This window comes from Streptomyces sp. NPDC001056 (assembly GCF_053598955.1).
Window position 1 is genome coordinate 299947 of sequence record NZ_JBSFLI010000001.1, and the last position, 57671, is coordinate 357617.

The following is a 57671-nucleotide window of genomic DNA, read 5'->3' on the forward strand; positions in this document are numbered from 1 at the left end:
GCGTGGTTCAGCCCTGCTCCAGCAGGGCCGCCAGCTCAGCCTCCCGCCGGGTGATGTCGGCGCGGAGCTTTTCGGCGATCTCCTCCAGCAGCCCGTCGGGATCGTCCGGGGCGAGGCGGAGCATGCCGGCGATGGCACCGTCCTCCAGTTCGCGGGCGACCAGGTTGAGCAGTTCCTTGCGCTGGGAGAGCCATTCGAGGCGGGCGTACAGCTCCTCGGCGGGGCTCGGGCGCCGCTCGGGCGGTACCGGTCCGGCCGCCCACTCCTCGGCCAGTTCCTTCAGCAGGGCCTCGTCGCCGCGGGCGTAGGCGGCGTTGACGCGGGTGATGAACTCCTCGCGCCGGGCTCGCTCGTCCTCCTCCTGCGCGAGGTCCGGGTGGGCCTTGCGGGCCAGCTCGCGGTAGAGCTTGCGGGCCTCCTCGCTGGGCCGCACCCGCTCCGGGGGACGCACCGCCTGGTCGGTGAGCATGGCGGCGGCCTCGGGATAGAGGCCGTGGCCGTCCATCCAGCCGTGCATCAGCTCCTCGACGCCGGGGATCGGCAGGACGTTGGCGCGGGCCTCCTCGGCGCGGCGCACGTCCTCCGGGTCACCGGTGCGGGCCGCCGTCGCCTCGGCGATCTCGGCGTCCAGCTCTTCCAGGCGCAGGTAGAGCGGGCCGAGGCGCTGTTCGTGCAGCCGGGAGAAGTTCTCGACCTCGACGCGGAAGGTCTCCACGGCGATCTCGTACTCGATCAACGCCTGCTCGGCGGCCCGTACGGCCTGTTCGAGCCGCGCCTCAGGGCGGGGGGCGTGGGGCTGTTCGGCTTCCGGGGTGGTCACCTGCCCAGCGTAGTCGCTGCGCCGGGCTGGGTCCGGGCGTGCGGGCGCGCGGGCGCGGGTCCGTCGCGGCCGGCCGCGCGGTTCCCCGCGCCCCTGGGGGAGCCGCGGTCGGGCCCCCTCCGAGTTCCCGGAGTTCTCTTACACGCCCAGCTCCGCCGCTACGCGGCCCGCCCGTATCGCCGTGACCAGTGCCGAGTGGTCGGACTCCGTGATGTCGGCGTAGGTCACGGCGAAGGTGGCGATGGCGTCGTCCAGGTCCTCGTTCTTGCCGCAGTAGGCGGCGATCAGGCGGGGGTCGGCGCTGTGGGAGTGGGCGCGGGCCAGGAGGGCGCCCGTCATGCGCGCGTAGTCGTCGACGTGGTCGGCGGCGAGGGCGGCGGGGTCGACGCTGCCCTTGCGGTTGCGGAACTGGCGTACCTGGTAAGGGCGTCCGTCGACCGTGGTCCAGCCCAGCAGGGTGTCGCTGACCACCTGCATCCGCTGCTGCCCGAGCACGACCCGGCGGCCCTCGTGCGCCACCGGCGGGGTCGCGAAGCCGGCGGTGGCCAGGTGCGGGACCAGCGCGGAGGGGCGGGCCTCCTTCACCTGGAGGACCAGCGGATGCTCGCGGTGGTCGAGGAGCAGGACGACATACGAGCGGGTACCGACGCTGCCGGTGCCGACCACGCGGAAGGCCACGTCGTGCACCGCGTGCCGGGCCAGCAGCGGGCGGCGGTCCTCGGGCAGGGTCGTCAGGTACTGCTCCAGCGACGCGGCGACCGCGGCGGCCTCGCGGTCCGGTATCCGGCGCAGCACCGGCGAGGCGTCGACGAAGCGCCGCCCGCCGTCCGGGTGCGGCTCGGTCGACTTCGCCGCGAACCGGCCGCTGGTGTTGGCCCGCGCCTTCTCCGAGACCCGGTCCAGGGTGCCGAGCAGGTCGTGGGCGTCGGCGTGGGAGACCAGTTCCTCGTCCGCGATGGCGTTCCACGCGTCCAGCACCGGCAGCTTCGCCAGCAGCCGCATGGTGCGGCGGTAGGCACCGGCCGCGTCCCGCGCCGCGGCACGGCAGGTGTCCTCGTCGGCACCCGCCTCGCGGCCCGCCAGTACCAGCGAGGTGGCGAGCCGCTTCAGGTCCCACTCCCAGGGGCCGTGCACGGTCTCGTCGAAGTCGTTCAGGTCGATGACGAGGCCGCCGCGGGCGTCGCCGTACAGACCGAAGTTGGCGGCGTGTGCGTCGCCGCAGATCTGGGTGCCTGTCCCGGTCACGGGGGTGCGCGCCAGGTCGTACGCCATGAGCCCGGCCGAACCCCGCAGGAAGGCGAAGGGGGTGGCCGCCATCCGGCCGACGCGGATCGGAGTCAGCTCGGCTATCCGCCCGGCGTTGGACTCGACGACGGCGCTCACCGCGTCCGGGCGGTCGGCAGCCGGTTCGAAGACGCCATGGGCACGGCGCGGCACGCTCTTCCGCAGCGCCTTGCCCTCCTCCTTGGGCGAACCATGCCGCGGCCACGCGGCGAACCCGCGCACCCGGGGCAGCCGACGCGCGCCAGGCTCCCCCGGCTTCCCCCGGTCTCCCGGCTCCGTGTGCTCCGACTCGCCCACCACGACGCCCGCACCGCTCCCGGCCACGGCGACCGCCTCCCCCGTACGCACCGACACGAACATCAACTCGGCAAGACGGTACAGCCGATGACGGAGACCGCGTCAGCCCCTGTGGACAACCCGCCGGTTGTGGACGGCCCATCAGCCACGGGCGGGTTCACCGCCGCACCGCCGGGTTCACCGCTCCGGTGTGCCCTCCCCCGCCTCCGCGCCCAGGTTCTCCGCCAACCGGAACAGCGCGGGCAGGGCGTTCCCGATGGCCTCGCGCGAGGCGTCGTCCAGCGCGCCGAGCGCGGCGTCGATGCGGCGTTCATGCGCCGTGGTCCAGGCCGCGAGCTTCTCGCGGCCTGCGTCGGTGAGGGTGACGACGGAGGCCCGGCGGTCGGCGGCGTCGACGTCCCGCGCGACCAGCCCCGCACCGATCATCTGGCCGATCAGCCCGCTGACCGTGCTCGGTGCCAGGCGGCGGCGCGCGGCGAGGTCGCTGATCCGCGCGGGCGAGTGCTCGCCGAGCACCTGGAGCAGCTCGACCTGCGCCATGGGGAGGGTCTCCCACGGATAGTCGGTGCGGATCGAGGAGCGCAGCGCGCGGCGCAGCCGGGTGACGGCCTCGGTGAGCAGACGGGCCTCGGGCGCCTGGGCGGTGGGGCCGGCGGAGACGTCGGGACGTGGCTGCGCGGACATGCGAAAAGCGTAGCCGGGCGGCGTCCGGGGACGGCCGGGCCGTCCGGGGCTCGGACGGCCGACGGCAGGCGCACGCGCACCGACGCCCAGCCCATCGCCCACCCGCACCCGCACCCGCACCGAAACCGGCACCGAAACCGGCGCCGACACCGAGCCTCCTCCGAAGACCCCGCGAGGCCCCCCTCCGAAGCCCCGCGCAGACCCCCGCGGAGGTTCCGGGAAAGCCCCCGGAACAGCCAGCCCCCAGAACCACCCACGGGAGACGACCTCGGACACGACCCTCGGACACGACCCTCGGACACGACCCTCGGACACGACCTCGGGACGCCCCTACGCCCCCTCCCGCGGACCGAACCAAGCCGCCACCACCGCGACCGCCGACGCCACCACGAGAACCACAGCGGCCCTCTGGACCCCGCCCCGGAGGTCCCCGTCGCCCCCCACCTGCAACGCCAGCGTCACCAGAGCGACCCCCAGCGCGGTCCCCAACCCCCGTGTCATGTTCACGAGCCCCCCGCCCGTCCCGGACGACCGCGCGGGTATCGCGCCCATGATCAGCGTGTTGTTGGCCGGAGTGAACATCCCGAGCCCCAGGCCGGTGGCCGCGAGCACCGGCACGAGCCCACCGACACCCGGGGGCACGACCAGCAGCGCGGCCGTCGCCACGGTGAAGACCGCCGCCCCCGCCAGGCACCGCCCCCGGTCCGAGAGCCCGCGCGGCAGCACCCGGTCGCCCCCGGTCGCCGCCAGCGCGAACCCGGCCGGCAGAGCGGTGAGCACCAGCCCCGCCGTCAGCTCGGAGGCGCCGCGCACGGTGAGCACGACGGGCACCAGCACCAGTGGCCCGAACAGCACCAGGTAGCCGCTCAGAGCGCCCATCAGGCCGTACGCCACCGCCCGTACCCGCAGCAGGGCGAGGTCGAGCAGGGGCGCGGCCGCCCGTCGCTGGCGCCGGACGAAGCCCCAGCCCGCCGCGGCCGCGACCACGAACAGCGCGACCACGCCCCAGCCGGGCACCGGCAGCCCGGAGGCGGCGGAGACGCCCATCAGGGCACCGGTGGTCGCCACGGCCAGCAACAGCAGGCCCGGCCAGTCGAAGCGGCCGGCCTGGGTACGGGCGCGGGTGCGGGGCAGCAGGTAGTGCCCGCCGACGAGCGCGACGACGCCGACGGGCACGTTCACCCAGAACACCCAGCGCCAGCCGAGCGTCGACACGAGGGCCCCGCCGACCGTCGGCCCCAGGGCCAGGCCCAGGGCCTGGGCGGCGGCCTGCACCCCGAGGGCGCTGCACATCCGCGCGCGCGGCGCGCTGGTGGTCACCAGCGCCACGCTGTTGGCCTGCATCATGGCCGCCCCTGCCGCCTGGACGACACGGAACGCCACGAGGGCCCAGAGCGAGGGCGCGAAGCCGCAGGCGGCGGAGGCGAGGGTGAAGACGGCGAAGCCGTACAGGTAGAGCAGCTTGCGACCATGGGCGTCGGCCAGCCGGCCCGCGGGCACCAGCAGCGCCACCAGGGCCAGCAGATAGGCCAGCGAGACCCATTCGACGGCCGCGAGCGAGGCATGGAAGCCGGCGCGCAGACCGCCGTAGGTGAGCGTGACGATGCTGGCGTCCAGCTGGCCCATGAACGCGCCGAAGCACACCGTGCCCACGGCCAGCCACCAGCTGTTCGGCCGCGCGCGGATCGCCTCGGGGCGGGGCCGCTCCGCGGTGAGCAGGGCGAGCCCGCGCCGCAGGGACGGGTGCGGTCGCGTGCCGATGGCCATGCCTCCAGATTACATCGGTTACCGAAATACTTGGCTAGCGTCCTATCTCGGCCACCACCTCTCCGGCAACCGGCAGGCGCCCAGGGGTTTCCGGGAACAAGCACCTCATGGCGCACGTATCCGCGTACCCACGTACCCACGAGGTCGCGAAGGCCGCGAGGCCGCCAAGACCGCGAGGTCACCAAGACCGCGAGGCCGCGAAGACCACGGCGGGCCGCCTACCGCACCCCTGGTGGCGGAGTTCCGCGAGCACCACCAGGTGATCGCCCGTGATCGCCCGGCGCCCCGGCAGGCCCCGCGCACAACACACCGCCATGTCGCCGACGTCCCGGCCGAGTCACGCCGAGCTGTCCCCAAAGACCCCTCGCCCCACCCCTGTTGACCAGCGAGGGACCTCGACCACCGGCTGCCCGACGCGAGACGGCCAAAGCCCCGGCCCGGCCCGGGAAAACGCCGGCCCTCTCCCCGACTCCGCGCGACAGGGCGTGAGATGGCTCACTGAACAGCCCGGCCACACGCCTGCCGGAAACGCAAAAGAACCGGGTCTCTATGGTGACTTCCGTCACCATAGAGACCCGGTCTCGTTGTGCGCGAGGGGGGAGTTGAACCCCCACGCCCTTGCGGGCACTGGAACCTGAATCCAGCGCGTCTGCCTATTCCGCCACCCGCGCATTGGGTGTGTCTTCCGGGTTTCGCCCTTTCGGGCTGGCCCCTTCCGACATGCAGAACATTAGCACGTCGTACGGGGTGGGTTCACATCCCTTTCCCGGAGGCCCCGGCCACCGCCGAAGGCCCCGGACACCGCCGACCTGGCCCGCAGGCATCCACCCCCCGGGCCGAGCCATGTCCGGCCGGCCGCCGCCGCACCCGCCACCGTCGCCGACGACCGCCCGCCACCATCTCCGACGGCCACCGGCCACCGCGCCCGCCGCGTCACCGCACCCGGCCGCCCCTCCGCGCAAGCCGTCCGCCCGCCCCCCGGAGCCCGCCCCGGCCGTTCCCCCCGCTCCCGGACCGTGACCGTCCCCACACCCGTGACCATCCGCACAGCGTCACGCCGTCCGAGCGCGTATCAAGGAGTCCCGGACCACGTATCAACCTCGTACCGGTCCCGGCCATCTCCGCAGGAGAGGGACAGGACCGGGTCCGGGTGCGGGACACTGGTCTTCGCCCGGCTCTACGATCCATGCCGGGTAGGAGTTCGGAGCGGAGCGGCTGGGGGAACCGGCTGTTTGCCGGGGGCGTGGATACGATCAGTAAGCAGTACCGGCGGTACCCGGCAAGGCAACGCACCGAGCACCACCCGCACCACACCGAGCAGGGCAAGGAACCGACAAGGGACGGAGGAGGTGCCCCATGGGAGTCCTGAAGAAGTTCGAGCAGCGTCTCGAAGGTCTGGTGAACGGCACCTTCGCCAAGGTCTTCAAGTCCGAGGTCCAGCCTGTGGAGATCGCCGGCGCGCTCCAGCGGGAGTGCGACAACAACGCGACCATCTGGAACCGCGACCGCACCGTCGTACCCAACGACTTCATCGTGGAGCTCAGCGCGCCCGACTACGAGCGCCTCAGCCCCTACTCCGGGCAGCTCGGCGACGAACTGGCCGGCATGGTGCGTGACTACGCGAAGCAGCAGCGCTACACCTTCATGGGCCCGATCAAGGTGAACCTGGAGAAGGCCGAGGACCTGGACACCGGGCTCTACCGGGTGCGCTCGCGCACCCTCGCCGCCTCCAGCAACCAGCAGGCGGGACCGGCGGCCCAGGGGCAGGGCCCCTCGGCACCCGCGGGCCGCCCCGGCCAGGGCGGCGGGTACGGCTATCCGCCCGCCATGCCCGCCGGCGCGCCCCCCATGCCCGCCGCCCCGCCGCCCGGCGCCCGGCCCGGCGGCTACGGCTACCCGCAGCCCGCCACCCAGCGCCCCGCGGCCGCCCCGATGAGCGGCGGACGCACCCGCTACTGGATCGAGATCAACGGCACCCGCCACCAGATCTCCCGGGCGACCCTGGTGCTGGGCCGCAGCACCGAGGCCGACGTGCGGATCGACGACCCCGGTGTCTCCCGCCGGCACTGCGAGATCCGGACCGGAACGCCCTCGACGATCCAGGATCTCGGCTCCACCAACGGCATCGTGGTGGACGGGCAGCACACCACCCGCGCTACGCTCCGCGACGGCTCGCGGATCGTCGTGGGCAGCACCACCGTTATCTATAGGCAAGCCGAAGGGTGAAGCGGGGGCAATGTCAGAGCTGACCCTCACGGTCATGCGGCTGGGTTTCCTGGCCGTACTGTGGCTGTTCGTGATCGTGGCCGTGCAGGTCATCCGCAGCGACCTGTTCGGTACGCGCGTCACCCAGCGCGGATCGCGTAGGGAGGCCGGGCGGGCCCAGCCCGCGGGCGGCCGGCAGGCGGCCCGGCAGCAGGCCGCGCCCCCGCAGCAGCGCGGCCAGCAGGGCGGCGGCGGCCGGCGCGGGCGCAACGCCCCCGGCAAGCTGGTCGTGACCGAGGGCACCCTGACCGGCACCACCGTCGCGCTCCAGGGCCAGACCATCACGCTGGGCCGGGCGCACGACTCCACGATCGTGCTGGACGACGACTACGCCTCCAGCCGCCATGCCAGGATCTACCCCGACCGCGACGGACAGTGGATCGTCGAGGACCTGGGGTCGACCAACGGCACCTACCTGGACCGGTCCCGGCTGACGACTCCCACGCCGATCCCGCTGGGCGCGCCGATCCGCATCGGCAAGACCGTCATCGAGCTGCGGAAGTAGTGCTACATCATGAGTGAGCGCGAGCGGAGCGAGCACGCAGTGGCGGACCGTCTTCCGGTCCCCGGCGCGCTCCCGACCGGAGGGTGGGCAGTGTGGCTCGACACGACCGGCTGCATTCGGAGCCGACGGGCGAGGTGCGCATGAGTCTGTCACTGCGCTTTGCCGCCGGTTCGCACAAGGGCATGATCCGCGAGGGCAACGAGGACTCCGGTTACGCCGGCCCGCGCCTGCTGGCGATCGCCGACGGCATGGGCGGCCAGGCGGCCGGCGAGGTCGCCTCCTCCGAGGTGATCTCCACCCTGGTCACACTCGACGACGACGTGCCCGGCTCCGACATCCTCACCTCCCTCGGCGTGGCCGTGCAGCGCGCCAACGACCAGCTGCGCTCCATGGTCGAGGAGGATCCCCAGCTCGAAGGCATGGGCACCACGCTCACCGCGCTGCTGTGGACGGGCCAGCGGCTCGGCCTGGTGCACGTCGGCGACTCGCGCGCCTACCTCCTGCGCGACGGGGTGCTCACGCAGATCACCCAGGACCACACCTGGGTGCAGCGGCTCGTGGACGAGGGCCGGATCACCGAGGAGGAGGCCACCACCCATCCGCAGCGCTCGCTGCTGATGCGTGCCCTCGGCAGCGGTGACCACGTCGAGCCCGACCTGTCCATCCGCGAGGTCCGCGCCGGCGACCGGTACCTGATCTGCTCCGACGGCCTGTCCGGCGTCGTCTCCCACCAGACGATGGAGGAGACCCTCGCCAGCTACCAGGGCCCGCAGGAGACCGTGCAGGAGCTGATCCAGCTCGCGCTGCGCGGCGGCGGCCCGGACAACATCACCGTCATCGTGGCCGACGTCCTCGACCTCGACACCGGCGACACCCTCGCGGGCCAGCTGTCCGACCAGCCGGTCGTGGTCGGCGCCGTCGCCGAGAACCAGAGCCACCTGCACGACAACGGGATCATGCAGACCCCGGCCGGCCGCGCCTCCCACCTGGGCCGGCAGGGCCACGGCGGCGGCGAGTTCGGCCCGCCCGGCTCCGGCGACACCACCGGCTACCTCCCGGCGGGCAGCTTCGACGACTACGCCGACGGCGACTTCACCAAGCCCCGCAAGGGCCGCACATGGCTGAAGGCGTCTCTCTACAGCGCCCTCGCCCTCGCGGTCATCGGCGGCGGTCTCTACGGCGGCTACCGCTGGACGCAGACGCAGTACTACGTCGGCGCCAACGAGGAGCACGTCGCGCTGTACCGCGGGATCAGCCAGGACCTGGCCTGGGTGTCGCTGTCGAAGATGCAGCAGGACCACCCGGAGATCGAACTCAAGTACCTGCCGTCGTACCAGCAGAAGCAGGTCAAGGCGACGATCGCCGAGGGCGGCCTCAAGGAGGCCCAGTCGAAGATCCAGGAGCTCGCCGTGCAGGCCTCCGCCTGCAAGAAGGAGACCGAGCGTCAGGACGCCGAGCGCACCCAGCCGGGCAAGCCGAGCAAGACCGGCGGCAGCAGGACCACCGAGGGCAGCGCCACCGGCACCGTGACCCGTACCGCCTTCACCCAGACGACCGCGACCACGAACCCGAAGGCGTCCCCGTCCACGGACACCCCGGGATCTTCGAAGTCTCCGTCCACGACCCCGTCCGCGACCCCCAGCCCCGGCCCCACCCTCTCGGAGGATGAGCAGAAGGTCGTCTCGCTGTGCGGTAAGCAGTAGGCAAGCCGTGAGAGGCCCTGTCACACGATGAGCAGTACGACTAACTCGCCGACGCACCACACGTCCACCATCGGCGCGATCGGCGCGCCGAGCCGCCGCAACACCGAGCTGGCCCTGCTGATCTTCGCGGTGCTCATCCCGGTGTTCGCCTACGCCAACGTGGGCCTGGCCCTGAACAACCAGGTGCCCGCCGGCCTGCTGAGCTACGGCCTGGGGCTCGGCCTGCTGGCCGGCGTGGCCCATCTCGTCGTACGGAAGTTCGCCCCGTACGCCGACCCGCTGCTGCTGCCGCTGGCCACCCTGCTCAACGGGCTGGGTCTGGTCTGCATCTGGCGACTCGACCAGTCGAAGGCGCTCCAGCAGATCCATGTGGCGGGCGGCAAGGCGACCAACCAGCTCATGTACACGGCCATGGGCATCGCCCTGTTCGTGGCAGTGCTGTACTTCCTCAAGGACCACCGCACGCTTCAGCGCTACACCTACATCTCGATGGTGTGCGCGCTGATCCTTCTGCTGCTCCCGTTGGTGCCGGGCCTCGGCACCAACGTCTTCGGCGCCAAGATCTGGATCCACGTCGGCAGCTTCAGCATCCAGCCCGGTGAGTTCGCCAAGATCGTGCTGACGATCTTCTTCGCCGGCTATCTGATGGTGAAGCGCGACGCGCTGGCTCTCGCCAGCCGCCGCTTCATGGGCCTCTACCTGCCGCGTGGCCGCGACCTCGGACCGATCCTCGTGGTCTGGGCGATGTCCATCCTGATCCTGGTCTTCGAGACCGACCTCGGTACGTCGCTGCTGTTCTTCGGCATGTTCGTGATCATGCTGTACGTCGCCACCGAGCGGACCAGCTGGATCGTCTTCGGTCTGCTGATGTCCGCGGTCGGCGCCGTCGGCGTGGCGAGCTTCGAGCCGCACATCCAGACCCGTGTGCAGGCCTGGCTCAACCCGATGCGCGAGTACAAGCTCAGCCGGATGGTGACCCACGACGGCATCGCCCACTCCGACCAGCTCCAGCAGGCCCTGTGGGCCTTCGGCTCCGGCGGCACCCTCGGCACCGGCTGGGGCCAGGGCCACTCCGAGCTGATCAAGTTCGCCGCCAACTCCGACTTCATCCTCGCCACCTTCGGCGAGGAGCTGGGCCTGGCCGGCCTCATGGCGATCCTGCTGATCTACGGCCTGATCGCGGAACGCGGCGTGCGCACCGCCCTCGCCGCCCGCGACCCGTTCGGCAAGCTGCTCGCCATCGGCCTCTCCGGCGCCTTCGCGCTCCAGGTCTTCGTCGTGGCCGGCGGTGTGATGGGCCTCATCCCGCTGACCGGTATGACCATGCCGTTCCTCGCGTACGGCGGTTCCTCCGTGATCGCCAACTGGGCGCTCATCGGCGTCCTGATCCGCATCAGCGACACCGCCCGCCGCCCGGCCCCGACCCCCGCAGCCAACCCCGACGCCGAGATGACCCAGGTGGTCCGCCCGTCATGAACAAGCCCCTGCGCCGGATCGCGATCTTCTGCGGCCTGCTCATCCTGGCCCTGCTCGTCCGCGACAACTACCTGCAGTACGTCAAGGCCGACAGCCTGCGCACCGACCCGCTCAACCGCCGGGTCGCCATCGAGCGGTACTCCGCGCCGCGCGGCGACATCATCGTGGACGGCAACCCGGTGACCGGCTCGGTCGAGCTCAAGCACGGCGACTTCAAGTACAAGCGCACCTACAAGAACGGGCCCATGTGGGCCCCGGTGACCGGCTACTCCTCCCAGGCCTTCGGCGGCACCCAGCTGGAGAACCTGGACGACGGCATCCTCACCGGCAACGACGACCGGCTCTTCTTCCGCAACACCCTGGACATGATCACGGGCAAGCCGAAGCAGGGCGGCAATGTCGTCACCACGCTCAACGGCGCCGCGCAGAAGGCCGCGTACAACGGCCTGAAGGCCCAGGGCGGCAAGGGCGCGGTCGTCGCGCTCGAACCGTCCACCGGCAAGATCCTGGCCCTGGCCTCCTACCCGTCGTACGACCCCTCGACCTTCGCGGGGAACACCAACGACGACGCCAAGGCCAGGAACAAGCTGCTGAAGGAGAACGACCCGGCCGACCCGACGCTCAACCGGGCGCTGCGCGAGACCTACCCGCCGGGCTCCACCTTCAAGGTCGTCACCGCCGCCGCGGCGCTGGAGAACGGCAAGTACACCTCGGCCGACCAGCCGACCGACTCCCCGCTGCCGTACATCATGCCGGGCACCACGACTCCGCTGAAGAACGAGGGCAACATCCCCTGCAGGAACGCCACCATGCGGGTCGCGCTCCAGTACTCCTGCAACACCGTCTTCGGCAAGATCGGCGCCGACCTCGGCAACGACAAGATGCTGGCGGAGGCGAAGAAGTTCGGCTTCGACGCGCAGCAGTTCACCCCGGTGCGCTCCAACGCCTCCGTGTTCTCCGACAACATGAACACCTCGCAGACCGCGCTGTCCTCCATCGGTCAGTACAACACCGCGGCCACCCCGCTGCAGATGGCCATGGTCGCCTCGGCGGTCGCCAACGACGGCAAGCTGATGAAGCCGTACATGGTGGACGAGCTGGAGTCCTCCAACCTCGACCCGGTGGAGAAGACCAAGCCGCAGGAGATGAGCCGGCCGCTGTCGCCGCAGAACGCGCAGATCCTGCAGTCGATGATGGAGACCGTGGTCAAGCAGGGCACCGGCACCAACGCCCAGATCCCCGGCGTCGTCGTCGGCGGCAAGACCGGTACCGCCCAGCACGGCGTGGCCAACAGCGCCAACCCGTACGCCTGGTTCATCTCCTACGCCAAGCTCCCGGACGGCAGCTCCCCGGTGGCCGTGGCCGTGGTGGTCGAGGACGAGCACGCCAACCGTGACGACATCTCCGGTGGCGGCCTGGCCGCGCCGATCGCGAAGAACGTGATGGAGGCGGTCATCAACTCCAAGAAGTGACGACCATCACATCCCCTTCACAACGATGCACGTTGCGATACCGGTCCGATATCGGGATCCGGGCTTGGCCAGGTCATACAAAGCGAGCCGGGTACCGTAGGCCCGGACGGCAGCCTCGGCGCACATCCGATGTGGCGTCCGAGACCGACGGAGAGGGCTGGTAGGTAGCTATGGAAGAGCCGCGTCGCCTCGGCGGCCGGTACGAGCTGGGCCACGTGCTCGGCCGTGGTGGCATGGCCGAGGTCTACCTCGCGCATGACACCCGGCTCGGCCGCACCGTGGCGGTGAAGACGCTGCGCGCGGACCTCGCGCGCGACCCGTCCTTCCAGGCCCGGTTCCGCCGGGAGGCCCAGTCGGCCGCCTCGCTCAACCATCCCGCGATCGTCGCCGTCTACGACACCGGCGAGGACTACATCGACGGGGTGTCCATCCCGTACATCGTGATGGAGTACGTCGACGGCTCCACACTGCGTGAGCTGCTGCACTCCGGCCGCAAGCTGCTGCCGGAGCGCGCCATGGAGATGACCATCGGCATCCTCCAGGGCCTTGAGTACGCCCATCGCAACGGCATCGTCCACCGCGACATCAAGCCGGCCAACGTGATGCTGACCCGCAACGGTCAGGTCAAGGTGATGGACTTCGGCATCGCCCGCGCGATGGGCGACTCCGGCATGACGATGACGCAGACCGCGGCGGTCATCGGCACCGCCCAGTACCTCTCGCCGGAGCAGGCCAAGGGCGAGCAGGTCGACGCCCGCTCCGACCTGTACTCCACGGGCTGCCTCCTCTACGAGCTGCTGACCGTCCGTCCGCCCTTCGTCGGCGACTCCCCGGTGGCCGTGGCCTACCAGCACGTCCGCGAGGAGCCGCAGGCGCCCTCCGTCTTCGACCCCGAGATCACCCCCGAGATGGACGCGATCGTCCTCAAGGCGCTGGTCAAGGACCCCAACTACCGCTACCAGTCGGCCGACGAGATGCGCGCCGACATCGAGGCGTGCCTGGACGGCCAGCCGGTCGGCGCCACCGCCGCGATGGGCGCGGTCGGTTACGCCGGCTACGGCGACGACCAGGCGACCGCGGCACTGCGCCCGGAGTCGCCCGCGGCCGCCACGACCATGCTCCCGCCGATGAACCCGGACGACGGCGGCTTCGGCTACGACGACCGCCCCGACCGGCGCCGCCAGCAGCCGAAGAAGGCGAACACCTCCACGATCCTGCTGATCGTCGCCGGCGTCCTGGTGCTCATCGGCGCCATCCTGATCGGCAAGTACGCGTTCAGCGGGCACGGCGTGAACGACAAGCCCTCGGTGCCCAACTTCGTCGGCATGTCGGAGAAGGACGCCCGCAACACCGCCGGGAACGTCGACCTGAAGGTCACCGTCTCCGACCGCAAGCCCTGCGAGAACCAGCCCAAGGGCCTCGTGTGCTCGCAGGACCGGGAGAAGGGCACGAAGGTCGCCAAGAACACCACCATCGGCCTGGTGATCTCCACGGGCGCGCCCAAGGTGACCGTGCCGGACGTCCGGGGCATCCAGTACGACCAGGCCGAGGCCCAGCTCAAGGAGAAGGGCTTCAACGTCGAGCGCAAGGACGTGGTGTCGACCCAGACGCCGGGCGTGGTCACCGAGCAGAACCCGCAGGGCGGCACCAGCCAGCAGAAGGGCACCACGATCACCCTCACCGTCGCCAAGGCGGAGGAGAAGGTGACCATCCCGAGCGACGTCATCGGCAAGTCCTGCGACGAGGCCAGGGCGGAGCTGCAGGGCATGGGCCTGGTGCCGACCTGCACCGACCAGCCGACGACCAACCCGGACGACGACGGCAAGGTCCTGGCGACCAACCCGGCGGCCGGTCAGCAGGTCGCCAAGAACACGCCGATCGCGGTCAACGTCGGCAAGGCGCAGGGCGGCCAGGTCCAGGTCCCGGGCATCCTCGGCAAGAAGCTCGGCCAGGTGAAGCAGATGCTCGCCCAGGCCGGCCTGTCGCTCGGCAACGTCCAGGGCACGAACGACGACAACGCGCTCGTGATCAGCTCGAACCCGCAGCAGGGCACCCCGGTCAACCAGGGTCAGGCCATCGACGTGACCACCATGGGCGGCAACCCGGGCAACGGGGGCGGCGACAACGGAGGCACCAACATCTTCGGCGGTGTCAGCGGCTGACGGCCGCACGGACCGCGAGGACGCGAGTGGGCCCCTGCCGGAATCTTCCGGCAGGGGCCCACTCCCATGTTCCGAGGACGGTCAGCGCAGTTCCGCCGGTGGCGTGCGCTTGCTGTCGACCTTCTGCACCCGGACCAGTTCCCCCCACACGACGTAGCGGTAGCGCGAGGTGTAGACGGGGGTGCAGGTGGTCAGCGTGATGTAGTGGCCGGGCTTCTTCCAGCCGGACTCCTTGGGGACCGCGTCGACGACGCCGACGTCGTACTTCGAGGTCTCGGGGAGGATCGAGGCGACCTTGTAGACGTACCAGCTGTCCCGGGTCTCGAAGACGATCGGGTCGCCCTTGCGCAGCTTGTCGATGTTGTGGAACTTGGCGCCGTGGCCGTCGCGGTGGGCGGCGAGGGTGAAGTTCCCCTTCTTGCCGGTCATGGGGAGCACGGCCTTGACCGGGTCGGTGTAGTAGCCGGCGACGCCGTTGTTGAGGACGTCGGTGCTGGTGCCCTTCTCGACCAGGACCGAGCCGTTCTTCATCGCGGGCACGTGCAGGAAGCCGATCCCGTCCTTGGTGTCCAGCGCGCCGGGTCGGGTGTCCGTGCTCTGCGCCCAGTGCTCGCGCACCTTTTCGGCCTGTCTGTCGGCCTTGCGGTCCGCCAGGACGTTCGTCCACCACAACGAGTAGACGACGAAGAGGCCGAGCAACACGCCCACGGTGATGAGCAGTTCCCCGAAGACGCTGACGGCCTGCGCGATCCTGCCCGGACGCCGGCGCCGCTCAGCGGGCTCCGGACCGGGCGCGGCAGTGCTTTCCTCGGTCTCTTCGTTCTCGTCGGCGGTGGCTGCCACAGTGTCCTAGCCCTTACTCGATGAGCGCGTCCGGCTTGCCCTTGCTGCGGGGGCGTACCTCGACCATCTTGCCCCAGACGATCAGCCGGTACTTGCTGGTGAACTCCGGTGTACAGGTGGTCAGCGTGATGTAGCGGCCGGGCCCGGTGAAGCCCGAGCCCCGCGGGACGGGGTCCAGCACGCTGGTGTTGGACGGCGAGGTGACCGGGAGTGTCGAGGTCACCTTGTAGACGTAGTAGGTGTCCTGGGTCTCGACCACCACGGGGTCACCGGGGGTGAGCCGGTTGATGTACCGGAACGGCTCGCCGTGGGTGTTGCGGTGGGCCGCGAGCCCGAAGTTACCGGTCTTGGCGTCGGGCATCGCCGTCTTCAGCGGCGCCTCGCCGTAGTGCCCGACCATGCCCTTGTCGAGGACCCGGGTGGTGCTGACGCCCTCCGCGATCGGCGCCACCACGTCCAGCTTGGGTATGTGCAGGATGGCGAAGCCCTGCCCGGGCGCGAAGACCCCCGGGTTGCGCTTGCCGCTCGCCCAGTCGTCCTGGAGCTGATGGGCCTCGCTGGAGGACTGCGCGTGCGCGCGGACGTTGGTCCACCACAGCTGGTAGGTGACGAACAGCAGCATCAGCACGCCGGTGGTGATGAACGTCTCGCCGATCACCCGGCTCGCGATCACCCCCGGGCCGGGCTTGGCCAGCCGCGCCCGCCGCCGGGCCTCGACCCGGGTCAGCGGGCGGTCGGGGCCGGACTCCGCCGAGGTGGGAGAGCCCTTCGTGGCGGGCGTGCCCGAGGCCGCCGGCTCCCGGTGCCCGGCACGGCGCCCGCCGCGCCGCTTGGCCGCCTTTCTGCGGGCCGCGCGGCCGCCGAGGGCCGGTCCGATCGCGGACGGGGCCGTTGGGGCTCCAGAGGCCCCTGTGGGCCCCGCGGACGCCGGGTCGGCCACCCGCAGCGCCATGGTCTCCGCGTCGAAGGGAGCTTCATGAGGCGCACCGCCGTGGGACTCGTACGGTTCCCCGCCGCCGTACAAGTCCTCGCGCTCGGGGCGCGGGGCGGTCACGCCGTGGCCCTGCCCACCACCGGGGCGAGCCCCGTCGACCTCGCCACGGCACCCTGGTCGCCGCACTCCACCAGCCAGTTGGCCAGCATCCGGTGCCCGTGCTCGGTCAGCACCGACTCCGGGTGGAACTGCACTCCTTCGACGGGCAGTTCACGGTGGCGCAGGCCCATGATGATGCCGTCGTGCGTGCGGGCCGTGACCTCCAGCTCGGCCGGGACCGTCGCGGGCTCGGCGGCCAGGGAGTGGTAGCGGGTCGCGGTGAAGGGTGAGGGCAGTCCGGCGAAGACGCCCTTGCCCTCGTGCTCGACCAGGGAGGTCTTGCCGTGCAGCAGCTCGGGCGCCCGGTCCACCACGCCGCCGTACGCCACCTGGATGGACTGCATGCCCAGGCAGACACCGAAGACGGGCACCCCGGTGGCCGCGCAGTGGCGGACCATCTCCACGCAGACGCCGGCCTGCTCGGGGGTGCCGGGTCCGGGCGACAGCAGGACGCCGTCGAAGCCGTCCTGGGCGTGCGCGGTCGACACCTCGTCGTTGCGCAGCACCTCGCACTCGGCGCCCAGCTGGTACAGGTACTGGACGAGGTTGAAGACGAAGCTGTCGTAGTTGTCCACGACGAGAATGCGCGCACTCACTGGTTGTCCACCGTCACATCGTTGAAGGGCAGCAGCGGCTCGGCCCAGGGGAAGACGTACTGGAACAGGACGTACACCACGGCCAGGGCCAGGACGACGGAGATCAGCAACTTCACCCATACGTTTCCCGGCAGATGCCGCCAGATCCAGCCGTACATGCCGTCCTTGCCGTCCCTTCCGTATCCCTACGGCACCAGACACACGCCGTACGTCACCAGACTAGCGGCGCAGCGCGTCCGGTTCGCCTGACTCCACAGGCCGGGTGGAGTCCAGATGCGCCCGGACGATCAGCCGGTGGCTGTGGCCCCATTCGGGATCGCAGGTGGTCAGCGTCAGATGGCGGCCGGGACGCGCGTATCCGGACTTCCGTGGCACAGGGTCGATGACGCCGATGTCGGTCGGGACGGTTTTGTAGGGCCCTTTGTCGATCCGATACGTGAACCAGGTGGTCCCGTCGGTGAGCACCGGCCCGGTGCGTGGGACAAGCCCGTACCGGACCGCCGACGGCTCCTGGGCGGACGGCTACGGCACGGGCGTCGCGTAGTGCAGGTCCACTGTTCCGGAGTAACCCGGAAGAGTCACCGTGCCGTCGTCGGTGACTTTCCAGCCGAGGCCGTAGACGTTGACGTACACCATGTAGGTCTGGATCGCCTTGCTGTCCGCGAGCGCCTGCTGGAGCCGCCCCGGGTCCCCGATCGCCGTGATCTTGTACGGCGGTGAGTAGACGCGGCCCTGGAGGATCAGCGTGTTGCCGACGCAGCGGACCGCGCTGGTGGAGATCAGCCGCTGGTCCATGACCTTGATGCCCTTGGCGCCGCCCTGCCACAGGGCGTTCACCACGGCCTGGAGGTCCTGCTGGTGGATGACCAGGTAGTCGGGCTGTGGCGGGGGATAGCCGGGGAGCTTGGCGGTGGCGTTGGGCGGGGCGTCGTTCAGGGTGACGGTGACGGCCCTGCCGGTGAGCTTCCGGGTGCCCGCGGTCTTCTCCAGACCGGTGAGCCGCCGGTCCTGCGCCTCGGTGCTGCCACCGTCGCTCTTGGCCAGGGACTCCACGCCGCCGCGCAGGGAGGCGTTGGACTCGTCCAGGTCCTTGTTCTTGCGGCTGCGCTGCTGGATCAGGTCGGACAGCTTCAGCAGGGAGCCGTCCTGGCGGATGTCGGTGCCCTTGGCCGTGTCGAAGCTGGTGAAGAAGATCAGCCCCGCGAGCGCGAAGACGGCCGCGGTGAGCATCCGCGCCGGGCGCACCCGAGGCCCACGGCGGGGGCCGGAACCCATTGCTCCCGTACCGGGGGAGTCGGCAGAATTGCTCAACGGACCCTTACTCTCCTTCGGCGCCACGGAAGCACTACGCTAACGGACGCCCGGGGGAGCACACAGAGTCGTCATGTTGGCCACTTGTACGCTGCCCGAGCCCGACCCAGTTACCTGCGCGGCCACGCAGCGCATCGACAGGAGAGACCCTCGTGCCGAAGTCACGTATCCGCAAGAAGGCCGACTTCACGCCGCCGCCGGCGAAGCAGGCCGCGGCGATCAAGCTGAACAGCCACGGCTGGGTCGCCCCCGTCATGCTGGCCATGTTCGTCATCGGCCTGGCCTGGATCGTCGTCTTCTATGTGACCGACGGCTCGCTGCCCATCGACGCGCTGGACAACTGGAACATCGTGGTCGGCTTCGGCTTCATCGCCGCCGGGTTCGGTGTCTCCACGCAGTGGAAGTAGGGCGGTCCGTCAACCGCCGCGGGGCTCTGCCCATGGCTTCTCCGCTGAGTTATCCACAGGCCTGAGGATTTCCACATGTCCCTGGGGAAAAGACTACGATCTGTGGATAACTCATCGGGCGTTGACGCCGGTACGACTGCCCTACTGGTTGACACACATCCGTTCGCACCCCACCCCACCTGCGAAAAAACATCCGAGCGGTAAGAGGCGCAACTGATCCCGCACAGGATGCACAAGATCCGGCACTCGCTGTGGACAACGGTTCGGTATCAGGTGAGCTGAGTCGTCCGGACCAGGGTGAGAACGGCCACTGCCACGAGCACCAGCGCGCAGGTGCCGTACTGGACGAGTGCCCGGTTGCGGCGCGGGGCGTGCACCATGGCGTACCCGGTGACGACGCCCGCCACCAGGCCGCCGACGTGCGCCTCCCAGGCGATGTTGAAGCCCGGGGTGAAGGTGATGATCAGGTTGATCACCAGCAGGGCGAACAGCGGCCGCATGTTGTAGTTGAGCCGCCGCATCAGCACGCCGGTGGCGCCGAAGAGGCCGAAGATCGCTCCGGAGGCGCCGAGCGAGAGGGTGTGCGGGGCGACCGCGTAGGTGAGCGCGCTGCCCGCCAGGCCCGAGACGAAGTACAGGCTGAGATAGCGGGCGCGGCCGAGCGCCGCCTCCAGGGGTCCGCCGATCCACCACAGGCTGAGCATGTTGAACAGCAGGTGGGTGATACCGCCGTGCAGGAACATCGCGGTCAGCAGGCGGTAGAACTGCCCATCGGCGACACCCTGCACACCCGGGTACTGACCGATCATCGCGAAGCGCACGGTGAAGCTGTCGCCGACGGCCTGCTGCATCAGGAACAGGGCGATGTTGACCCCGATCAGCACCTTGGTGAACAGCCGGGGGTCCGCCGTCATGGTGCCGCCGGCCAGGGTGCGCGGACGGGCCGCGGCCATCGAGCGCCCGGCGCCGGCGCCCGCCGGGGTGTCCGGGTGGGCGGGGCCGCCCCCGTGGACGCACTCGGGGCACTGGAAGCCGACGGAGGCGCTGACCATGCACTCGGGGCAGATGGGACGCTCACAGCGGGTGCAGCGCACCCCGGACTCACGGTCCGGGTGCCGGTAGCACACGGGCACGCTCCGGGCGTCCGGCGTGCTGCTTGCGACGTGGTCCATGATCCCCTCGCTCCTCTGGCACTCCCCCGGCACATACCCCGCCCCGCCCATCCTTACGGACGAGCGGGGCGTTTGGTTCCCAGTGGGGCGTTCCGTCAGCCCTCGCGGGTCTCGACGACGACCGAGTTGATCACGACGTCCTGGGCGGGACGGTCGTTGCGGCCGGTCTTCACGGCCGCGATCTCGTCCACGACCTTCTGGCTGGCGGGGTCGATGACCTCGCCGAAGATGGTGTGCTTGCCGGTCAGCCAGGTGGTCGGCGCGACGGTGATGAAGAACTGCGAGCCGTTGGTGCCCGGGCCGGCGTTGGCCATGGCCAGCAGGTAGGGCTTGTTGAAGGACAGGTCCGGGTGGAACTCGTCCGCGAACTTGTAGCCCGGACCGCCGATGCCGGTGCCCAGCGGGTCGCCGCCCTGGATCATGAAGCCGCTGATGACACGGTGGAAGATCGTGCCGTCGTAGAGCGGGTCGCTGCTCTTCTTGCCGGTCTGCGGGTGGGTCCACTCGCGCTCGCCCTTGGCCAGCTCGACAAAGTTCCTGACCGTGACGGGCGCGTGGTTCGGCAGCAGCCGGACCTCGATGTCGCCGTGGTTGGTCTTCAGGGTGGCGTAAAGCTGCTCAGCCACGATCTGCCTTCCGTTGTCTTCCTGTGACGCTCCGATCCTCGCACGTATGGGCCCCCACGGCGCCAGTCGGCCAACCGAAGGAAGGAGCGGCACCCGTATGCCCGTCCGCGCATGCCGCATGGAGCACGGACAGGCATGATCCGTAAATGGGTGGAAAGTCGAATTCCGTACGCCACCGAGGAGGAGGAAAACCGTGACCCGCATTGACAGCGTGCGCGCCGCGACCGGCTCGGCGAAGGACAGCGTGCTGCACGCCGCGGAAGTGGTGGCGCCTTACGCCGACACGGCCAAGGAGCGTGCCGCGTTCTACGCGCAGGAGGCACGCGTACGGCTGGCGCCCGTGGTGTCGCAGGCCGCCGAACAGGCCCGCGTGCAGTACGACGCCCGGCTCGCCCCGCGTCTGGAACAGGCTCGGCGCACCTGTGTCCCGCCGAAGGTGGACCTCGCCGCGCACGAGGCGGCCTGCCGTACCCGTAAGGCCGCCCGGCAGGCGGCCGAGTACTCGCGCCCCCGGATCGAGCACGCGATGGCCGCCGCCGCGCCGGTCGCGGACGAGGCCGCGGCCCGGGGCGCCGCCGCACTGGCCGCGCTGCGCGGTCAGGTCTCCGCGCAGGACATCCGGAAGCTGGCCCGGCGCAACGCGCGCAGGTGCCGGGCCGGCCGCGCCGCGAAGATGCTGGCGCTGGCGGCCCTGATGGCGGGCGGTGCCTACGCGGCATGGAAGTGGTGGGACCGGCAGGCCAACCCCGAGTGGCTGGTCGAGCCGCCGGCCGCGACGGAGGTACCCGAGTCGGGCGGCGGCCTCGGCTCGGTGGACGGCAGCGGCGGCGACGAGCCTGCCTGAAACACGACCTCGGGAGCGAGCTCCTTCCCGTACCCCGGGAGGAGCCCGTTTCACGTGAAACGTCCGCCGCGGCCGACCGGGAATCCGCCGGGAAAGGGGACGACCGGGTCGAGGAGGCGCTTACCGGGCGGCCTCGATGTGGGTCCTGGTCAGGGCGAACAGGATCAGCAGGTCCAGGGCCATCACGGGTATCGCCCACGCCGGGTAGTACGGGACGAACATGAACTGGGTGATCAGGCTGACGCCCGCTGCCACCATGCCGGCCCCGCGGCCCCAGCTCTTGCCGGCGAGCAGGCCGAAGGCCGCCACGACCAGCACCAGGCCGATCACGAGGTGGATGATGCCCCAGGCCGTCAGACCGAAGCCGTAGGCGTACCCGGTCGACGCGGCGAACAGGCTGTCGTTCGCGATGCCCGCCGCGCCCATGAGGATGCTGAGCGGCCCGCTGAGCATCAGCATGGCCCCGGCGGCCAGGGAAGCGCTGTCGACGGCGGGACCGCCACCAGCCTCCCCGTGCCCGTGCTGTGTCTTGTTGGATATCGCTGCCATGGGCGTCGCCTTCCTGTGCGGCACGGCCGAGTACGCACAGCGGCCGTGCGAATCCGGCCACGCTCTCCCTGACAGGATCACCGCAATCGGCCCGCCCGGCGACCGGGCGCCCGCTTGCCGGGGCGTGTGGATCACAGGGCCGTTCTGGTGCGACTCGCTCCGGTGCGCTCCCGGGCCGGCCTCCACGGAGGCGACCGCGACCGGGGAGGCGAGGCGGAGACGCGGCGGCCGGGCGAGCGGGCCCCGACCCACGGGCGGCCGCCGGTGTCCGCGCCGGTTCCCGACCGCCCCTGGCCGTCGGCGGCCCGGGCCGGCGCGATGGCACGCGCGGACGACGCGGCGAGGCCGGTCAGAGCGAGGGCGGCGAACAGGGGGGCGAACAGGACCGCCAGCAGCGCCGTCAGCGCGGCACCTGCCCCGCCCCGCGGTCGTGGTCTCATCGCATACGAAGAAAATCTCACGACCCCTCTCCTACGGGATTCCCCGCGCCACCTCCCAGCCGACACCCGCACCACCCCCGGAAAACCCACCCGGTCGGCGGTGCCCGGCGCGCGCGGGTCGGTCGGTTCTGGTAACGGGCGCGGCCCACGGCGGCGGCCACGGTCAGCGGGACGCTGAGGACCGCGGCCATCGGGAACATCTCCCGGTCGGCGTGGTGTTCCGCGGGTCCGGCGGCGAAGGCACCGGCCAGGGCGCTGCCGACGTAGGACGAGCCGGGCCACCACCTGTCGGCCTGCCTTCCCGACGACGAGGCGACGAGGGAGGCGCTGGGAGCGCTCGCCGGATGAGTCGGCGTCTCCGCGCCCGAACGGGCGGGCGGCAGCACGGAAAAGGGCCCTCTGACCAACGTTTCCGCAGGTCAGAGGGCCCTTGAGGAAGTGGAGCCTAGGGGAGTCGAACCCCTGACATCCGCCATGCAAAGACGGCGCTCTACCAACTGAGCTAAGGCCCCGGGAAGGGAGTGGCTCCCGGAGGGTGCGTGTCCCGGCCGGTGCCGGGGACCAGAGTACCGGGTCACCCCCCGTATCCCGCAAAAAGATTGGGGGTCCCCGGGGATGACCACGCTCCGTAAGATGCTCAACCGTGGTTCGCTACAGCGAACCGCGGTATTCAGGGGAAGCGATGGGGAGACGCAATGGACGCCGCACAGCAGGAAGCCACCGCGAGAGCGAGAGAGCTTCAGCGGAACTGGTACGGAGAGCCGCTGGGGGCGCTCTTCCGTAAGCTGATCGACGATCTGGGGCTCAACCAGGCCCGTCTCGCGGCGGTCCTGGGGCTGTCCGCTCCGATGCTCTCACAGCTGATGAGCGGCCAGCGGGCCAAGATCGGCAACCCCGCGGTGGTCCAGCGGGTGCAGCTGCTCCAGGAGCTGGCGGCACAGGTGGCGGACGGCAGTGTCAGCGCCGCCGAGGCGACCGAGCGGATGGACGAGATCAAGAAGTCCCAGGGGGGCTCGGTGCTGAGCAACACCACACAGACGACGAACGGTTCGGGCGCGCCCACCGTCAAGCGGGTCGTCCGCGAGATCCAGTCGCTGCTGCGCTCGGTGGCCGCCGCGAGCGACATCATCGAGGCCGCGGACGCGCTCGCCCCGACCCAGCCCGAACTCGCCGAGTTCCTGCGGGTCTACGGCGCCGGCCGCACCTCCGACGCGGTCGCGCACTACCAGTCGCACCAGAACTGAACACCCGTCCGGCACCAGGGGAAGCCGGAAGGGGCGGGGGCCCGAGGGGGAGGAGCTGCGGCAGTCATGGGTGAGATGTTCAACGGCCGGTACGAACTGGCCGACCCGATCGGGCGCGGCGGCGCGGGCGACGTATGGCGGGTCTGGGACCACCGGCGGCGGCGCTACGTGGCCGCCAAGGTGCTCCAGCAGCGCGACGCCCACTCCCTCCTGCGCTTCGTGCGCGAGCAGGCCCTGCGGATCGACCACCCCCATGTGCTCGCCCCGGCCAGCTGGGCCGCCGACGACGACCAGGTGCTCTTCACCATGGACCTGGTCGCCGGTGGCTCCCTCGTCCGCCTCGTCAACGACTACGGCCCCCTGCCGCCGGCGTTCGTGTGCGTCCTGCTCGACCAGCTGCTCTCCGGACTCGCCGCCGTGCACGCGGAAGGCGTCGTGCACCGGGACATCAAGCCCGCCAACATCCTTCTGGAGGCGACCGGTACGGGCCGCCCGCGGCTGCGGCTCGGGGACTTCGGTATCGCCATGCGGTTCGGCGAGCCGCGCCTGACCGAGACCAACCTCGTGGTGGGCACGCCCGGTTACCTCGCTCCGGAGCAACTCGCGGGCGCCGACCCCGACTTCACCGCCGACCTGTTCGCCGTGGGCCTCGTCGCCCTTTATCTCCTCGAAGGCGCCAAACCCGACGCCGGGGAAATCGTCCGGTACTTCACGGAGCACGGCACACCGGGCGCGCCCAAGGGCATCCCCGGGCCGCTGTGGGAGGTCGTCGCCACGCTGCTCCAGCCCGATCCGCAGGCCCGGTACCGCTCCGCCACGGGAGCGCGCAAGTCGCTGGCCGCCGTCATCGAGCTCCTGCCGGAGCCGACCCTGGACGACGAACCGATCGAGATCTTCGACCAACTCCCCCCGCTGCCGCCGGGCTTCGGTCCCGACGGCCCCCTGAGGGGTTCGCCGAAGCCCGGTCCCGGCGCCACCCCACCGCCGGAGACCTCCTCCGGCACCGACAACCTGTCGGACACCGGAAGCTTCCGCCTCCCGCCTCCCCCGGCCACCGACCCCACCCCACCCCCGCCTCTCACGCCGCCTCCCCCCGCCGCACCCCCGACGCCCACGCCCACGCCCACTCCCACTCCCACTCCCACGCCCACTCCCACGCCCACGCCGACCTACGGCTCCTGGCCCCCGCATCCCGTGCGACCCGGCGACAGCGTCACCGCCGCCTACACCGCCCCGGCCCCCCAGGCACCCCCGCTCGCCGCACCCCGCACCCCGGCCGCCCACGGCCGCCGCGCGCGCCGCCGTCCCGGCCCCCCGGCCAAGGCCGTCGTCCCGATCCTCCTGCTGGCGCTGGCCTGCTACGCCGTGGGCTTCTGGGCGCTGACCCGCGTCTGAGCCCGCCGGGCCACCAGCGTCCAGCCGCCGAGCACCAGCAGCAGGGCGGTCCCCAGCCCGATCCCGCCGGCCGCGAGGGCCCTCATCCCCGCCGGGCCGCCGGCCCCGGCACCGCCGTCGCCCTCGACCGCCATCGCCGGCCCGTCCGACGCCGAGGGCGTGAGGATGCCGTCCGGCTCGGGCCGCCCGGCATACCCCGGCCCGGAGTGCGCCCGGCCGTCCACCCGGACCCGCAGCGTCACGTCGTACGGCCCCTGCCCGAACGTCGCGGTCAGTTGGTCGCTGAGGTGCAGCACCAGGTAGTAGTCCCCGGCGAAGCGCAGGGCGGAGACCGCGGCGGGGGCGGCGAAGCGGTTCGCGTACTCGACGGGCGGGAGCGGGGCGAGGGCGACGGGTCTACGGACACCGGTGTAGCCGAGGGAGGCGTCGTCGGCCAGGCCGCGCACGGGGTCGTACAGGGAGAGGTCGAGCGCGCCGCCGACGTAGCCGTGCCCCGGCGCGCCGCCCAGTTCGGCGGAGGCCTGGAGCCGGCGGCCCCAGTCGAGCGGCACCTTGTAGAACTGGGTCCGGCCGGGCACGAGCGTGGTCCGCCAGACCCCCTGGCCCAGCGGCCGGGCCGTGGCGAACCCCGCTCCACCGCCGCGCTCGCGGGCCTCGCCGGTGAGCGGCTCGGGCGAGGCGGAGTCCCAGGACGGGGGCGCGCCGGTCGCCGCCGGGGAGGTGAGCCGGGGTTCCAGGGCGGGGGCGATCTCCAGGTCCCAGGGCGCGGACGTGCCCGTGCCCCCGGTGTCGAGGCGTTCGACCAGCACGGAGTACCTCCCCGCGCCCTGGCACAGAGCCCGGCCCGCCTCCCGTTCGGCGAGGGCGGTGACCGGACGCGGGCTGAGCCCGGCGCCGAAGCGGGCGGTGGCATAGGAACAGGCGGTGCCGTGCGCGTCCCGGACGGAGACCCGGATGCCGTCGGTGGAGGTGACGGTGGCGTGCGCGGGCGGTACGGCGGTGACGGGGACGTACGCCGTGGCCGTGACGTCGGCGAGGTCGAGGCGGTAGGTGAGCCTGCCGTGCGCGGGCAGCGAGCCGCGGTAGACGCGGCCGGGGTCGAGCCGCGGGGCGTCGGCGGGGGAGGCCGTGCCGTCGACGGGGCGGGCGCCCGGGGCAAAGGCGTAGGTCCCGGGGTCGGGGGCGGCCGTCGCGGCGGCGGCCGGCAGCAGGACCGTACCGCACAGCCCCAGTGCCAGGATCACGGCGGCCGTACGCCCGCCCCACGCCGCCGTACGCCTGCGCCCCCGCACGTGTGCACCCCCTATGTCACGGCCTCGTGGGCCCATCCTGCCCCGCGAGCCGCCGCGCCATCAGGGCAATGCGCGGGACCGTCCGAAAGACTCCGCCCCGACCCGCCCGGTGCCGCCCCGCGTACCCCGCCCCGTGAGACCCCGCAACCCCACGCAAAGACCCCGGCCGCTTGGTGCGACCGGGGCCTGCTGAAATCTGGAATCGGACTCACGAACCCGTGGGCACGGAGTCAGTCGCCTCCGTCCACAGGTCCTGCTCGGCGCGATCCGCCTGAATCTGGCGGTACACGAGGAGCCCGCCGATGGCGGCCAGTGCGACCAGGAGCAGCTTCTTCACCGCGCGACCTCGTCTTTCCTTGACGTAGGGGACCTCTGGCGCCCGACTATACACACCGACCGATATCGATCGGTGACCTGCGCCCGGCCCCAACTCCGGCCCCTGCCAGCGCAATAGCCCAGGTCGGAAGCCGTTCCGATCGGAGGGTGAGCACATCCCCACGGACGGTCACTTTGCTCCCCCTTCGCTCACGCTCACCGCGATTTAGGGGTTTTCCGACCTTCTTACGGCCATCCGAGTGGTGTTCATCTGAACATCGCCGCGCCACGGGCGTCGGTCCACCACTTCGCGATCCACATACACATCATGAGGAAAGTACGCAAATCGCCCAACCCGAAAGTGAGGGGCCATGGACCAGAACAAGGTCATGAAGCTGTGGACCGCCATCGTCACCGCCTTTCTCGCGCTGTGCACGGCGCTCGGATTCATGAGCGCCGCCACCGCCCCCGCGACCGCCGCGCCGCACACCGAGAGTCCCCGCACCGAGACCGCGCACGGCACGGTCCCGGCGATCCCGGCACCACGCCACTGGTCCTGGCCCACCGCCAGGGCCTTGCCCCCCACGATGAAGCAGCGGATCAGGGCCGAGGCCCACGGGAAGTCCCCCAGCTGCCGTCACCGATCCCTCGACGAGACCGAGCTGACACTGGACAGCCGCGAGACACAGAAGACCCGTGAGACGCAGGAGACGGATCAGACCGAGCAGGAGACCGGGGCCCGAGCGCCCTCCGCACCGCTCGACTGCTGAACCGGCTCTCTCTCCTCCTCGGCACCGCGACGTCTCGACAACTCGGCGACTTGCGTACGCACCAGTCGACACGGAAGGACCCCCGGCCCCGGCCGGGGGTCACGCGCGCGTTCGGAGGGGGCGGAACCGTCCGGGACGGGGCCCTGAGACGATGGCCGCGACATCCCGGAGAGGTCTTGAGAGGTGGTGAGTGCTGCCGTGACCCGGCGCGCCACCGTTGTCACCGTCGTCACCGCCGTGCACGCCCCCTCGGCCCGGTTCCTGCCGGACGCCTGGGCCTCCCTGCGCGACCAGGAACTGCCCGGCGGCGCGGGCTGGGAGTGGGTGATCCAGGAGGACGGCACGACGGACGAGGTCCGCCCGTACGTCCCCGAGGACCCGCGCGTCACCTTCCGCCAGGGCAGACCCGGTGGCCCGGGGGTCGCCCGCACGATCGCGCTCGCGCACGCGCGGGGCACGTATGTGAAGGTCCTGGACGCCGACGACCGGCTCACTCCGGGCGCGCTCGCCCGCGACCTCGCCGTCCTGGAGGCGGACCCCGGCCTCGGCTGGGCCACGTGCCGGGTCCTGGACCTGCTGCCCGACGGTTCCACGGCCGGTTTCCCCGGCGACCCGGACGAGGGCCCGGTGGAGCGCGGGTCCGTACTCGCCCACTGGACGGCGCACGACTTCCGTCCCCCCGTCCATCCGGCGACCCTCTGCGTGCGCCGGGACCTGCTGACCGCGCTCGGCGGCTGGATGGCGCTGCCCGCCTCCGAGGACACGGGGCTGCTGCTGGCGCTGGACGCGGTGAGCCGCGGCTGGTTCTCGGCCGAGGCGGGGCTGCTCTACCGCAAGTGGGAGGGGCAGGCCACCGGCCAGTCGTCCCACACCGATCCCGCCGAGCGCACGGCCCGCGCGGCGGTCGCGGAGGCCAGGGCCCGTGCGCTGGCCGGCCTCGGCTGGACGTATCCGGCGCGGTGAGCCCGTCGCGCTCAACGGCGCGGACCCCGTGCCGCACCCCGCCCAGACCCCCGTGGACCTCGGTGCGTCCTTCGCGGGCCCCCGCAGGCCCTACTCCCCGAACACGATCGCCTGCGAGGGGCACCGCTCCGCCGCCTCCCGGACCCCCGGCTCGTCGGCGGCCTCCTCCTTGCCGGGCAGCACCACGCCGTAGCCGTCCTCGAAGGCGAACACGGCCGGTGCCCGGAACGCGCACTCGGCGGAGCCGTAACACGCGGCGCGGTCGACGGTGACCTTCATACGTCCTCCAGTCCTGGGCGATCGGGGTTCCAGGACGTCACTGCCCGGCCGACCGGGCGCTCAACCGGCCGGCCCCGCCCGCGGCCGCGAGCCAGTGGGCGACCCGGCGGACCGTGGGCTCGTCCAGCCGGTCGGCCGGCGCCCGCACCGCGGTGTCGTCCTCGGGGGCGGGGTCGTACAGGCCGGCCCCGCTCAGGGCGGCGGTGAGCACCTGGTGCCGACGGTTCGTCATGCATGCGGCCGGTCCGGCCGGTTCAGGGGTTTCATCCGGTTACGGCTTGATGCGCCGCGGCGGCTTTCCCGGCCGGGGCGTCGTACAGCCGCCGGCCGCCGCCCCCCGGCCCCCACGGCGCGACCGTCGGTTCGCCCCCGCGGGCCCGCACGGTCCGGGTCATCTCGCCGACGGCGTACAGCACGGGCGCCCGGTACGGGGACTCCGCGGCCGGCACCCAGGCGTCCCGGGCGGCTCCGCGGACCATGGCGACCCAGCGCGGGGCGCCGGACGGACGCGGGCACGAGGAGGGCTTCTGCATGGCGCGCACCCCTTCGGGAAGAGCCGGTGCCCGCGACCGTGACTGACACTTCGTCAGATAATCAGGTGTGCCGCAGCGAAAAGGTCCCCTGCCCGCCGGCACCGGTCCCTCCCCTCGTGGGGACCGGTGCCGGGCGGTGCGGGACGTCGATCCGCGCCTCGTCGGCGTAGTGGCGCGGATCGAAGCATGGGAGGCGGTCGGGGTCGTGGGGGCGGGGTCAACCGGGTGCGCCCGGCTCAGATGACGGACCGCCGACCGCTCGCGGCTTTCGATGGAAGTCGACCGAAAATGTGCAACGCCATGAGGTGTCTCTCCGAGCGCCGGGCCGTTTGGCCTGTCCGGACGGTGTGTGACGGTTCCGCTACCGGGGTTGCGATCCTGCCATCTGACGCCACCGGGGAGGAGATCCTGGTCTCCGGAGCGGGGCTTATCCGCAGGTCAGCCGTATAAGGTGAGTTTTCCGGTCCGGACGTCCACAGACGGGGGGAAGTGAGGGGTGGGGCCTTGGGTTCCGACTCAGGGGCACGCACAGCTTTCGCCGAGCGTCTCGCGCTGCTCTACAAGGAGGCCGGAAATCCTCCCCTGAAAAGCGTCGCCGAGGCGGTCGGCCGGTTGCAGCGGGTCGACGAGCGCGGCCGTCCGGTGCGGGTGTCCGCGCAGCGGATCAGCGACTGGCGGCGGGCCAAGAACGTGCCGGCCCAGTTCACCGCCCTCGCGGCGGTGCTCCAGATCCTGATCCCGGAGGCGCGGCGCGCCCGCCCGCACCCGGTCTCCACGGGCCTGTACGACCTCGCCCACTGGCAGCGGCAGTGGGAGCGCGCGCTGGCCGACCCGGTGGGCGACCGGGCCGCGCCGCCCGCCACGCCCGCCGAGGACAACGGACGGCCGCCCGCCCAGGCCCCGCCCGTCGCCGGGAGCGTGTGCCCCTACCGGGGTCTCGCGCCGTACCGGCAGGAGGACGCGCGCTGGTTCTTCGGCCGGAAGCGCAGCACCGACGCGATCATCACCCAGTTGCGCACGGTGGGCCGTACCGGCGGCCTGGTGATGCTGGTCGGCGCCTCGGGCGCGGGCAAGTCCTCGCTGTTGAACGCCGGCCTGGTCCCGGCGATCGCGGGCGGCGCCCTGGCCGGCCCGGCTCTCGCCCCGCAGCCGGACGGCGCACCCGAACAGCAGACCCCCGTCGTCCAGTTGGTGCCGGGCGCCGATCCGCTCGCCGAGCTGGTCCGCCGTATCCCCGATCTCGCGCCCGTGGCCGCCGAGGCGCGCGCGGCCGAGCGGGAGGCCGCGGCCCGCAAGGAGGTCTCCGAGGGCTCCGCGCCGACGGGTGGCGAGGCGCCCCGGATCGTGCGCGGCGCACGCGAGGCGGTCACCGAGTGGACGCGCCGGGAGGCGCCGCCGGGCGTCCGGCCGGTGCTGATCGTGGACCAGTTCGAGGAGACGTTCACCCTCTGCCCGGACGAGGCGGACCGCCGTACCTTCGTCCAGCTGCTGCACGCCTGCTGCACCCCGCCCTCCGGCGGGGCCGGACCCGCCCCCGTCCTGGTGGTCCTCGGCATACGCGCCGACTTCTACGAACAGTGCCTCGGCTACCCCGAGCTCGCCGACGCGCTCCAGCACCGGCACATGGTGCTCTCCCCGCTGACCAGCGGCGAACTGCGCGACGCGGTGACCGGACCGGCCAAGGCGGTGGGCCTGGAGCTGGAACCGGGGCTGGCCGAGCTGATCGTGCGCGAGGTGAGCGCCGACGGCCCGCGCGGGGCGCACGACGCGGGCGTGCTCCCCCTGCTGTCGCACGCGCTGCTGGCCACCTGGCAGCGCCGCAAGGGCGGGAAGCTGACGCTGGCCGGCTACCGCGCGGCGGGCGGCATCCAGGGCGCGGTCGCGGCGACCGCCGAACGCGCCTGGTCGGGGCTGGACCCGGCCGCCCGTACGGCGGCCCGGCTGCTCCTGCTGCGCCTGGTCCGGCTCGGCGAGGACACCGTGGCCACCCGGCGGCGCGGCACCCGGCGGCAGCTGGCGCAGGAGTCGGCGGACCCCGGCAAGACCGAGGAATCCCTGGAGGCGCTCGTCCGGGCCCGGCTGGTGACGCTGGACGCGGACACCGTGGAGATCACCCACGAGGCGCTGCTGCACGCCTGGCCCCGGCTGCGGCACTGGATCGACGACAACCGCAACGACCATCTGCTGCGCCAGCGCCTGGAGGAGGACGGCCGCTCCTGGGAGGACTCGGAGCGGGACAGCTCGCTGCTGTACCGGGGCTCCCGGCTCGAACAGGCCCGCCTGTGGGCGGGTTCCGCGGGGGACACGTATCTGACCCGCAGCGCGGTGGAGTTCCTGGCCGCGTCCGTACGGCTGCGCAAGCGCACGGTGTGGCTCAGCCGGGCCGCGGTGGCGGCCCTGGTGGTGCTCGCGCTGGTCGCGGGCGGCTCGGCGGTGATCGCCTGGCAGCAGCGCGACGACGCCGTGTTCGAACAGGTGCTCGCCGAGGCGGACCGGGTCCAGCGCACCGACCCCTCGCTCGCCGCCCAGCTGGACCTGGTCGCCCATCACCTGCGGCCCGGCGACGAGGGCACCTACAGCCGGCTGATCTCCATCGTCAACGCGCCGCTGGCCACCCCGCTGTCCGGCCACACCGGCGCCGTCTACCTGACCTCCTTCAGCCCCGACGGGCACACCCTGGCCACGGCCAGCTACGACCGGACGGTACGGCTGTGGAACGTGGCCGACCCGACCCGGCCCCGCCCCCTCGGCCGACCCCTGACCGGGCACTCCAGCTGGGTGAGCAGCGCCGTGTTCAGGCCCGACGGGCGGGTGCTGGCCAGCGCGGGCGACGACGGCACGATCCGGCTGTGGAACGTCGCCGACCCGGCCCGTCCTACCTCGCTCGGCGCGCCCCTCACCGGGCACGCGGGCACCATCTACCTGGTCGCCTTCAGCCCCGACGGCCGCACCCTCGCCTCGGCCGGGGAGGACGGCACGGTACGGCTGTGGAACGTGGCCGACCCGGCGCACCCCGCCGCGCTCACCGTGCTGCACGGGCACACCGCGGCCGTGCGCAGCGTCGCCTTCAGCCCCGACGGGCACACCCTCGCGGCGGGCGGCGACGACGACACGATCCGGCTGTGGAAGGTGACCGACCCGCGCAGGCCCGCCACCCTCGGCGTGCTGCGCGGCCACACGGACATCGTGCACTCGGTCGCCTTCAGCCCCGACGGGCACACCCTGGCCAGCGGCAGCGCGGACGACACCGTCCGGCTGTGGAACGTCGCCCACCCGACCGCGGCCAAGCCGCTCGGCGCGCCTCTGACCGGGCACACCGGACCCGTCTGGTCGGTGGCGTTCAGTCCCGACGGCGGGCGGCTCGCCGCCGCGAGCGCGGACAGCACGGCCAGCCTGTGGAACGTCACCGACCCGGGCTCCCCCTCGCAGATCGGCGAGCCCCTCGCGGGCAGCAGCGGCGAGATGTACGCGCTCGGCTTCAGCCCCGACGGGCGCACCCTCGCCACCGGCAGCGGGGACGCCAAGGCGCGCCTGTGGTCGATCCCGACCTCGGACATGATCGGCCGCAGCGGGGCCTTCAGCCGGGACGGGCGGATACTGGCCACGACCGCGCGCGACGGGCGGATGCGGCTGTGGAACGTGGCGAGTCCCGGGCGACCGGTGCCGCTGGGCCCGCCGTTCATCAGCGGGACCGGGGCCGACACCCTCGTCTTCTCGCCGGACGGCCGCACCCTCGCCGTCCTGACGGGCGAGCAGAAGGTGTACCTGTGGAACGTCTCCGACCCGGCCCATCCCTTCCAGCCGGGCCCGCCCCTGCCGCTGCGCACCCGCTTCATGGGCCCCAACGCGCTCGCGTTCAGCCCGGACGGGAACACCCTGGCCACCGCCAACGACGACCGCACCATACGGCTGTGGAACGTGGCCGACCCGGCCCGCCCGGCCCCGCTCGGCGCACCGCTCAGCGGCCACCACGGCTACATCAACGCGCTCGTCTTCAGCCCCGACGGGCACACGCTGGCCAGCGGCAGCGCGGACAGCACCGTACGCCTGTGGGACGTCACCGACCCGGCCGCGGTGAAGCCGCTCGGCACCCCGCTCACCCGGCACACCGGCCCGGTCAACGCGCTGGCCTTCAGCCCCGACGGGGCGACCCTGGCCAGCGGGAGCGACGACGACACGGTCCGGCTGTGGAACGTCACCGACCCCGCCGCGGCGCGCCCGCTCGGCGCACCGCTCACCGGCCACACCGAGGCGGTCACCTCGCTGACCTTCGACACGGACGGGCGGACGCTGGCCAGCGGCGGCGACGACAACACGGTCCGCCTGTGGAACGTCACCGACCCCGCCGCGGCGCGCCCGATCGGCCAGTCCATGACGCCCAACGCCAAGACCGGCACCTTCCTGTCGTTCAGCCCCGGCAGCCGGGTCCTCGGCGTCTCCAGCGGCCCCGACACGGTCCGTCTGTGGGACCTGGACGCCGACACGGCCATCGGCCACATCTGCTCGGTGACCCGGGGCGTCCTCACCCCCGCCAAGTGGCACGAGTACCTCCCGCGCCTGTCCTACGACCCTCCGTGCGGCAGCTGATCGGCCAACTTGCTTCTTTCTGCTCCGACTTGGCTCCACACGACCGGCAACCTTGTTACCCTTGGCCATAGCCCGATCGCTGGTGCATCCCCCGTCGCCAGCGATCGGGTCTTTTCATGCCCGTACGCCCTCGGTCCGCGACCCGGGGCGACGACCCACGCGGCCCCGGGCCCGACCACGTACAGGTCCGCGGAGGTGACGCTGGAGTACCTCAGCCGCGCAGCGCGTCCAGGACGTGCGGCCAGGCGGCCGCGCCGAGGAGCGCGTCGGCCTCCGGTGTGCCGCCGTACCGGAACCGCGGGGCCGGCGGCGGCAGGTGCTCGCCGGGCAGGAGGGGCCGGTGGCCGGCGTCGTCGCGGGCCACCAGCCGGACACCGGCCCCGGCGGCGCGCCTGCGTGCGGCCAGGCGCTCGGCGTAGGGCAGCGACGGCCACATCAGGTCGTCGCCGCCCGCGACCAGGATCAGCTCCGCCCGTGCCTCCTCGACGGGGATCTCCGCCGCCGGGAGCAGACGGGCGAAGGTCCGCTCGCTGCGCTCGTACCAGCCGCGGATCGCGACGGGTCCGCCCTCCTCTTCGGCCGGCGTCCAGGAGTCGTCCATCGGTACGAAGGGCAACGGCCGCCCCCGCCACGTCCAGCACGACCGGTACGGCCGGTCGGCCCCGTCCCGCCCCGGCCCGACGTTGCACCAGACCAGCGGGGTGGGCGACAGCGCGACCACCACGTCCACACGCGGCTCGCGCACCGCCGTGAGCAGCGCCGCCTCGGCCCCCTTGGACACCCCGAGAACGCCGATCCGCCGCGCCCCGGCGCTCCGCAGGAGATCGACGGCGGCGGTGAACGTCTCCAACGGGACCTCGCAGATCCCCGGCGGCTGTCCCCTCCCCCCGAACCAGCGGATCGCCAGCGCGGCGAACCCCTGCCGGGCGAGCAGCCGCGCCCGCTCCCGCATGACCCGCCCACTGGACCCGGCCAGCACCAGCACCCCGGCTCCGCCGCCCCCCGTGGGAGCGGCCAGGAACCCCTCCCAGGGCTCGGTCAACTCCCGCTCGACGATTCCCACGATCCCTCCCCGGACATGACCTCGGTCCGCGTCCTGCGGCCGCCGTCATCACCCGCTGCCGTTTCGGACCGGAGCCGTGAACGCCGAAGACCCCCGGTCCGCAGGACCGGGGGTCTTCTCACTGTGGGGCTAACAGGATTTGAACCTGTGGCCTCATCCTTATCAGGGATGCGCTCTAACCAACTGAGCTATAGCCCCGCCGCGCTCTGCGGTGTATGTCCCGCGCGCTGACTCCTGAAGATTAGCGCACGACCACGTCAGTCCCAAAATCGGTTGTCGGAGGACCGGCGGCCGGACGGCGCCCGGCCGTCACTCGTCCTCGGCGAGGGTCAGTTCGACGCCGCCGACGAAGCCCGCGGAGAGGTTGTAGATGAAGGCGCCGAGCGTGGCGAGCGCGGTGGCCAGGACGACGTCGATGGCGGCGATGATCGTCGTGAACATCAGGACGTGGGGGAGTGAGAGGAAGGACTGGAGGTCGAAGCCGTTCGCCTCGTTCGAGCCCGTCGCCTCCGAGATCGTGCCGCCGACCGTGGAGAACACGCCCATCGCGTCCATGACCATCCACAGCACCGCCGACGCGACGATCGTGCAGATGCCGAGCGCGATGGAGAGCAGGAAGCTGACCTTCATCACCGACCACGGGTCGGCCTTGGCCACCCGCAGCCGCGCCTTGCGGGTGCGCGGCGCCGTGCGCACCCCGGTGCGCGGGCGTCGTACCGCACCGGCCGGCTGCTGCGCCGGATAGGCCTGCGGCGGGTGGTACGGCCCGCTCGGCTGCTCCGGGCTCCGCTCCCCGGGGAGCGGAGACGACGAGTGCGCCTCGCCGGCCGCGGCCGGGCCTCGGGTGTCCGTCACAGTTCCCCCCTGGGGTGCAGACGTGCCGGAGGCGTCCGCCGCGGACGCCCGCACCGGCTTCAGGTTGGTCGTATGCGGGTCGGTGGCAGTCCCCGCATGCGCGGCGGAGCCACGGCCGCCGCCGTCCGTCTCCGTACCCGTGGAGGTACCGGCCGATCCGGCGCCCGTGGCTCCGCTCACGATGACTCACTCCTCGTGCTACTCGGCCGAGGGCGCCTCGCCCTCGTCCGTGCCGGCGGCCTGGGCGCCCTCGGCGGTGATGTCGTCGGCGTCCTCGCCGTCGACCTCCTCCGCCTCGCGCCCCGCCTCGGCGTTACGTGCGATACCTACCACGGCATCGCGCTTGCCCAGGTTGATCAGTTGGACGCCCATGGTGTCACGGCCCGTCTCCCTGACCTCGTTGACTCGCGTGCGAATCACACCGCCGGACAGGGTGATCGCGAGGATCTCGTCGGTCTCCTCCACGACCAGCGCCCCGACGAGCGAACCGCGGTCCTCCACGATCTTGGCGGCCTTGATGCCGAGGCCGCCGCGGCCCTGGACGCGGTACTCGTCGACGGCGGTCCGCTTCGCGTACCCGCCGTCGGTGGCAGTGAACACGAACGTACCGGGTCGCACGACATTCATCGAGAGAAGCTCGTCGCCCTCGCGGAAACTCATCCCCTTGACGCCGGAGGTGGCGCGGCCCATCGGGCGAAGGGACTCGTCCGTGGCGGTGAACCGGATCGACTGCGCCTTCTTGCTGATCAGCAGGAGGTCGTCCTCCGCCGAGACCAGCTCGGCGCCGATCAGCTCGTCGTCGCTGCCGTCCTCGCGCTCCCGCAGGTTGATCGCGATCACACCGCCGGAGCGGGGCGAATCGTAATCCTTCAGAGGCGTCTTCTTGACCAGACCGGACTTGGTGGCCAGCACCAGGTACGGCGCCGCCTCGTAGTCCCGGATCGCCAGGATCTCGGCGATCGCCTCGTCCGGCTGGAAGGCCAGCAGGTTCGCCACGTGCTGACCGCGCGCCTCACGGCCCGCCTCGGGCAGCTCGTACGCCTTCGCCCGGTACACCCGGCCCTTGTTGGTGAAGAACAGCAGCCAGTGGTGCGTGGTGGAGACGAAGAAGTGGTCGACGATGTCGTCTTCCTTCAGCTTCGTGCCCCGCACGCCCTTGCCGCCGCGCTTCTGCGCACGGTAGTCGTCCGTCTTGGTCCGCTTGACGTAACCGCCGCGCGAGACCGTGACGACGATGTCCTCCTCGGCGATCAGGTCCTCGATGGACATGTCGCCCTCGTACGGGATCAGCTTGGTCTTGCGGTCGTCGCCGTACTTCTCGACGATCGCGGCCAGCTCCTCGCTGACGATGCCGCGCTGGCGCACCGGGGAGGCCAGGATCGCGTTGTACTCGTTGATCTTCGCCTGGAGCTCGTCGTGCTCCTGGACGATCTTCTGCCGCTCCAGGGCCGCCAGGCGCCGCAGCTGCATCTCGAGGATCGCGTTGGCCTGGATCTCGTCGATCTCCAGGAGGCCCATCAGGCCGGTGCGCGCGACCTCGACGGTCTCGCTGCGCCGGATCAGCGCGATGACCTCGTCGATCGCGTCCAGTGCCTTCAGCAGACCGCGCAGGATGTGCGCGCGCTCCTCGGCCTTGCGCAGCCGGAACCGGGTCCGGCGCACGACGACCTCGATCTGGTGCGTCACCCAGTGCCGGATGAACGCGTCCAGGGACAGCGTGCGCGGCACGCCGTCGACCAGCGCCAGCATGTTGGCGCCGAAGTTCGTCTGGAGGTCGGTGTGCTTGTACAGGTTGTTCAGCACGACCTTGGCGACCGCGTCCCGCTTCAGGACGATCACCAGGCGCTGGCCGGTACGCGACGACGTCTCGTCACGGACGTCCGCGATGCCGCCGATCTTGCCGTCCTTCACCAGGTCGGCGATCTTCTGCGCCAGGTTGTCCGGGTTCACCTGGTACGGCAGCTCGGTGACCACCAGGCACTGGCGGCCCTGGATCTCCTCGACCTCGACCACCGCGCGCATCGTGATCGAGCCGCGCCCGGTGCGGTACGCCTCCTCGATGCCCTTGCGGCCCACCACCAGCGCGCCGGTCGGGAAGTCGGGGCCCTTGATGCGCTCGATCAGCGCGTCCAGCAGCTCCTCGTGGGAGGCCTCGGGGTTCTCCAGGCACCACTGGGCGCCGGCCGCGACCTCGCGCAGGTTGTGCGGCGGGATGTTGGTCGCCATGCCGACCGCGATACCGGCGGAGCCGTTGATCAGCAGGTTCGGGAAGCGGGAGGGCAGGACGGTCGGCTCCTGGGAGCGGCCGTCGTAGTTGTCCGTGAAGTCGACGGTCTCCTCGTCGATGTCGCGGACCATCTCCATCGACAGCGGCGCCATCTTGCACTCGGTGTAGCGCATCGCCGCGGCCGGGTCGTTGCCCGGGGAGCCGAAGTTGCCGTTGGAGTCCACCAGCGGCATCCGCATCGCCCACGGCTGGGCGAGCCGCACCAGGGCGTCGTAGATCGAACTGTCGCCGTGCGGGTGGTAGTTGCCCATGACGTCGCCGACCACGCGGGCGCACTTGTAGAAGCCGCGCTCGGGGCGGTAACCGCCGTCGTACATCGCGTAGAGCACGCGCCGGTGGACCGGCTTGAGGCCGTCCCGGACGTCGGGCAGCGCACGGGACACGATGACGGACATCGCGTAGTCCAGGTACGAGCGCTGCATCTCGGTCTCAAGCCCGACGGGCTCGACACGCATGGCGAGTTCGCCGCCCTCTTCCGGGGTGACTGGAGTGTTCTCGTCGGCCATTGCTGGTGAAGATCCTTCCTTGTGCGGTCAGCTGAGACCGACTCAGATGTCGAGGAAGCGGACGTCCTTGGCATTGCGCTGGATGAACTGGCGGCGCGCCTCGACGTCCTCGCCCATCAGCACCGAGAACAGGTCGTCGGCCTGGGCGGCGTCGTCCAGGGTGACCTGGCCGAGGACGCGGTGCTCCTGGTCCATGGTGGTCACGCGCAGCTCCTCGGCGTTCATCTCACCGAGACCCTTGAAGCGCTGGATCGAGTCCTCGCGGATGCGCTTGCCGCGCTGGCGGCCCATCTCGATCAGCGCGTCGCGCTCGCGGTCCGAGTACGCGTACTCGCTGTCGTCCCGACCCCACTTGATCTTGTACAGCGGCGGGCGGGACAGGTACACGTGGCCGGCCTCGACCAGCGGCCGCATGAAGCGGAACAGGAAGGTCAGCAGCAGCGTGTTGATGTGCTGGCCGTCGACGTCGGCGTCCGCCATCAGGATGATCTTGTGATAGCGGAGCTTCTCGATGTCGAAGTCCTCGTGCACACCCGTGCCGAAGGCGGAGATCAGCGCCTGGATCTCCTGGTTCTGCAGGATCTTGTCGATCCGGGCCTTCTCCACGTTCAGGATCTTGCCGCGGATCGGGAGGATCGCCTGGTACTGCGGGTTGCGGCCGGACTTGGCCGAGCCGCCGGCGGAGTCACCCTCGACGATGAAGATCTCGCACTTGGTCGGGTCGTTCGACTGGCAGTCGGACAGCTTGCCCGGCAGCGACGCCGACTCCAGCAGGCCCTTGCGCCGGGTGAGGTCGCGGGCCTTGCGGGCGGCGACGCGCGCGGTGGCGGCCTGGATGCCCTTGCGGATGATGTCCGCGGCCTCGTTCGGGTTGCGGTCCAGCCAGTCGTTCAGGTGCTCGTAGACCGCCTTCTGGACGAAGGTCTTGGCCTCCGTGTTGCCCAGCTTGGTCTTGGTCTGGCCCTCGAACTGCGGCTCGCTGAGCTTGACCGAGATGATCGCGGTCAGACCCTCGCGGATGTCGTCACCGGTGAGGTTGTCGTCCTTCTCCCGGAGCAGCTTCTTGTCGCGCGCGTACTTGTTGATCAGCGACGTCAGCGCGGCGCGGAAGCCCTCCTCGTGGGTGCCGCCCTCGTGGGTGTGGATGATGTTGGCGAACGAGTAGACACCCTCGCTGTAGCCGCTGTTCCACTGCATCGCGACCTCAAGGGACAGGCTCTTGTCCTTGTCCTCCGCCTCCAGGTCGATGATGGTCGGGTGCACCACCTCCCCCTTGCGGGAGTTGAGGTACTTCACGAAGTCGACGATGCCGCCCTCGTAGTGGTACGTGACCGACTTGACCTCGGCCTTCTCGTCCGCGCCCGCCTCGTCCGCGCCGCTGGTGGCCTTCGCCGACTCCCGCTCGTCGGTGAGCCTGATGTTCAGGCCCTTGTTGAGGAAGGCCATCTCCTGGAAGCGCCGGGACAGCGTCTCGAAGGAGTACTCGGTGGTCTCGAAGATCTCCGGGTCGGCCCAGAAGGTGACCGCCGTGCCCGTCTCGTCGGTGGCCTCGTGCTGGGCCAGCGGGGCGGTCGGGACGCCCATCTTGTATTCCTGCGTCCACCGGTGGCCGTCGGTCTTGACCTCGACGGAGACCTTGCCGGACAGGGCGTTGACGACGGACACGCCGACGCCGTGCAGACCGCCGGAGACGGCGTAGCCGCCACCGCCGAACTTGCCGCCCGCGTGCAGCACGGTCAGCACGACCTCAAGGGCCGGCTTGCCCTCGGAGGGCACGATGCCGACCGGGATGCCTCGGCCGTTGTCGACGACGCGGACGCCGCCGTCGGCGAGGATCGTCACGTCGATGGTGTCGGCGTAGCCCGCCAGCGCCTCGTCGACCGAGTTGTCGACGACCTCGTACACCAGGTGGTGCAGTCCGCGCTCGCCCGTGGAGCCGATGTACATGCCGGGCCGCTTGCGGACCGCGTCCAGCCCTTCGAGCACGGTGATGGCGCTGGCGTCGTACGAGGCCGGCGAGGCCGGGGCCTCGGCGTGCACGCCTGCGTCGGTGGACGGGATGTTCTCGTTGGGGTTGCCGGAATCGGCCACGAAGCGCCCTTTCTGGCACAGCACGAGCCGGGCTCGTCGGCAGGTTGCCGGAGCGGCTGCGGCATGTTGCGTTGGTAAGCCTTGATCAGCGTTGCTCAGCTTTTCCCGGGCGGTCCCCACATTGGGGCGGGATTGGCTTCCAGTCTACCGGTAGCGCTGACATCGATGGGGGTTTGCCGGTACCTGAGTCCCCATGTGCCGCCCTGAACCGGTCTCGGCCGGGTCCCGATATACGGAAGGGGGCTCCAAGAGCTTCACAGCGGCACTCAGAGCTTCGGGGCGTCAACCCTTGGCTACTCCAGGGTCGGTACGCGTCCCGCACCCGCGCGCGAAGGGCCGCGGGAAGGGCGAAACCGCAGTACAGGGGGTGCTTGGCAGGCCGTACGACGTGAGGTACGTCACCCGTAGGTGTCGCCGGGGCCCGTGCTCCCCGGGGCCCGCAGGGGGCCGTAACGGCGGGCCGGGCCGCCGGGGCCGAGCACCTTGATCAGCCGGACCGTGCCATGGCCCAGGTCCTCGTTGAGCCGGGCGACCAGCGCCGGCGCGAGCAGCCGCAGCTGGGTCGCCCAGGCCGTGGAGTCGCAGGCGACGACGAGCACCCGCTCGTCCTCGTCGTACCGCTGCGGCACACAGTGCTTGGCCAGGTCCTCGCCGACGATCTGCGGCCAGCGGCCCATCACCCCGCCCACGGCGGCCGGGGTCTCCCAGCCGCGCTCGGTGATCAGCCGGTTGATCGCCGAGCCGAGCGCCATCGGGTCGCGGCCGTCGGCCCGCGCCCCGGACCGCAGACCGCCGCCCCGCCGGGCCTGCTTCTTCTGCCGGGCCGCGTCGCCGCGCGCGCGGGCCTGCTCCTTCGCCGCGCGCAACGCCACGCGCGCGAGGTCCACGCCGGAGGGCTCGGCGTTCTTCTTCGGCGGACGCGCCTCGTCGCTCATACGCGCTCCACCGTCCCGCCGGAGACGGCGTACCGCGTCCCGCTGAGCACCTGCGGGACGTCGTCGTCCACGGCGGCGGTGACCAGCACCTGCTCGCCGGGCGCGACCAGCTCGGCCAGCCGCTCGCGGCGGCGCGCGTCCAGCTCGGCGAAGACGTCGTCCAGGACGAGGACCGGCTCGTTCCCCTCGGTACGCAGCAGCTCGTACGAGGCCAGGCGCAGGGCGAGGGCGTACGACCAGGACTCGCCGTGCGAGGCGTACCCCTTGGCGGGCAACTGGCCCAGTTTCAGGACCAGATCGTCCCGGTGGGGGCCCACGAGGGTGACGCCCCGCTCGATCTCCTGCTTGCGCGCCTCGGCCAGGGCGGCCAGCAGCTGGGCGTACAGGTCCTCGCGGGTGTGGGCCTCGCCGGGCGCGGACGGCTTGTACTCCAGCGCGAGGGGGCCGCCGCCGGGCGCCAGCTGCTCGTACGCCTTGTCGGCCAGCGGCCGCAGCGCGGCGATCAGATCGAGCCGCCGGGCGAGCAGCTCGGCACCGGCGCGCGCGAGGTGCTGGTCCCACACGTCGAGGGTGGACAGGTCCGCCCCCGGGCTCGAATCCGCTCGCCCGGGAGGTGCCCCCTTCCGCCCCCCGTGCCGGCGCGCGAGGGCCGCGGTCTTCAGGAGCGTGTTGCGCTGCTTGAGCACCCGCTCGTAGTCGGAGCGCACGCCCGCCATCCGCGGCGACCGCGCGGTGATCAGCTCGTCCAGGAACCGCCGCCGCTCCCCGGGGTCCCCCTTCACCAGGGCGAGGTCCTCGGGCGCGAACAGCACGGTCCGTACGATGCCCAGCACGTCCCGCGGTCTGACCTGCGAGGACCGGTTGATGCGGGCGCGGTTGGCGCGGCCGGGGTTCAGCTCCAGCTCGATCAGCTGCTGCCGGTCGCCCTGGCGGACCTGGGCCCGGACGACGGCGCGCTCGGCGCCCATCCGCACCAGCGGCGCGTCGGAGGCGACGCGGTGGCTGCCGAGGGTGGCCAGGTAGCCGACCGCCTCGACCAGGTTGGTCTTGCCCTGCCCGTTCGGCCCGACGAACGCCGTGACGCCCGGGTCCAACGGGACCTCGGCCCGGACGTACGAGCGGAAGTCGGCCAGCGAGAGATGCGTGACGTGCATGGTCTTTGTGCCGACCTCCTTCCGCTCGGGCGGGCTGTGGATCGCGGGGCGACCCTGTGGACTACTTCTTCTCTACGGCGTGGCCGCCGAACTGGTTGCGCAGCGCGGCGATCATCTTCATCTGTGGCGAGTCCTCCTGGCGGGAGGCGAACCGCGCGAACAGCGACGCGGTGATCGCCGGCAGCGGCACCGCGTTGTCGATCGCGGCCTCCACCGTCCAGCGTCCCTCACCGGAGTCCTGTGCGTAACCGCGCAGGTCGTCCAGGTGCTCGTCCTCGTCCAGGGCGTTCACCGCGAGGTCGAGCAGCCAGGAGCGGATGACGGTGCCCTCCTGCCAGGAGCGGAAGACCTCACGGACGTCCGTGACGGAGTCGACCTTCTCCAGCAGCTCCCAGCCCTCGGCGTAGGCCTGCATCATGGCGTACTCGATGCCGTTGTGGACCATCTTCGCGAAATGGCCGGCGCCGACCTTGCCGGCGTGCACCGAGCCGAAGTCGCCCTCCGGCTTGAGCGCGTCGAAGACCGGCTGCACCCGGGCGACGTGCTCGGCGTCGCCGCCGTACATCAGCGCGTACCCGTTCTCCAGGCCCCAGACGCCGCCGGAGACGCCGCAGTCCACGAAGCCTATGCCCTTGGCGGCCAGCTCCCGGGCGTGCTTCTCGTCGTCCGTCCAGCGGGAGTTGCCGCCGTCCACGACCACGTCGCCCGGCTCCAGCAGCTCGGCGAGCTGGTCGACGGTCGACTGGGTGGGCTCGCCAGCCGGGACCATCACCCACACCACGCGCGGGGCGCTGAGCTTGCCCACAAGCTCTTCCAGGCTGTGGACATCCGCGACATCGGGGTTGCGGTCGTATCCGACGACGGTGTGGCCCGCGCGGCGGATCCGCTCGCGCATGTTGCCACCCATTTTGCCGAGGCCGACGAGACCGAGCTCCATCAGTTGTGTTCCTTAAGGGTCGCTGCTGGCGTCTGGGGCACGAGAGTGCCGCCCCGAGCCTAAACGGCCCCTTTCACGCACAGTTGTGGGCTCTGGCGCTCATTCGGCGCCGACCGGTCACGGTGCCGGGCGTCCGGGGAGACGCCCGGCACCGTGCACAGCTGTGGACGACGTCAGCCGCTGAGCCGGACCGGCATGATCAGGTACTTGTAGGCCTCGTCGGCCTCCGCGTCCAGCGCCGGCTTGCCGCTGAGCAGCGCCGGCTTCGTGGACGTCGTGAACGACAGCTGCGCCACCGGGGAGTCGATCGCGCTGAGACCGTCGAGCAGGAACGTGGGGTTGAAGGCGATCGAGATGTCGTCGCCCTCCAGCTGTGCGTCGACCCGCTCCACAGCCTGTGCGTCGTCGCTGGACCCGGCCTCAAGGATCAGCACACCCTGCTCGAAGCTCAGCCGCACCGGGGTGTTGCGCTCGGCCACCAGGGCCACACGCTTCACGGCCTCCACGAACGGCGCCGTCTCGATCACCGCGATCGAGTTGAACTCCGTCGGGAACAGCGTCCGGTACTTCGGCAGGTCGCCTTCCAGCAGACGCGTGGTCGTACGCCGGCCCGCGCCCTCGAAACCGATGAGCCCCTCGCCCGCGCCGGAGCCCGACAGGGCCAGCGTCACGCTGTCCCCGGCCCCCAGCGACTTCGCGGTGTCCAGCAGCGTCTTCGCGGGCACCAGGGCGACCGCGGAGGCCTCCGGGTTCTCCGGCTTCCACAGGAACTCGCGCACCGCGAACCGGTAGCGGTCGGTGGACGCCAGCGTCACCGTGTCGCCCTCGATCTCGATGCGCACACCGGTGAGCACGGGCAGCGTGTCGTCGCGGCCCGCGGCGATGGCCACCTGGGACACGGCGGCGGCGAAGACCTCGCCGGGCACGGTGCCGGTCGCGTTCGGCATCTGCGGCAGGGCCGGGTACTCCTCCACCGGGAGGGTGTGCAGCGTGAACCGGGACGATCCACAGACCACGGTCGCCCGTACACCGTCTGTGGAAATCTCCACCGGCCGGTTGGGCAGCGCCCGCGAGATGTCGGCGAGCAGCCGGCCGGAAACGAGGACGGTGCCCTCCTCCTCGACCTCGGCCTCGACGCTCACCCGTGCCGAGACCTCGTAGTCGAAGCTCGACAGGCTCAGCTGGCCGTCCTCGGCCTTCAGCAGCAGGCCGGCGAGCACAGGCGCCGGCGGACGGGCAGGGAGGCTGCGTGCCGCCCAGGCCACTGCCTCCGCCAGTACGTCGCGTTCCACCCGGATCTTCACCGTAAGCCGCCTCCTGCTGTTGCTTCTGAGTCCTCCGACTCGGTGTCACCGCCCACTGCGAAGGGAAGGACACCGGGGACCAGTCTGACGCACCGCACTGGCAGTAGGTGCCCGTCGGGGTCAAGTCGGTCCGAGCGGCAGTCGGGCTCAAGACGGCGAGTTGTGCACAGCCCCCGCTTCAAAGCGATTGCCGAGCTCTCTCTAGTCGGGAGTAGTAGTAGGGCCTGTGGATACCGTGGATAACCACGTTTGCCCAGCTCAGCTCGTGTTTTTTGTCCACCGGGCCTGTGGGTGGAGGCGGTGGACAACCCGGGCTCTCTGTGGAGAACAGAAAGTTCTGCACACCTCGCCCACAGGCTGAGGGCAGTTCTCCCCAGCTGCGTCCCCAGGAATACCCAGGTTTCCCACACCCCAACCCGGCACCTTGGTGTGACGCCTTTCACTCGACGCGGTGAGAGGGTGCGCCGCGTTGCCGAACAGTGGACAGCCATGTGGAGAAGCCGCGCCACACTGGGGACAACGGCCCCCAACCTGTGGGTTGCCGGTGGACAACTTCATGCACAGCCTGTGGACCGCTCCGTCGTCCACAGCCTGTGGATCTTCTTCATCCACGATTCCACAGCCCCTTGAGCTGCACGGACGTCATCAGCCGAGTCACCCTGTGGACATACCTCGGGACAACTTCACCATCCCCACCGTGTGGAAGAAAGAAAGTCCCCGAATCTGTGGAGCGCGGCCGTAACCCGACGGGAAATCGAACACCGGTGGTCGTCCTCACCGCGGGCAGTCGTGCCGCCGGGGCGGCACGGGTGGGCGCCGGCGGCCACCCGGCCGGCTCCGGTGAGCGTTCCCGCCCCCGGCCGACCACGGCACCGAGCACTCCCCAGGACGCCGCGCACACGAAAGGGCGCCCCCGAGGCCCTGTGCCTCGAAGACGCCCTCACACCCGCCGCGTCCAGCGGCGGCTAACCGTTCTTGATCCGGTTCGTCAGCTCCGTCACCTGGTTGTAGATCGACCGCCGCTCCGCCATCAACGCCCTGATCTTCCGATCGGCGTGCATGACCGTCGTATGGTCCCGCCCCCCGAACTGCGCCCCGATCTTCGGCAGCGACAGATCCGTCAGCTCCCGGCACAGATACATCGCGATCTGCCGCGCGGTCACCAGCGCCCGTCCCCGCGACGTCCCGCACAGGTCCTCGACCGTCAGCCCGAAGTAGTCCGCGGTCGACGCCATGATCGCCGTGGCCGTGATCTCGGGCGCGGAGTCCTCACCGCCCGGGATCAGGTCCTTGAGCACGATCTCGGTGAGCCCCAGATCCACCGGTTGCCGGTTGAGCGAGGCGAACGCCGTCACCCGGATCAGCGCGCCCTCCAGCTCACGGATGTTCCGCGAGATCCGGGACGCGATGAACTCCAGCACCTCCGGCGGCGCGTTGAGCTGCTCCTGCACCGCCTTCTTGCGCAGGATCGCGATCCGCGTCTCCAGCTCCGGGGGCTGCACGTCGGTGATCAGGCCCCACTCGAAGCGGTTGCGCAGCCGGTCCTCCAGCGTGACCAGCTGCTTGGGCGGCCGGTCGCTGGACAGCACGATCTGCTTGTTGGCGTTGTGGAGCGTGTTGAAGGTGTGGAAGAACTCCTCCTGCGTCGACTCCTTGTCCGCGAGGAACTGGATGTCGTCGACGAGCAGGATGTCCATCTCGCGGTACCGCTTGCGGAAGCTGTCGCCCTTGCCGTCGCGGATGGAGTTGATGAACTCGTTGGTGAACTCCTCCGAGCTGACGTACCGCACCCGCGTGCCCGGGTAGAGGCTGCGCGCGTAGTGCCCGATGGCGTGCAGCAGATGGGTCTTGCCGAGCCCCGACTCCCCGTAGATGAACAGGGGGTTGTACGCCTTCGCCGGCGCCTCCGCGACCGCCACCGCGGCCGCGTGCGCGAACCGGTTGGACGCGCCGATGACGAACGTGTCGAAGAGGTACTTCGGGTTCAGCCGCGCCGTCGGCTCACCGGGACCGCTCGCGGGCGCGGGCTGCGCGGCCGACGGTCCGGGCGCCCCCGCCGGGGAGCCGCCCGGCCGGCCGGTCCCGCCGCGGTGCGCGGGCCCGCCCACCGGCTGCTCGGGCAGCTCGCGCCGGACGGGGTCGCGCTGGTCGTACTCGGCGCGTGAGGTCTTGTAGTCCCCGCGGTCGTAGTCGGACCGCTCGTACTCGGAGCGCGGCTTGTCGTAGTCCGGCCGCGCCTGCTCGTAGTCCCCGCGCGGGTTGTCGTACCCGCCGCGCTGCTGCTCGTACGGCGGCCGGTCCGTGCCCTGCTGGCGGTAGTCGTGGGCCGGCGGGCCGTAGGGGTCCGGGGAGTGGGAGGAGGGCGAGGCGTACGGGTCGCGCTCGGGGAAGCCGAGCCGCTGCTGCTGCCAGCCGTAGTCGTCCTGCCCGCCGCGCGGCCAGGCGCCGGGCTCCGGGCGCTGGTACTCGGCGGGGTAGGCGGGGCGCGCCGTGGGCAGCTGGTCGCCGCGCTGCTGCGGTTCGCCGCCCGGGTGCTGGTCCGCGCGGTGGCGCCCGTACCCCTCGTACGACGGACCGGAGGACAGCTCGGGCTCCTCGTAGCGCGAGGGGGCCGGCTGCTGCGGGCTCGGCGCCGGGGGCTCGCCCGCGGAGTCGTCGACGGTGATCGCGATGCGGATGGGGCGGCCGCACTCGCGGCTCAGCGTCTCGCTGACGATCGGCGCGAGACGGCCCTCCAGCACGCCCTTCGCGAATTCGTTCGGTACGGCGAGCAGGGCGGTGTCCGCGACCAGCGCGAGCGGCTGGCAGCGGCGGATCCAGTGTTCGTCCTTCGCCTCGACACCCTGCCCGCGGCCCTCTCCGAGGAGTTGCTCCAGTACGCGTGGCCACACTGCGGCAAGATCGGCAGGTACGTCAGCCACAGGGCACGCTCTCTCACAGGTCCCGCGAAGGTGTGGTCGCGGGGACGGGTCGGGGTGAATCTCGGGTGGTCGGCGGGGCAAACCCGCCGCGGCGGGGGACAAAAGAACGAATCGGAGTCCAGCCACGGTAGTCAGCGCGGCCGGTAGGGTTCAAGTTGTTGTCCCCAGCCTGTGGACAGTGTCCCCCAGCGACCCTCGGTTTGACCGGATGGCGCAGCCCCGCGTACCGTAACCAGGTCGAGTTGTCGATGGCTGCTGCCGCCTGCCTCCGATGGGCACAGATCGCGTCAGGTGATCGGTAAGCGGTGCAATCGGGCGTGACGCGAGCTACTCGTGGGCGCACGGTGACAGCCAAGACGGCACCCCGCCACTACCGATTCTTTCTGGAGCCCCCGAGTGAGCAAGCGCACCTTCCAGCCGAACAACCGTCGTCGCGCGAAGACCCACGGCTTCCGGCTGCGTATGCGCACCCGTGCCGGCCGCGCGATTCTCGCGTCCCGCCGTAGCAAGGGTCGCGCCCGTCTGTCCGCCTGATCCCGGTCAGGTCATGACATCGTGCTGCCCACCGAGAACCGGCTGAGGCGGCGCGAGGACTTCGCGACCGCGGTACGACGAGGTCGCCGGGCAGGCCGCCCGACGCTCGTCGTCCATCTTCGTAGCGGTGCCACGGACCCGCACGCGCCTGGGGAGAGCGCTCCTCCGACGCGTGCGGGTTTCGTCGTCAGCAAGGCCGTGGGTGGTGCGGTCGTGCGCAACAAAGTGAAGCGCAGACTGCGTCATCTGATGCGTGAGCGAGTCGCCCTCTTTCCCCCCGGTAGCCTGGTAGTCGTACGAGCGCTGCCCGGATCGGGCGACGCCGACCATGCACAGCTGGCCCAAGACCTGGACGCCGCCCTACGGCGGCTGCTGGGAGGTGGCGCGCGATGAAGTACCCGCTGCTGGCTCTGATCAAGCTGTACCAGTGGACGATCAGTCCATTGCTCGGGCCGGTGTGCAAGTACTACCCGTCGTGCTCCCATTACGGCTACACGGCCATCGACCGGCATGGTGCGATCAAGGGCACGGCACTCACCGCCTGGCGCATCCTCCGGTGCAATCCGTGGTCGCTGGGCGGTGTGGACCATGTCCCGCCGCGCAAGCGTCCGCGGTGGCACGAAATGCTGCGCGACGCCTGGCGCGCACGCCGGGTCGGGCCCTCCGCCGCCGAACCGGCCACCGGGGAGAAGCCGGAGAACCCTGTCTCCGATCTTCCCCCGAGCCCGGCCGCAGAGACCTCGTCCCATGCCCAAGGAGCATGATTAGTGGACACGATTGCCAGCCTCTTCAGTTTCATCACCTGGCCCGTCTCCTGGGTCATCGTCCAGTTCCACGCGGTGTACGGCGCCATCTTCGGCCCCAACACCGGATGGGCCTGGGGCCTGTCCATCGTGTCCCTGGTGGTCCTGATCCGCATCTGCCTGATCCCGCTCTTCGTGAAGCAGATCAAGGCGACGCGCGCGATGCAGACGCTCCAGCCGGAGATGAAGAAGATCCAGGAGCGCTACAAGAACGACAAGCAGCGTCAGTCCGAAGAGATGATGAAGCTGTACAAGGAGGCGGGCACCAACCCGCTCTCCTCGTGCCTTCCCATCCTGGCGCAGTCGCCGTTCTTCTTCGCCCTGTACCACGTGCTCAACGGCATCGCGTCGGGCACCAAGATCGGTTACATCAACGCCGAGCAGCTGGCCAGCGCCCGCCAGGCGCACATCTTCGGGGCCCCGCTGGCCGCGAAGTTCCTGGACGGCGCCGACACCGTGCAGAAGCTCGGCGCCTCGCTGACCGACGTCCGCGTCGTGACCGCGATCATGATCGTCCTGATGTCGGCGTCGCAGTTCTACACGCAGCGCCAGCTGATGACGAAGAACGTCGACACCACGGTGAAGACGCCGTTCATGCAGCAGCAGAAGATGCTGATGTACGTCTTCCCGATCATGTTCGCCTTCTTCGGTATCCGCTTCCCGGTCGGTGTCCTCGTCTACTGGCTGACCACCAACGTGTGGACCATGGGCCAGCAGATGTACGTCATCCGCAACAACCCGACCCCGGGTTCCAAGGCCCAGGCCGCCTACCTGGAGCGCCTGACCAAGCACGTCACGCACCACGGCAAGGTCAGCCGCCGCAGCGAGAAGGCGATCATCAAGGCGATCGTCGCCAAGGGCCGCGAGCGCAACGAGTTCGAGCGCAAGTTCATCAACGCGCTGAACAAGGCCGGCCTCGCCGCCCAGGCGGACGGCACCGTGGCGAAGAGCGTGGCGACCGAGACCGAGGTGCAGACCGAGGACGGCGCGACCGCCACCGCGGGTGCCACCCCGCGGCGCCAGCAGCCCAAGCGTCAGTCCAAGGCCCAGCGCCAGTCCGGCAGTGCCAAGCAGCCGGGCGACTCCCCCTCTCTGGAGACGTCCGACTCGCCGGAGAAGGCCGACCAGCCCGACCAGCCGCAGGACAGCAAGCCCGCCGCTGCCCAGCAGGCCCCGAAGCCCGGCACGGGCGCCCGTAGCAAGGCCCAGAGCGGCCAGCGCAAGGGCGGCTCGCAGCGGCCCAAGTCCCCGTCCAAGAAGTAAGAAGGAGCCCAGCCCGTGACGGAAGGCACCACCTCCGCCGCTGCCGAGGGTGCAGACGCCCTCTCCCGCCTGGAGCAGGAGGGTGAGATCGCGGCGGACTACCTGGAGGGTCTGCTGGACATCGCCGACCTCGACGGCGACATCGACATGGATGTCGAGGCCGACCGGGCCTCCGTGTCGATCATCAGCGACAGCGGAAGCCGTGATCTGCAGAAGCTGGTCGGCCGTGACGGCGAGGTGCTGGAGGCGCTGCAGGAGCTGACGCGTCTGGCCGTGCACCGGGAGACCGGTGACCGCAGCCGGCTGATGCTGGACATCGCCGAGTACCGGGCCAACAAGCGGGCCGAGCTGTCCGAGCTGGGCGCCAAGGCCGCCGCTGATGTGAAGAGCTCCGGCGAGCCGGTGAAGCTGCGGCCCATGACCCCGTTCGAGCGCAAGGTCGTGCACGACGCGGTCAAGGCCGCCGGGCTGCGCAGCGAGTCCGAGGGCGAGGAACCGCAGCGGTTCGTCGTCGTGCTGCCCGCCTGATCGGCCCCTCTTGTTCCACCGGCCCCGTCTGTTGAGCAGACGGGGCCGAAGTTTGTCAGCCTGGTAGTTCTGGTGGTCGGTGCGTGAAGCGCCGGCGCTGTACGGAAGGACGGTCCCCGTGACGGAGGCAGCGGAGCTTCCCCCCGCGCCCGAGCAGGCGCGCGAAGTATTCGGTGATCGCTTCGACGATGCGGTGCGCTACGCGGAGCTGCTCGCGGAGGCGGGCGTGCAGCGTGGCCTGATCGGCCCGCGGGAAGTGCCCCGCCTGTGGGAGCGGCACCTGCTGAACTGCGCGGTGCTCTCGGAGGCCGTTCCCGAGGGAGTGACGGTCTGCGATGTGGGCTCCGGCGCGGGGCTGCCGGGCATCCCGCTGGCCCTGGTCCGCGAGGACCTCAACATCACCCTGCTGGAGCCGCTGCTGCGGCGCACCAACTTCCTCACCGAGGTCGTCGAGCTGCTCGGCCTGGACCATGTCACCGTCGTGCGGGGACGCGCCGAGGAGGTCCTGGGCAAGCTTCAGCCGGTCCATGTGGTGACCGCCCGTGCCGTGGCCCCGCTGGACCGCCTGGCCGCCTGGGGGATCCCGCTGCTGCGCCCGTACGGCGAGATGCTCGCCCTCAAGGGCGACACCGCCGAGGAGGAGCTGAAGGCCTCGGCCACCGCCCTGAGCAAGCTCGGTGCGGTGGAGACGTCCATCCTCCATGTGGGGGAGGGCATCGTGGATCCGCTGTCGACGGTGGTCCGGGTCGAGGTCGGGGAGAGTCCTGGCGGTGTGCGCTTCGCCGCGAAGCGGGCGAAGGCCGCGCGCACGGGACGAGCCCGCCGACGGCGCTGAGCCGGGCGGGCGTACTCCACACAAGCTGCCCACCCACGCACGACGGAGTGTCGCAAAGGCCGGGTCGCCGGTGCTGTGCATCGTGTTTCACGTGAAACGTCGCTCACTGTTGCACGGCATCATCAGTCGCGGCCGCGCGGCCGAACCCCGCGACCGGAAGCCCCTCGGTTCGCTCGGAGGGGGCCCCAGCCCCACCGCAAGGCCGGCTCCGCCCCCCTCAGGGGTCACGGAGTTGTCCACAGAGGTGGATTTCTCCACAGAAGACCCGGCCTCACTGGTTCACGACCCCGAAGGCATGGGAGGCTCTGTTCATTGCGAGCCTGAAGTCGAGGAGAGTGAATCCTTGCGGTCCGACGCCAACATCGCGGGACCGATGACCGATCCGGTCCCCGGTCCCCGAACCGAGTCGATGGGGGCGGATGTTTCACGTGAAACACCGCCCCCGATGGACGACACCCCCATCGGTCGTGCGGCCCAACTGGCAGTGGAGGCGCTCGGTCGCGCCGGCGAAGGCCTGCCGCGACCGGAGCAGACCCGCGTCATGGTGGTCGCCAACCAGAAGGGTGGCGTGGGCAAGACGACGACGACCGTCAACCTTGCCGCTTCGCTGGCTCTGCACGGTGCCCGGGTGCTGGTGATCGACCTGGACCCGCAGGGCAACGCATCGACGGCTCTCGGGATCGACCACCACGCCGAAGTTCCCTCGATCTACGACGTGTTGGTGGAGAGCAAGCCGCTCGCCGAGGTCGTCCAGCCCGTACCGGACGTCGAAGGACTCTTCTGCGCCCCGGCCACCATCGATCTCGCCGGTGCGGAGATCGAGCTGGTGTCCCTGGTGGCGCGCGAAAGCCGGCTTGAGCGCGCGATCCAGGCGTATGAGCAGCCGCTGGACTACATCCTCATCGACTGCCCGCCCTCGCTGGGCCTGCTGACGGTCAACGCGCTCGTCGCGGGCCAGGAGGTCCTGATCCCGATCCAGTGCGAGTACTACGCGCTGGAGGGGCTGGGGCAGCTGCTGCGCAATGTCGATCTGGTGCGGGGGCACCTCAACCCCGGCCTGCATGTATCGACCATCCTGCTCACCATGTACGACGGCCGGACGCGTCTCGCCTCCCAGGTCGCGGAAGAGGTGCGCAGCCACTTCGGTGAGGAGGTGCTGCGGACGAGCATTCCCCGCTCGGTCCGTATCTCCGAGGCGCCGAGCTACGGGCAGACGGTGCTGACTTACGATCCTGGATCGAGCGGTGCCCTCTCGTATCTTGAGGCGGCCCGAGAAATCGCGCTGAGGGGCGTTGGCATCAGCTATGACGCGAGCCAGGCCCACGTCGGCGCCCAGAGCGACCCGAGCATGGTGGAGGGGATCCAGTGAGTGAGCGACGGAGGGGGTTGGGCCGAGGTCTGGGCGCGTTGATCCCTGCTGCCCCGGTCGAGAAGAACCCGGTCCCGGCCGCGTTGGGGGGCGGCGCGTCCGCCTCTCCCGCGGGCGTGCCGGTACTGACGGCGGACCGCGGGGTGGCCGCGGCGAAGGTGGCCACGCTGCCGCCCGCTGCCTCCCAGGAGTCCGAGGAGCGGTCGGCCGGCCCGGTCGTGGAGACGCCCGCGCCTCCGCTGGGTGCCCACTTCGCCGAGATCCCCCTCGACGCGATCACGCCGAACCCGCGCCAGCCGCGCGAGGTCTTCGACGAGGATGCCCTGCACGAGCTGGTCACCTCCATCCAGGAGGTCGGCCTCCTCCAGCCGGTCGTCGTGCGGCAGCTGGCCCCCGGCCGCTATGAGCTGATCATGGGCGAGCGCCGCTGGCGCGCCTGCCGTGAGGCCGGCCTGGAGGCCATCCCGGCGATCGTCCGGGCCACGGACGACGAGAAGCTCCTCCTGGACGCGCTGCTGGAGAACCTGCACCGCGCCCAGCTGAACCCGCTGGAAGAGGCCGCCGCCTACGACCAGCTGCTCAAGGACTTCAACTGCACGCACGACCAGCTGGCCGACCGGATCGGGCGCTCCCGCCCGCAGGTCTCCAACACCCTGCGGCTGCTGAAGCTTTCGCCGACGGTGCAGAAGAGGGTCGCCGCCGGGGTGCTCTCCGCCGGGCACGCACGGGCGCTGCTGTCCGTGGCGGACTCGGAGGAGCAGGACCGGCTGGCCCATCGCATCGTGGCCGAGGGGCTGTCGGTGCGGGCCGTCGAGGAGATCGTGACCCTCATGGGCTCCCGGCCCCAGAAGCCGCAGCGTCCCAAGGGCCCGCGCGCCGGTTCCCGCCTCTCTCCGGCGCTGAACGAGCTGGCGACCCGGCTGTCGGACCGCTTCGAGACCCGGGTGAAGGTCGACCTCGGGCAGAAGAAGGGCAAGATCACGGTCGAGTTCGCCTCCATGGACGACCTCCAGCGGATTCTGGGCACCCTCGCCCCGGGCGAGGGACGGGTCCTTCCGAAGGACCTTCAGGAGGACGCTGAAGAGGGCCAGGACGACTGATCCCTGGATGCCTCGATCCCCTGGGTTCGAGCAGCGAGCGGGCGTGTCCGGTGTGTGCCGGAACACGGCCCGCTCTTTGCTTTGCGGCGGTATCGAGTGAATCGCATCGTGGATACGATGCCAGTGCTGAGGGAGTGCAGTGCTCGGACGGCCGTTCGCGCCGCGGCGGCCGATGAGGGAAGCGAGGAACAGCCTTCATGGGGCGTCGGCTTGTGCCGCTCACACTGGACAACCTTCAGGACCTTCCCCAACGCTGTCGTTCGTGTGTCTTCTGGGAGCTGGACCCCGTCAGCGGTGAGGCGGCGGTCAAGGGCGGCACGGCCGCCGTGGAGAAGGAGTCCTGGATCTCCGCCGTTCTGCTCGACTGGGGTTCGTGCGGCCGTGTGGTCTACGTCGACGACGCCCCGGTGGGCTATGTGCTCTACGCCCCGCCCGCCTACGTACCGCGCTCGGCGGCCTTCCCCACGAGCCCGGTCTCACCGGATGCCGTCCAGCTGATCACGTCCTTCATCAAGCCCGGATACCAGGGACAGGGGCTCGGCCGGGTGCTGGTGCAGACGGTGGCGAAGGATCTGCTGCGCCGGGGCTTCAAGGCCATAGAGGCCTTCGGGGACGCCCGCTGGAAGGAACCCGCCTGTCTGCTGCCGGCCGACCATCTCCTGGCCGTGGGCTTCAAGACGGTACGGCAGCATCCGGCGCATCCCCGGCTGCGGCTGGAGCTGCGCTCGACGCTGTCCTGGAAGGAAGACGTCGAGATGGCGATCGACCGGCTTCTGGGCGCGGTCCAGAAGGAGCCGGCGCTGCGGCCGCTGTAGCCGGCGCTTCCGGGAAGAGACATCCGCTGCGACGGACGTCCGTCCGCCGCAGCGAACGGACATGAACGAAGGGGCCGACCCGTGGGAGGTCGGCCCCTTCAATGTTTCACGTGAAACATCACTCGGCGATGAAGTCCTGGAGGTCGCGGACGATCGCGGCCTTGGGCTTGGCGCCGACGATGGTCTTGGCGACCTCGCCGCCCTGGTAGACGTTCAGGGTCGGGATCGACATGACGCCGTACTTGGCGGCCGTGGCCGGGTTCTCGTCGATGTTGAGCTTGACGATCTCGATCTTGTCGCCGTGCTCGGCGGCGATCGCCTCCAGGGAGGGGGCGATCTGGCGGCACGGACCGCACCAGGCGGCCCAGAAGTCCACCAGTACGGGCTTGTCGCTCTTGAGGACGTCCTCGTCGAAGGAGGCGTCGGTCACGTTCTTCAGGGCGGCCACGCTGGGCTCCTTATCTTGGTCGTGGGGCGGGGGAAGGGGAAGCCGAGAGGAGCGTCAGACCGCGGCGGTCTTCTCGGGCTCGGCCTGGTCCTCGTCGGCGAGGGCGGCGAGGAAGCGCTCGGCGTCCAGGGCGGCGGAACAGCCGGTGCCGGCTGCGGTGATCGCCTGCCGGTAGGTGTGGTCGACCACGTCACCGGCGGCGAAGACACCGGTCACATTGGTGCGGGTGGACGGGGAGTCGACCTTCAGGTAGCCCTCCTCGTCGAGGTCCAGTTGGCCCTTGAACAGCTCGGTGCGCGGGTCGTGGCCGATCGCGATGAACAGACCCGTCACGGGGAGGTCGGACAGCTCGCCGGTCTTGAGGTTGCGCAGCTTCAGGCCGGAGAGCTTCTGCTCGCCCTGGATCTCGGCGACCTCGCTGTCCCACACGAACTTGATCTTCGGGTCGCCGAAGGCGCGCTCCTGCATCGCCTTGGAGGCGCGCAGGGTGTCCCGGCGGTGGACGATCGTCACGGACCTGGCGAAGCGCGACAGGAAGGTGGCTTCCTCCATCGCGGTGTCGCCGCCGCCGATCACGGCGATGTCCTGGTCCTTGAAGAAGAACCCGTCACAGGTGGCGCACCAGGAGACACCGCGGCCGGACAGCGCGTCCTCGTTCGGGAGGCCGAGCTTGCGGTGCTGGGAGCCGGTGGTGACGATGACCGCCTTCGCCTTGTGGACGGTGCCCGCGGTGTCGGTGACGGTCTTGATCTCCCCGGTGAGGTCGACCGAGACGATGTCGTCCGGGATCAGCTCTGCGCCGAAGCGTTCGGCCTGTGCCCGCATGTTGTCCATGAGGTCGGGGCCCATGATGCCGTCACGGAAGCCCGGGAAGTTCTCCACCTCGGTGGTGTTCATCAGCGCGCCACCGGCGGTGACGGCACCCTCGAACACCAGGGGCTTCAGCGAAGCGCGGGCGGTGTACAGCGCCGACGTGTAGCCTGCGGGCCCGGAGCCGATGATGATCACATTACGGACATCGCTCACGGCTTGATTCCTCGTCTCTGGTCTGCGTCAGTCGACCGGTGGAAGCCCCTTTTCGGGACTCTCACCCCACCCAACGGATCCTACGGGGCGCGCATTCCCGCTGTGTTCGGGCACACGCGTGCGGGGGACGACCGACCGGAATCCCGTCTCAGGGACGGGCGACGGGCTGCTTCAGCAGCACCTTGCCGGTGGAGGCGGACCGCTGTCCGGCACAGGCGGCGTCGACCACATAGGCCGTGACGCGTGCGCTGTCCTGGAAGTCGGGAAGGACGACGAGATAGGCGCTCTTCCCCGCGTAGATGCCGGTCTTCGCGGCCAGGACCTGCTCGCCCCGGGGGATCGCCAGCCGGACGCAGTCCGGGACCGCCACCTGGGGCTGGAGAAGAGTGTTCGCGCTTTCGCCTGTCTGCGGGGTGTTCCGCTCGGAGTCCCCGCCGGACCGCGGCTGCTCGTGGTTCCCGTTCCCCCGCTGAGGGCTCTTCTTCGCGCTCAGCAGGTCCCGTACCTGGTTCTGGACGCTGGCGCCGGAGAAAGCACCGGCGGACGCGCTCGGCTTGCCATGGGCCGTCGTGGACGACGTACCGCCGCCGAGCGACTGGAGCACCAGCGCGCCGGCTCCCAGGACGGCAGCGGTCAGCACGCCGCTCAGCGCGACGGCCCTGCGGCGGCGACCACGTCCGCTCTTCTTCCGCCCCGGTCCGGTCGCGGCCTGCGGGCGGCCTGCGGGACGGTCGGCCGGAGCGGCTGTTGCGTGCTTGTGCTCGGGCTCGTGCTCGGCGGGAGTCGATGTTTCACGTGAAACATCGGTCGCGGAATCTTCACCGGAGCCGGAGCCGGAGCCGGAGCCGGAGCCGGAGCCGGAGGCATTGAGCAGTGCCTCCGCGGCCAGGGCGGCGTCGATGCGCTGCGCCACGTCGACCGGCATGGGCTCCGGGGCCTGTGCGGACCCCAGCAGCCCCTGGATCTCCTCCAGCGAGGCGTAGACGTCCGCGCACAGCTCGCAGGCGCCCAGGTGGTGCCGCACGGCGGTGCCGCGTTCAGGAGGGAGAAGGCCCTCGGCGAGGTCGGAGATCTCGGTGACGTCCGGGTGCCCGGCCGTGTCCGTCGTCGATGTCACGCTCGCCCACCTCCGCCCTTCACTACGGCTGAATCGGTCGGTCCGGCGTCCCGGAGGCTCGCTTCGGAAGCCTCCGTCGCGGATGG

General features: G+C 71.0%; 52 protein-coding genes, 3 tRNA genes and 1 pseudogene (1 of these 56 running past the window's edge). 22 read left to right on the forward strand and 34 right to left on the reverse strand.

Features of this window, described 5'->3' with window-relative positions:
* Positions 1-7: 7 nt before the first annotated feature.
* The 5 genes from ACWDD7_RS01385 to ACWDD7_RS01405 all read right to left on the reverse strand — a co-directional run bounded on the left by ACWDD7_RS01385 (position 8) and on the right by ACWDD7_RS01405 (position 5523).
* Positions 8-820 carry a hypothetical protein gene (locus ACWDD7_RS01385; protein WP_450455609.1) on the reverse strand — a complete coding sequence of 271 codons (813 nt, stop codon included), beginning with the start codon at positions 818-820 and terminating at the stop codon, positions 8-10.
* Between the two features lie 138 nt (positions 821-958).
* Positions 959-2464, reverse strand: coding sequence for a DUF2252 domain-containing protein (locus ACWDD7_RS01390; protein WP_450455610.1), 1506 nt, complete (start codon positions 2462-2464; stop codon positions 959-961).
* Between the two features lie 114 nt (positions 2465-2578).
* Positions 2579-3085 carry a MarR family winged helix-turn-helix transcriptional regulator gene (locus tag ACWDD7_RS01395; protein WP_351869503.1) on the reverse strand — a complete coding sequence of 169 codons (507 nt, stop codon included), beginning with the start codon at positions 3083-3085 and terminating at the stop codon, positions 2579-2581.
* Between the two features lie 330 nt (positions 3086-3415).
* Positions 3416-4852, reverse strand: a complete 1437-nt coding sequence (locus ACWDD7_RS01400; RefSeq protein WP_450455611.1) for an MFS transporter — start codon at positions 4850-4852, stop codon at positions 3416-3418.
* Between the two features lie 587 nt (positions 4853-5439).
* Positions 5440-5523, reverse strand: a tRNA-Leu gene (locus tag ACWDD7_RS01405).
* Positions 5524-6208: 685 nt separating this feature from the next.
* Between ACWDD7_RS01405 and ACWDD7_RS01410 the strand changes: the two genes are divergently transcribed.
* From ACWDD7_RS01410 to pknB, 6 genes are all read left to right on the forward strand, one after another.
* Positions 6209-7078, forward strand: coding sequence for an FhaA domain-containing protein (locus ACWDD7_RS01410; RefSeq protein WP_450455613.1), 870 nt, complete (start codon positions 6209-6211; stop codon positions 7076-7078).
* A 10-nt stretch (positions 7079-7088) separates the two neighbouring features.
* Positions 7089-7622, forward strand: a complete 534-nt coding sequence (locus tag ACWDD7_RS01415) for an FHA domain-containing protein FhaB/FipA (RefSeq protein ID WP_450455614.1) — start codon at positions 7089-7091, stop codon at positions 7620-7622.
* 140 nt (positions 7623-7762) lie between these two features.
* Positions 7763-9325, forward strand: coding sequence for a Stp1/IreP family PP2C-type Ser/Thr phosphatase (locus ACWDD7_RS01420; RefSeq protein WP_450455616.1), 1563 nt, complete (start codon positions 7763-7765; stop codon positions 9323-9325).
* Positions 9326-9352: 27 nt separating this feature from the next.
* Complete coding sequence (locus tag ACWDD7_RS01425; protein ID WP_450455618.1) at positions 9353-10801, forward strand: FtsW/RodA/SpoVE family cell cycle protein; 1449 nt, start codon at positions 9353-9355, stop codon at positions 10799-10801.
* Entirely contained in the window at positions 10798-12273 is a 1476-nt protein-coding gene (locus ACWDD7_RS01430; RefSeq protein ID WP_450455619.1) for a peptidoglycan D,D-transpeptidase FtsI family protein, read from the forward strand. Before ACWDD7_RS01425 ends, ACWDD7_RS01430 begins: the two co-directional genes overlap by 4 nt.
* 170 nt (positions 12274-12443) lie before the next feature.
* Entirely contained in the window at positions 12444-14435 is a 1992-nt protein-coding gene (gene pknB, locus ACWDD7_RS01435; RefSeq protein WP_450455621.1) for a Stk1 family PASTA domain-containing Ser/Thr kinase, read from the forward strand.
* A gap of 81 nt (positions 14436-14516) precedes the next feature.
* On the opposite strand, the gene ACWDD7_RS01440 is transcribed toward pknB, so the two are convergent.
* From ACWDD7_RS01440 to ACWDD7_RS01465, 6 genes and pseudogenes are all read right to left on the reverse strand, one after another.
* Positions 14517-15278: a class E sortase gene (locus tag ACWDD7_RS01440; protein WP_450455622.1), complete on the reverse strand. Its 762-nt coding sequence runs from the start codon at positions 15276-15278 to the stop codon at positions 14517-14519.
* Between the two features lie 13 nt (positions 15279-15291).
* Positions 15292-16410 carry a class E sortase gene (locus tag ACWDD7_RS01445; RefSeq protein WP_450455839.1) on the reverse strand — a complete coding sequence of 373 codons (1119 nt, stop codon included), beginning with the start codon at positions 16408-16410 and terminating at the stop codon, positions 15292-15294.
* A complete protein-coding gene (locus ACWDD7_RS01450) occupies positions 16329-16967 on the reverse strand; it encodes an aminodeoxychorismate/anthranilate synthase component II (RefSeq protein WP_450455623.1) in 639 nt (212 codons plus the stop codon). The genes ACWDD7_RS01445 and ACWDD7_RS01450 overlap by 82 nt, the downstream gene beginning before the upstream one ends.
* Complete coding sequence (locus tag ACWDD7_RS01455) at positions 16964-17125, reverse strand: hypothetical protein (RefSeq protein WP_351869473.1); 162 nt, start codon at positions 17123-17125, stop codon at positions 16964-16966. Before ACWDD7_RS01455 ends, ACWDD7_RS01450 begins: the two co-directional genes overlap by 4 nt.
* Before the next feature lie 61 nt (positions 17126-17186).
* A pseudogene (locus tag ACWDD7_RS01460) lies at positions 17187-17432 on the reverse strand (sortase domain-containing protein); the annotation flags it as partial.
* Between the two features lie 57 nt (positions 17433-17489).
* On the reverse strand, positions 17490-18278 hold the full coding sequence (locus ACWDD7_RS01465) for a DUF881 domain-containing protein (RefSeq protein ID WP_351869470.1): 789 nt from the start codon (positions 18276-18278) through the stop codon (positions 17490-17492).
* A 152-nt stretch (positions 18279-18430) separates the two neighbouring features.
* On the opposite strand from ACWDD7_RS01465, the gene crgA reads away from it, so the two are divergent.
* Positions 18431-18685, forward strand: a complete 255-nt coding sequence (gene crgA, locus ACWDD7_RS01470; protein ID WP_046423655.1) for a cell division protein CrgA — start codon at positions 18431-18433, stop codon at positions 18683-18685.
* 269 nt (positions 18686-18954) lie between these two features.
* On the opposite strand, the gene ACWDD7_RS01475 is transcribed toward crgA, so the two are convergent.
* Both ACWDD7_RS01475 and ACWDD7_RS01480 read right to left on the reverse strand, forming a co-directional pair.
* Positions 18955-19857 carry a rhomboid family intramembrane serine protease gene (locus tag ACWDD7_RS01475; RefSeq protein WP_450455626.1) on the reverse strand — a complete coding sequence of 301 codons (903 nt, stop codon included), beginning with the start codon at positions 19855-19857 and terminating at the stop codon, positions 18955-18957.
* A 95-nt stretch (positions 19858-19952) separates the two neighbouring features.
* Positions 19953-20483, reverse strand: coding sequence for a peptidylprolyl isomerase (locus ACWDD7_RS01480; RefSeq protein ID WP_450455627.1), 531 nt, complete (start codon positions 20481-20483; stop codon positions 19953-19955).
* 193 nt (positions 20484-20676) lie between these two features.
* Between ACWDD7_RS01480 and ACWDD7_RS01485 the strand changes: the two genes are divergently transcribed.
* Positions 20677-21327: a DUF5324 family protein gene (locus tag ACWDD7_RS01485; protein ID WP_351869459.1), complete on the forward strand. Its 651-nt coding sequence runs from the start codon at positions 20677-20679 to the stop codon at positions 21325-21327.
* Positions 21328-21447: 120 nt separating this feature from the next.
* On the opposite strand, the gene ACWDD7_RS01490 is transcribed toward ACWDD7_RS01485, so the two are convergent.
* A complete protein-coding gene (locus ACWDD7_RS01490; protein WP_351869456.1) occupies positions 21448-21876 on the reverse strand; it encodes a DUF7144 family membrane protein in 429 nt (142 codons plus the stop codon).
* 879 nt (positions 21877-22755) lie between these two features.
* A tRNA-Ala gene (locus ACWDD7_RS01495) sits at positions 22756-22828 on the reverse strand.
* A gap of 183 nt (positions 22829-23011) precedes the next feature.
* On the opposite strand from ACWDD7_RS01495, the gene ACWDD7_RS01500 reads away from it, so the two are divergent.
* A complete protein-coding gene (locus ACWDD7_RS01500) occupies positions 23012-23560 on the forward strand; it encodes a helix-turn-helix domain-containing protein (RefSeq protein ID WP_285556615.1) in 549 nt (182 codons plus the stop codon).
* Positions 23561-23626: 66 nt separating this feature from the next.
* A complete protein-coding gene (locus tag ACWDD7_RS01505) occupies positions 23627-24955 on the forward strand; it encodes a serine/threonine-protein kinase (RefSeq protein ID WP_450455630.1) in 1329 nt (442 codons plus the stop codon).
* Here the strand turns inward: ACWDD7_RS01505 and ACWDD7_RS01510 are convergent.
* Both ACWDD7_RS01510 and ACWDD7_RS01515 read right to left on the reverse strand, forming a co-directional pair.
* Positions 24919-26247 (reverse strand): hypothetical protein, encoded by a 1329-nt coding sequence (locus ACWDD7_RS01510; protein WP_450455631.1) that lies wholly within the window; start codon positions 26245-26247, stop codon positions 24919-24921. The genes ACWDD7_RS01505 and ACWDD7_RS01510 overlap by 37 nt on opposite strands.
* Before the next feature lie 208 nt (positions 26248-26455).
* On the reverse strand, positions 26456-26584 hold the full coding sequence (locus tag ACWDD7_RS01515) for a DLW-39 family protein (RefSeq protein WP_003999697.1): 129 nt from the start codon (positions 26582-26584) through the stop codon (positions 26456-26458).
* Positions 26585-26933: 349 nt separating this feature from the next.
* Here ACWDD7_RS01515 and ACWDD7_RS01520 point away from each other — a divergent pair, with 349 nt between their 5' ends.
* Both ACWDD7_RS01520 and ACWDD7_RS01525 read left to right on the forward strand, forming a co-directional pair.
* Positions 26934-27332 (forward strand): DUF6344 domain-containing protein, encoded by a 399-nt coding sequence (locus tag ACWDD7_RS01520; protein WP_450455633.1) that lies wholly within the window; start codon positions 26934-26936, stop codon positions 27330-27332.
* A gap of 186 nt (positions 27333-27518) precedes the next feature.
* Positions 27519-28295, forward strand: coding sequence for a glycosyltransferase family 2 protein (locus ACWDD7_RS01525; RefSeq protein WP_392212317.1), 777 nt, complete (start codon positions 27519-27521; stop codon positions 28293-28295).
* Between the two features lie 90 nt (positions 28296-28385).
* Here ACWDD7_RS01525 and ACWDD7_RS01530 read toward each other — a convergent pair whose 3' ends face one another.
* The 3 genes from ACWDD7_RS01530 to ACWDD7_RS01540 are packed head-to-tail and all read right to left on the reverse strand — an operon-like array spanning position 28386 to position 29107.
* Entirely contained in the window at positions 28386-28574 is a 189-nt protein-coding gene (locus tag ACWDD7_RS01530; protein ID WP_285556608.1) for a ferredoxin, read from the reverse strand.
* A gap of 37 nt (positions 28575-28611) precedes the next feature.
* Positions 28612-28806 carry a hypothetical protein gene (locus ACWDD7_RS01535; RefSeq protein ID WP_450455635.1) on the reverse strand — a complete coding sequence of 65 codons (195 nt, stop codon included), beginning with the start codon at positions 28804-28806 and terminating at the stop codon, positions 28612-28614.
* 31 nt (positions 28807-28837) lie between these two features.
* Positions 28838-29107: a hypothetical protein gene (locus ACWDD7_RS01540; protein WP_450455636.1), complete on the reverse strand. Its 270-nt coding sequence runs from the start codon at positions 29105-29107 to the stop codon at positions 28838-28840.
* 504 nt (positions 29108-29611) lie between these two features.
* Here ACWDD7_RS01540 and ACWDD7_RS01545 point away from each other — a divergent pair.
* Positions 29612-33694, forward strand: coding sequence for an nSTAND1 domain-containing NTPase (locus ACWDD7_RS01545; RefSeq protein WP_450455637.1), 4083 nt, complete (start codon positions 29612-29614; stop codon positions 33692-33694).
* A 211-nt stretch (positions 33695-33905) separates the two neighbouring features.
* Here ACWDD7_RS01545 and ACWDD7_RS01550 read toward each other — a convergent pair whose 3' ends face one another.
* The 10 genes from ACWDD7_RS01550 to dnaA form a co-directional block, all read right to left on the reverse strand.
* Entirely contained in the window at positions 33906-34757 is an 852-nt protein-coding gene (locus ACWDD7_RS01550) for an acyl-CoA thioester hydrolase/BAAT C-terminal domain-containing protein (RefSeq protein ID WP_450455638.1), read from the reverse strand.
* A gap of 124 nt (positions 34758-34881) precedes the next feature.
* Positions 34882-34955, reverse strand: a tRNA-Ile gene (locus ACWDD7_RS01555).
* Positions 34956-35066: 111 nt separating this feature from the next.
* Positions 35067-35792 (reverse strand): DUF3566 domain-containing protein, encoded by a 726-nt coding sequence (locus tag ACWDD7_RS01560; protein ID WP_351870444.1) that lies wholly within the window; start codon positions 35790-35792, stop codon positions 35067-35069.
* 18 nt (positions 35793-35810) lie between these two features.
* Positions 35811-38405, reverse strand: a complete 2595-nt coding sequence (gene gyrA, locus ACWDD7_RS01565; protein WP_392212304.1) for a DNA gyrase subunit A — start codon at positions 38403-38405, stop codon at positions 35811-35813.
* A 42-nt stretch (positions 38406-38447) separates the two neighbouring features.
* Positions 38448-40520 carry a DNA topoisomerase (ATP-hydrolyzing) subunit B gene (gene gyrB / locus ACWDD7_RS01570; protein ID WP_351870439.1) on the reverse strand — a complete coding sequence of 691 codons (2073 nt, stop codon included), beginning with the start codon at positions 40518-40520 and terminating at the stop codon, positions 38448-38450.
* 374 nt (positions 40521-40894) lie between these two features.
* Positions 40895-41431, reverse strand: a complete 537-nt coding sequence (locus ACWDD7_RS01575) for a DUF721 domain-containing protein (RefSeq protein WP_351870436.1) — start codon at positions 41429-41431, stop codon at positions 40895-40897.
* Entirely contained in the window at positions 41428-42585 is a 1158-nt protein-coding gene (gene recF / locus ACWDD7_RS01580) for a DNA replication/repair protein RecF (protein WP_450455640.1), read from the reverse strand. The genes ACWDD7_RS01575 and recF overlap by 4 nt, the downstream gene beginning before the upstream one ends.
* Positions 42586-42646: 61 nt before the next feature.
* Positions 42647-43522, reverse strand: coding sequence for a phosphogluconate dehydrogenase (NAD(+)-dependent, decarboxylating) (gnd, locus tag ACWDD7_RS01585; RefSeq protein ID WP_285556599.1), 876 nt, complete (start codon positions 43520-43522; stop codon positions 42647-42649).
* A 173-nt stretch (positions 43523-43695) separates the two neighbouring features.
* A complete protein-coding gene (gene dnaN, locus ACWDD7_RS01590) occupies positions 43696-44826 on the reverse strand; it encodes a DNA polymerase III subunit beta (RefSeq protein WP_351870431.1) in 1131 nt (376 codons plus the stop codon).
* A gap of 965 nt (positions 44827-45791) precedes the next feature.
* Positions 45792-47747 (reverse strand): chromosomal replication initiator protein DnaA, encoded by a 1956-nt coding sequence (gene dnaA / locus ACWDD7_RS01595; protein ID WP_450455641.1) that lies wholly within the window; start codon positions 47745-47747, stop codon positions 45792-45794.
* 396 nt (positions 47748-48143) lie between these two features.
* Here dnaA and rpmH point away from each other — a divergent pair, with 396 nt between their 5' ends.
* The 9 genes from rpmH to ACWDD7_RS01640 all read left to right on the forward strand — a co-directional run bounded on the left by rpmH (position 48144) and on the right by ACWDD7_RS01640 (position 54994).
* Positions 48144-48281 (forward strand): 50S ribosomal protein L34, encoded by a 138-nt coding sequence (gene rpmH / locus ACWDD7_RS01600; protein WP_003956500.1) that lies wholly within the window; start codon positions 48144-48146, stop codon positions 48279-48281.
* 21 nt (positions 48282-48302) lie between these two features.
* Entirely contained in the window at positions 48303-48674 is a 372-nt protein-coding gene (gene rnpA / locus ACWDD7_RS01605; RefSeq protein ID WP_351870425.1) for a ribonuclease P protein component, read from the forward strand.
* Positions 48671-49045: a membrane protein insertion efficiency factor YidD gene (gene yidD / locus ACWDD7_RS01610; RefSeq protein WP_351870422.1), complete on the forward strand. Its 375-nt coding sequence runs from the start codon at positions 48671-48673 to the stop codon at positions 49043-49045. The genes rnpA and yidD overlap by 4 nt, the downstream gene beginning before the upstream one ends.
* 3 nt (positions 49046-49048) lie before the next feature.
* Positions 49049-50347, forward strand: coding sequence for a membrane protein insertase YidC (gene yidC, locus ACWDD7_RS01615; protein ID WP_450455644.1), 1299 nt, complete (start codon positions 49049-49051; stop codon positions 50345-50347).
* A 15-nt stretch (positions 50348-50362) separates the two neighbouring features.
* A complete protein-coding gene (locus ACWDD7_RS01620; protein WP_351870416.1) occupies positions 50363-50875 on the forward strand; it encodes a Jag family protein in 513 nt (170 codons plus the stop codon).
* A gap of 118 nt (positions 50876-50993) precedes the next feature.
* Positions 50994-51710: a 16S rRNA (guanine(527)-N(7))-methyltransferase RsmG gene (gene rsmG / locus ACWDD7_RS01625; RefSeq protein ID WP_351870412.1), complete on the forward strand. Its 717-nt coding sequence runs from the start codon at positions 50994-50996 to the stop codon at positions 51708-51710.
* 295 nt (positions 51711-52005) lie between these two features.
* Entirely contained in the window at positions 52006-53079 is a 1074-nt protein-coding gene (locus tag ACWDD7_RS01630; RefSeq protein ID WP_285557085.1) for a ParA family protein, read from the forward strand.
* The gene (locus tag ACWDD7_RS01635; RefSeq protein ID WP_450455646.1) at positions 53076-54179 is read left to right on the forward strand and encodes a ParB/RepB/Spo0J family partition protein; all 1104 of its coding nucleotides are present in this window, start codon (positions 53076-53078) and stop codon (positions 54177-54179) included. The genes ACWDD7_RS01630 and ACWDD7_RS01635 overlap by 4 nt, the downstream gene beginning before the upstream one ends.
* A 197-nt stretch (positions 54180-54376) precedes the next feature.
* Entirely contained in the window at positions 54377-54994 is a 618-nt protein-coding gene (locus ACWDD7_RS01640) for a GNAT family N-acetyltransferase (RefSeq protein WP_351870407.1), read from the forward strand.
* Positions 54995-55112: 118 nt separating this feature from the next.
* Here the strand turns inward: ACWDD7_RS01640 and trxA are convergent, their stop codons facing one another.
* The 4 genes from trxA to sigM form a co-directional block, all read right to left on the reverse strand.
* Complete coding sequence (gene trxA, locus ACWDD7_RS01645) at positions 55113-55442, reverse strand: thioredoxin (RefSeq protein WP_351870404.1); 330 nt, start codon at positions 55440-55442, stop codon at positions 55113-55115.
* A 54-nt stretch (positions 55443-55496) separates the two neighbouring features.
* Complete coding sequence (gene trxB, locus ACWDD7_RS01650) at positions 55497-56468, reverse strand: thioredoxin-disulfide reductase (protein ID WP_351870401.1); 972 nt, start codon at positions 56466-56468, stop codon at positions 55497-55499.
* A 148-nt stretch (positions 56469-56616) separates the two neighbouring features.
* Positions 56617-57585: an anti-sigma factor family protein gene (locus tag ACWDD7_RS01655; RefSeq protein WP_450455648.1), complete on the reverse strand. Its 969-nt coding sequence runs from the start codon at positions 57583-57585 to the stop codon at positions 56617-56619.
* Positions 57582-57671: the 3' end of an RNA polymerase sigma factor SigM gene (sigM, locus tag ACWDD7_RS01660; RefSeq protein WP_450455649.1), read on the reverse strand. The gene runs 624 nt beyond the window's last position; the window shows 90 of its 714 coding nt (coding positions 625-714); the start codon falls outside the window, past its right edge; the stop codon is at positions 57582-57584. Before sigM ends, ACWDD7_RS01655 begins: the two co-directional genes overlap by 4 nt.

Excerpts from the sequence above, each read along its gene's own strand:
- gyrA (WP_392212304.1), bottom strand. The coding sequence starts at position 38,405 with ATGGCCGACGAGAACACTCCAGTCACCCCGGAAGAGGGCGGCGAACTC.
- ACWDD7_RS01410 (WP_450455613.1), top strand. The coding sequence starts at position 6,209 with ATGGGAGTCCTGAAGAAGTTCGAGCAGCGTCTCGAAGGTCTGGTGAAC.
- ACWDD7_RS01575 (WP_351870436.1), bottom strand. The coding sequence starts at position 41,431 with ATGAGCGACGAGGCGCGTCCGCCGAAGAAGAACGCCGAGCCCTCCGGC.
- pknB (WP_450455621.1), top strand. The coding sequence starts at position 12,444 with ATGGAAGAGCCGCGTCGCCTCGGCGGCCGGTACGAGCTGGGCCACGTG.
- ACWDD7_RS01395 (WP_351869503.1), bottom strand. The coding sequence starts at position 3,085 with ATGTCCGCGCAGCCACGTCCCGACGTCTCCGCCGGCCCCACCGCCCAG.
- ACWDD7_RS01390 (WP_450455610.1), bottom strand. The coding sequence starts at position 2,464 with ATGTTCGTGTCGGTGCGTACGGGGGAGGCGGTCGCCGTGGCCGGGAGC.
- ACWDD7_RS01425 (WP_450455618.1), top strand. The coding sequence starts at position 9,353 with ATGAGCAGTACGACTAACTCGCCGACGCACCACACGTCCACCATCGGC.
- yidD (WP_351870422.1), top strand. The coding sequence starts at position 48,671 with ATGAAGTACCCGCTGCTGGCTCTGATCAAGCTGTACCAGTGGACGATC.
- ACWDD7_RS01520 (WP_450455633.1), top strand. The coding sequence starts at position 26,934 with ATGGACCAGAACAAGGTCATGAAGCTGTGGACCGCCATCGTCACCGCC.
- ACWDD7_RS01640 (WP_351870407.1), top strand. The coding sequence starts at position 54,377 with ATGGGGCGTCGGCTTGTGCCGCTCACACTGGACAACCTTCAGGACCTT.
- ACWDD7_RS01455 (WP_351869473.1), bottom strand. The coding sequence starts at position 17,125 with ATGTACGGCTGGATCTGGCGGCATCTGCCGGGAAACGTATGGGTGAAG.
- recF (WP_450455640.1), bottom strand. The coding sequence starts at position 42,585 with ATGCACGTCACGCATCTCTCGCTGGCCGACTTCCGCTCGTACGTCCGG.
- ACWDD7_RS01630 (WP_285557085.1), top strand. The coding sequence starts at position 52,006 with ATGGGAGGCTCTGTTCATTGCGAGCCTGAAGTCGAGGAGAGTGAATCC.
- ACWDD7_RS01475 (WP_450455626.1), bottom strand. The coding sequence starts at position 19,857 with ATGGACCACGTCGCAAGCAGCACGCCGGACGCCCGGAGCGTGCCCGTG.
- gnd (WP_285556599.1), bottom strand. The coding sequence starts at position 43,522 with ATGGAGCTCGGTCTCGTCGGCCTCGGCAAAATGGGTGGCAACATGCGC.
- ACWDD7_RS01540 (WP_450455636.1), bottom strand. The coding sequence starts at position 29,107 with ATGCAGAAGCCCTCCTCGTGCCCGCGTCCGTCCGGCGCCCCGCGCTGG.
- ACWDD7_RS01415 (WP_450455614.1), top strand. The coding sequence starts at position 7,089 with ATGTCAGAGCTGACCCTCACGGTCATGCGGCTGGGTTTCCTGGCCGTA.
- ACWDD7_RS01530 (WP_285556608.1), bottom strand. The coding sequence starts at position 28,574 with ATGAAGGTCACCGTCGACCGCGCCGCGTGTTACGGCTCCGCCGAGTGC.
- ACWDD7_RS01535 (WP_450455635.1), bottom strand. The coding sequence starts at position 28,806 with ATGACGAACCGTCGGCACCAGGTGCTCACCGCCGCCCTGAGCGGGGCC.
- ACWDD7_RS01490 (WP_351869456.1), bottom strand. The coding sequence starts at position 21,876 with ATGGCAGCGATATCCAACAAGACACAGCACGGGCACGGGGAGGCTGGT.
- ACWDD7_RS01400 (WP_450455611.1), bottom strand. The coding sequence starts at position 4,852 with ATGGCCATCGGCACGCGACCGCACCCGTCCCTGCGGCGCGGGCTCGCC.
- ACWDD7_RS01505 (WP_450455630.1), top strand. The coding sequence starts at position 23,627 with ATGGGTGAGATGTTCAACGGCCGGTACGAACTGGCCGACCCGATCGGG.
- ACWDD7_RS01420 (WP_450455616.1), top strand. The coding sequence starts at position 7,763 with ATGAGTCTGTCACTGCGCTTTGCCGCCGGTTCGCACAAGGGCATGATC.
- ACWDD7_RS01430 (WP_450455619.1), top strand. The coding sequence starts at position 10,798 with ATGAACAAGCCCCTGCGCCGGATCGCGATCTTCTGCGGCCTGCTCATC.
- ACWDD7_RS01500 (WP_285556615.1), top strand. The coding sequence starts at position 23,012 with ATGGACGCCGCACAGCAGGAAGCCACCGCGAGAGCGAGAGAGCTTCAG.